Genomic DNA, 57,671 nt, shown 5'->3' with positions numbered 1-57,671 from the left:
AGGAGAACCTGGCACTGGTGCGCAAGGTCGGTTTTTCCTTCGATGATGAAGAACACGCCCTGGGGCTGCGCTGCGTCGCGGCCTGCATCTACGACGAACACCGCGAACCCTTTGCCGCCATCTCCATTTCCGGCCCGGTGTCCCGCGTTACGGATGACCGCGTAACCGAGCTGGGCGCGCTGGTTATCGGCGCGGCGAAGGAGATAACCCGTGAATATGGCGGGTTGAGGTAATCTAAGGTTTCGGGCCGGTAACCCGGTACTGCGCAGTATTATGGCGGTGGTATGCCGCATGGCCAGAGACTCTGTAATCTGACCACGGTTGATAAGAGCGTTATTGTCGCTGCGCCAGTTGGTGATTCTTAACTTCTGTATGTGCTTTCACGTCTTTAACAAATTCATCACAATTAAACGGCATTTACGATCGATTCTTTTACTGTGACCCTGCCCTAAAACCTCTGCGACAAACCGCCCGTTACGGGTTTTTTTAAGCGCGGCTACCGTCCCCCCTCCCGCTCAGCCCGCCCTTCTGTCAAAAACACTCACTTATCGCTTCTGAGACCGGCAAAGGCTTGAGAAATGCTCACCGCCGCCTTTTCCCTTCAAACTTACTGAACTCATCAGAGCCGTTTTGGAAACACCCGGTACTTTCAGAATCCCACCTCAATCGTGGCTCTCCGCAGCACTTACTTCTGCGGTGCAAAACCAGCAAATCGTGCCGCCTGATGCGGTCATGGAAATATTCAGCAAACAAAATACATGCATTATAATAATATAATTAATGTTATTGTAATAAGCTGAACTTACCTTACTAACTAACAAGATATGTCACCTTGATAAATTATGTCCTTTTTATCAGTAATTTATAATTATTTGCGCGTTTTTAAACCACCTGTCAACCTAATCAATGAGAAGTAGATGGACATAGCAATCATTGGAATTTCTTGTCAATTTCCCGATTCATTAAATTACAGCGAATTGTGGAATAATGTCATAAACCATCGTGATTCTGTTACCGAAGTTTCAGGGTTACGATGGAATAGTTCAGATTTAATGATAAATTCAGATGATTATTCTGACGCCCCCCGGCCGCAATGGGGGGCATTTCTGGACCGGATTGATTGTTTCGACAACCAATTCTTTGGCATTATTCCAAAAGTTGCTGAAACTATGGACCCTCAACAGAGGATTATGCTGGAGTTAACCTGGTCCTGCCTGGAGGATGCCGGGATCCCTCCCTCCACGCTGCGGGGGAGAAAGGTTGGCGTGGTTATCGGCGTTTTCAACAACGATTATAAAGAGCTACAGGAAAACGCTGGCCGCCCTGTTGAGGCGCACCATGCCACCGGCACGGCCACCTCGATTATTGCTAACCGCATCTCTCACTTTTTTGATTTTCGCGGGCCAAGCATGCCGATCGACTCGGCCTGCTCCAGCTCGCTGAGCGCAATTCACAGCGCTATCCAGGCCATTCAGCACGGTGACTGTGACATCGCCATCAGCGGGGGGATAAACCTTATCCTCACGCCGACCCGGCACACCTCTTTTGAAAAAATGGGCATGCTGTCGCCAACCGGCGCCTGCCACTCTTTCGATGCCGAAGCCGATGGCTACGTGCGGGGGGAAGGTGCTGGCGTACTCCTGCTTAAGCCTTTAGATAAGGCGCTGGCCGACGGCGACAATATCCACGGCGTGATCAAGGGCAGCGCGATAAACCATTGCGGCTCGACCTACACCCTCACCTACCCCAGCGCCTCTGCGCAGGCCGATGTGATAGTGGCTGCCCATCTGCGCGCGGGCATTCCTGTCAATACTGTTGGCCTGATTGAAGCGCACGGCACGGGCACCCCAAAGGGCGATCCCATTGAGTTCGAGGGCCTGGTCAGGGCATTTGGCACCCTGGCGGAACAGCAGAACATCGCGCTGGAAAATGCGTTCTGTGGCCTGACGTCGGCAAAATCCAATATCGGCCACCTCGAAGCTGCCGCAGGCGTGGCGGGGGTCATCAAAGTGTTGCAGGCCTTCAAAAACCGCAGGCTGCCCCCGCTGCGCCGCTTTTCGGCGCTGAACCCCCGCATTAACGCCACCGCTACCCCGTTCTTCTTCGTGGATCGGGTGAGTGAATGGGCGCGAATCGAGCCGAACACGCCGCTGCGCGCGGGCGTCAGTTCGTTCGGCTTTGGCGGCACTAATGCCCATCTGGTGCTGGAAGAGGCGCCTGCCGATGCCGACCGCGGGCTCGCGGCAGATGAGCCTGCAGCGTATCGCAACTACCCGATCGCGCTGTCAGCAAAAACGCCGGAGGCGCTGCTGCAAAGCCAGCGGGATCTTGCGCACTGGCTCAGTGAAAATCCCGCGGTGCCGCTGGCCGATATCAGTGCCACGCTGCTGACGCGTCGCGACAGCTTCGCCTGTCGCTTTAGCTGCGTAACTCCCGATGTGCCGGGCCTGATCGCCGCGCTGGAAAGCGCTATCGCCCCCGGCCCGCTTCAGGTATCCGGGCACGCGAGGCAGGAGGTAGAGAAAGCCAGCGTCGAAGCGGACGCGCTGCTCGATGAAATCGTCGCCGTAACGGGGGAGTCGGCCGCGTTTGCGGCGCTCCTGCAACGGCTGTGCGACTGCTATCAGTGCGGGGCGGAGGTCGCCTGGGCCAGACTCTTTAAGCAGGCGCGTTTCCGCCCAGTCGGGCTGCCCGGCTATCCCTTTGCCCGCAGCCATTTTTGGATCCCCACGGCCTGCCGCGCCCCGTTACCGCGCGCCGCCCTGCCTGCCCGGCTCAGGCGCAGGGCTGATGGCGGTCGCTCCCGTTATCAGGGGCAGCTTGAGGGAGACGAGTTCTTCTTTGCCGATCACCAGATCGCCGGACAGGCTGTGCTGCCAGGCGTAATGTACCTGGAACTGGTTCGCGCCGCCCTCACCGATGCGGCCACGCTGAAAAATGACCACCGGCTGAGTTTTTCACAGGTCACCTGGCTACGACCGCTGACGTATCAGAACGCGGCGCAGGACCTGCACGTTCAGCTGGATCCGCAGGAAGCGGCGCACTGGCGCTTTCAGATCCTCGGTAGCGACGACACTCTTTACTGCCAGGGACGGGTTGCGGCAGAGGGGGCCGCGCCTGACGCATCACCACCCAGGGAGGGATTCGCGTCTGACTTCTCTCCGCGTGAAGAAAGCGCCGCGCCCGATTCACCACCACGTGCGGAGCATGATAGCGCCGATCGCCTGCTGGATGCAGAAGCCTGCTACCAGCAGCTCGATGCCCTGCAAATGCACTACGGCGAGGGATTAACCTCTCTGCGCCAGCTTGCTGTCGGCGCGCGTACCTGCATCGCCAGCCTGGCGCTGCCTGATGCCCGGGGAACGGCGGCCCCCATCAACTGGATTATTCACCCCAGCCTGGCAGATGGTGCGCTACAGGCCGCGGTGATTTGGGTCGCCGGAATGCTCGACGCCGCCCAGCCGGACGAGAGGCTGAACGGCCCGATCGTTCCCTTCGCGCTGGAGAGGCTGGAGGTGCTGCGCGCCTGTAGCGCGACGATGACGGCTACCGTTACGCTTGCGGGAGAAAATACGCCTGGCGAAGGCGTGGCCAGGGTGGATATCAGCCTGGCCGATGCGGCGAACCCGGAGCAGATCGCGCTGCGTTTCTATGGCGTTACGCTTCGCCTGTCCGGGGAGCGTGCCGCGCAGGAAAACGCGCATCGCGCCGCCGCCCCCTCTCTGTCCCCCCATGAAGCGGCGAGCCTTTACCAGCCCTGGTGGATCCCACAGGCGGCGACAGAGGCAGAAGCGCCGCTCCGCCAGGTGGTGATTATCGGTGCATCGCAGGATACTGAGCGGCTCGCCAGCCTGCTGGCGCAGGGGGAAACCCCTCCGCAGATCCAGCAAATTCAGTTTTCATCCGCGACCAACACCGGGGCTCAACAGCGCGTTGTCTCTGTGCGGCCGGGAAACAGTGAAGATTTTATCGCGGCGGTTGATGGGCTGCTGGCGCAGGGCGCCACGCTGGATCGCATCCTGTGGGCCGCCCCCACGCTTGCCGAAGAGGACTTTACTGCGCGCCTGTGCGCCGGACCGGAAAGCCTGTTTGCGCTGACCCGGGCGCTGATGCGCAAGGTGAAGAGCGTACGCATTATTCATCTTCATCTTGCCACCCCGCGCCTGCCCGATGTCGAAGCCCTCAGCGGTTTTTATCGCACCCTGCGCATTGAAAAACCGGCCTACGCGGGCCGCGTACTGTGCTGTGAGGGCGAAAACGACGCGGCACGACTGGCGGCGCTTATCAGCAATGAATTTAACGACCCTTCAAAAGAGGCCGATGTACGCTACGTGCAGGGCGTGCGCCTGGTGCGCCGCTTTGCCGCCCAGGCGCGGGCGCCTGTTGCGCACCAGAGGCGACCACACACCGACAGCGCCGCTCAGTCCAGCGTGAATCCGTCGCCCTGTGAGCCGGTCAGGCTGCGCCAGCAGGGAACCTACCTGATCACCGGTGGGCTGGGCGGGCTGGGCCTGATCTTCGCCCGCTTCCTCTGTTCGCGCTTTGATGCCACCGTCTATTTGAGCGGCCGCTCGCAGCCCGGAGAAAAACAGCAGCAGCAGCTGATCGCGCTGACCGAACAGGGGGGAGCCGCCCACTATGTCGCCTGTGATATCAGCGAGCGCGCTGACGTACAGCGGCTGATCGACAGCATTCGCCAGTCGGGCCGCGCGCTTAACGGCATTATCCACTCGGCGGGCGTGATTGAAGACAACTTCATTCTGCGCAAGAGTCAGGAGGCCTTTAAACGGGTTATCACGCCGAAGCTGATGGGAAGCTGGCTGCTGGATGCCGAAACGCAGGACTGTCCGCTCGACTTTTTTGCCCTGTTCTCCTCCGTCACCGGCGTGCTGGGCAATATCGGCCAGTGCGATTATGCCTTTGGCAACGCGTTTGAGGATTACTTCGCCAGCCATCGTAACCGGCTCCAGCAGCGGGGTGAACGCCCCGGCAAAACGCTGTCGATCAACTGGCCTTACTGGAAAGAGGGCGGTATGCGCCTCACCGACAAGGAGGAGGCCATTCTGAACCGCCATTTCGGGATTGTGCCGCTGCTGACCGATGAGGGCACCGCCATCTTCGAATATGCCCTCAACAGCCGCGCCTCGCAGATAGTGGTGATGCCAGGGGATGCCGCACGCATCGCGGAAGCGCTGAACGTGGTCGATCCCGCCCCGGTGGGTGACGCCCAGGGCCACGACGCGCCGCTGGCGGTGCAGGATGCGGTGGTGGGCTATCTTTCCGATCTGTTCGCCCGTCGGCTGCGCATCCCACCGCATTTCGAGCGCCACGGCTTCTTCCGTGACTACGGCTTCGATTCAGTGGTGGCGATAGAGCTGGTCAGCGAGCTGCAAAAAGTATTTGGCAAATCGCTGCCAATGACGCTGTTTTTCGAGCATCCCACGATGGAAGAACTGAGCCGCTTTCTGGTCGACAACTATCAGCAGGCCTGCAGCGCGCTGCTGCCTGAGACGGCTCCCCCTGCCGCTCCGACCGCTGCCGCCTTACGCCTGGCCCCACAGGACACTGCCGCAGCCGTACGGCCTGTCCAGCAGGGATCCGCATCCCAGCGCCCTGCCCCACAGAACACCGCGGCCTCCGCCGGGGCAGCGGAGACGGCGCTAAAAACGCAGCGCGGCTATGAGGGGGACATTGCCATTACCGGCCTTGCCGGACGCTACCCCGCAGCAGAAAATCTTGAGCAGTTCTGGCAAAACCTGAGCCAGGGGCGTGATTCTGTGACTGAGGTCCCTGCTGAACGCTGGGAAGAGGCACACTGGTTCCAGCCTGGGGCGGCAACGCCCGGTAAAAGCTACAGCCGCTGGGGCGGCTTCCTCTCCGACGTCGGGCGTTTTGATCCACGCTATTTCAATATCTCTCCGAAAGAAACGGAGATTATGGATCCCAACGAGTGGCTCTTTCTGGAAACCGCCGCGCAGGCCATTGAGGATTCGGGCTATACCGCTGACCGGCTGGCCTCCCCGCTGCGCGGGCAGGAAAACCGCGTCGGCGTATACGTTGGTATCATGTGGGGCGACTATCAGCTCCACGCGGTCACCAGCCCCGAGGCGGAGTGGACCACTTCGCACTCCTCTTACTGGTCGGTTGCCAATCGGGTTTCGCACTTCTTCAATTTTTCCGGCCCGAGCCTGGCGATCGATACCGCCTGCTCCTCTTCCATTACCGCCATCCATCTGGCCTGCAATGCCCTTCGCAGCGGCGAGATATCGGTTGCCATCGCGGGTGGCGTCAACCTGTCGCTGCATCCGTACAAGTACCATTTGCTCTCTAATATGCACTTCCTCTCGACGGATGGGCGCTGCCGCAGCTTTGGCGAAGGTGGCAGCGGTTATGTTCCGGGTGAAGGCGTCGGCGCGGTGGTGCTTAAACCCCTTGCGCAGGCGCAGGCGGATGGCGACGCGATCTACGGCGTGATCCGCGGTAGCGCGGTCAATCACGGCGGGAAGGCGTCCGGCTTCACCGTGCCAAATGCGAAACGTCAGGCCGATCTGGTGACGGATGCGCTGGCGTCGGCGGGCGTTGACCCGCGCCATATCAGCTACGTTGAAGCACACGGCACGGGAACGAAACTCGGCGATCCTATTGAAATCAGCGGGCTGAACAAGGCTTTCACCGTGGCGGGCGAACCTGCCGGCCGCTGCGCCATTGGCTCGGTCAAGGCCAATATCGGGCATCTGGAGGCGGCGGCCGGAATGGCGTCGCTGACCAAAGTGCTGCTGCAGTTCAGGCATAAGACGCTGGTGCCCTCTATTCAGTCGCAGGTTATCAACCCTTTTATCGACTTTCAGAGCGGCCCCTTCCACGTACAGCAGACGCTGGCCCCGTGGCCGCGTCCGGTGGTGAACTGCCTCTCAGAGAGAGGCGCTGCCGTGCCCCGCGAGCTGCCGCGCATCGCCGGAATTAGCGCCTTCGGTGCCGGTGGCAGCAACGCGCATATGATTGTGGAAGAGTACGCTGAACCCCTGCGCGCAGCGGATGAAACGGGCCAGCCTGCGCTTATCGTGCTTTCCGCCCGTCGCGAAGCGGCGCTGCTGACGATGGCCGAACGGCTTGCCACCTTTATTGAGCAGCATCCCGACCTGTCGCTACAGGACGCGGCCTGGACGCTCCAGGTTGGGCGCGTTGCGCACGAACACCGGCTGGCGCTGGTAGCGGAGAAAGCCGGGGATGCCGTCAGAGCGCTGCGCGCCTTTACGCAGCAGCACCTGTCCGGGCTGATGACGGGACATCGGGATAATGCCCGTCAGGCGACGAACACGCCGCCGCTGGCCGAGTGGATCCGCCAGGGCCGCCTTGGCGCGCTGGGTGAGGCCTGGGCGAATGGCCACGCCGTGGACTGGTACGCCCTGCACGCCGGTCATTTACGCCGACGCGTCTCGCTGCCCGGCTACGCCTTCCAGCGTCAGGATTGCTGGGCGCCTGCCGCTCCTGCAACACCCCGCGCCGCCGCGCTGCATCCCCTGATTGATAGTAATATTTCTACCCTTGCCGAACAGGCTTTTCACAAAACGCTGCGGGCAGACGAGTTCCTGCTAAATGACCACCGGCTGGGCGAAAATCGCATCCTTCCCGGTGCTGCCTGCATCGAAATGGCGCTCACCGCCAGCGAACTCGCCCTGAAAGGGAACGCGCTGCCCGCGACGGGCGATTTGCCTGTCCTCCCGCAGGTGGAGGATGTGCAATGGCTACGGCCCGTTGTGGTCGGCGGCTCGCTTGAGATCGGCATTGCCCTGCTGCCGTCGCGCGGCGGGCTTGAGTTTGACCTCTACCGCACCGATGACGAACACCGGCACACCTGCGCGCGCGGACGGCTGAGTCCCGGCACCGCATCACCGCCTCCGGCGGTCGATCTGAGTCGCTTCTTTGACAGCGGCCAGTTGCTGCAACGCAGTGAGCTGGACGCCGCATTTACCCAGCGTGGCTTCACCTTTGGTCCGGCGTTCCAGATCCTCGAACGCCTCTGGTTCAGTGCCGACGAGGCGCTGGCGGAGCTGAAATTTCCCGGTAGCCTGAACAGGGTTCCTCTGCTACAGCCGTTTATTCTGCCGCCGTCGCTGCTGGATGGCGCATTCCGCACGGTATTAGGCATCGGTGGCCTTACCGCAGCGAAAAGCGTTATTGAGGTCCCGGTTGCACTGGCGCGCTTACAGGTGTTCGGCCCGGTTAACGCCGTCTGCTATAGCTGGGCGCGCCGTCATACCGCCCAGGCGGCAGGCGCTAGCGCCACCCACTACGATATCGATCTGCTCGATAGCGCAGGCCGCGTGGTGGTGAGGATCGCACGGCTACAGACCCAGCTCGCCCCCCACCTGGGGCTTCAGGCCAGCGCGGGTGCGGCACACAGTGCCAACCTGGCAGTTAGCGCAGGCATATCGCACAGTGCCAACCGGGCAGTCAGCGCAGGCATCGCACACAGCACAGATCGCGCGGTCAGCACGGACATATCACAGAGTACAAACCAACCGCCTGGCGCGACGGCGGCTGCGGCCCCGCTGGCGAAAGCTACCGTTCTGCCTGCGGCCGCTTCGCCGCGCGAGAGCGTCCTTAACCTGCTGATCGCCAGGGTTATTGAGGTAACCAGGCTTGATGCGGGGGAAGTGGGTGCCACAACGCTGCTCGCCGATTACGGCCTGGATTCAATCATGATTCTGGCGCTGAACGAGACGCTCACGGCGACGTTCGGAGAGGTGCCGCAAACGCTGTTCTATGAATATGAAGACCTCGCCTCGCTGGCCGACTTCCTGATTGAGACCTGCGGCGATCAGGCCGCCGCCCTGCAGCCAGCGGTCACCAGGGTAGCGGTAGCGGCACCCGTGCTGTCGCTGGTTGCAGCAGAGACAGCAGAGACAGCAGAGACAGCAGAGACAGCAGAGACAGCAAGTAAACCGCTGTCGCCGCTGATAGCAATGGATGCCGCGGATAAACTGGCGCTGAACCCATTATCAGGGACGGCAGGGTCGCCTGATGACCGGCCTGTATCCTGCGATCTTCTGTCTGTCATCACCGATGACCAGCCTGGAACGCGCGATATCCTGCTCGCTGCCATGACCGCGGCGCTGGACTCTGCGGCGGCCGGCTGTACCGCCCAAACCCCGCTGCACCTGTGGCCGGTGGATACCCTCAGCCAGATCCGACTCCAGGCCGAGCTGGAGAGACATTTCTCTGGCGTCAGCGCAAACGATCTCTATCTCCACGCGACCCTGGACAGCTGGGCGGCAGAGATTGACGCCGATGACCTGGCGACCGCCAGGGCGCAGACGGCGCACTCCGCCCGCACCACTCCGACGGCCAGTGCAACTACGCTTCGATCCGCCCGCACCTCTCCGGCGGCCAGTGCAACTACGCCTCGATCCGCCCGCACCTCTCCGGCGGCCAGTGCAACTACGCCGCGCTCCGCCACGGCCTCATCGGCAACACATATGCGTTCGGCGCATAGCGCGCCCGCGTCTGCGCCGCATATGCGGCTAAGCCTGGCGGAGCTGCTGAATTCATCCCGTGCCGACACGCTGAAACGACACGCCGGGTTAAGCCCGCAGGAGACGGACGCCCGGCAGGATATCGCCGTTATCGGGCTAAGTGGCCGCTATCCGGGTGCCCGCAACCTTGAGGAGTTCTGGGCCAACCTCTGCGCCGGAAAGGACAGCATCACGGAAATCCCGCTGTCGCGCTGGGACGTCAGCGAACACTACTCCCCCGAGCGGGGAAGCAAGGATTCGGTGTACAGCAAATGGGGCGGATTTATTGACGATATCGATCAGTTCGATACCCAGTATTTCAATATTTCTCCGCGCGAAGCGGAGCTGCTGGATCCCCAGGAGCGGCTTTTCCTGCAAACCGCGTGGGAGTGCGTTTCCGATGCCTGCTATTCGCGCCAGGCGCTGAGCAGATCGCAGGTTGGCGTCTACGTTGGCGTCATGTGGGGCCAGTATCAGTTTATTGAGACCACCGCCAGACAGCACGAGTCGGGGTGGGCGATGGCGCTGCACTCTTCGGTAGCAAACCGCGTCTCCTTCTACTTCAACCTTGACGGTCCCAGCGTCGCGCTGGATTCGATGTGTTCATCATCCCTGACCGCCCTGCATATGGCCTGCCAGGCCATTCACAGCGGTGACTGCAAAATGGCGATCGCGGGTGGGGTCAATCTCATCGTCCATCCGATGAAATATTACCAGCTGGGTCAGAACCAGTTCCTCTCCAGCGACGGCCGCTGTCGGGCCTTCGGTGAAGGTGGCGATGGCTACGTGCCAGGTGAAGGTATGGGCGCCGTGCTGCTTAAGCCGCTGCAGCAGGCGCTGGAAGACGGCGACCAGATTTATGGCGTCATCAAGGCCACGGCCATTAATCACGGCGGCAAAACCAGCGGCTTCACGGTGCCGAATCAGGCCGCGCAAAGCCAGGTCGTGAGCACGGCGTTTCAGCGCGCGGGCTGGCAGCCTGACTCCCTGAGCTATATCGAAGCGCACGGTACCGGCACCTCGCTGGGCGATCCTATTGAAATCGCCGGGCTGACGAAGGCTTTCTCGCGCATTTCGGCTGAAACGCAAGGCGCGCAGCAGCCTCAGCCTGGCCAGTGCCGCATCGGATCGGTGAAAAGTAATATCGGCCACCTGGAGTCCGCTGCGGGTATTGCCGGGCTAACCAAAATCCTGCTGCAAATGCGATATCGCAGGCTGGTACCGTCGCTGCATGCCGACAGGCTTAACGAGAAAATCAACTTTACGGCCTCGCCGTTCCGCGTGGTACGCGCGCTTGAGAAGTGGGAGTCGACGCCCGATCTGCCGCGACGAGCTGGCCTGAGCGCGTTCGGGGCCGGAGGGTCAAACGCGCACGTCCTGATAGAAGAGGGGCCGCACCCTGCCCCATCCGCCAGTGCGGTTGCTGAACCCCGACTGTTCGTCCTCTCGGCGGACAGTGACGCGCGTCTGGCGCGCTATGTGGCGCGGATGATCGGCTTTCTGCGCCGCATCGTACGCGACCCTGACACCGCGCCCGACTTCGCGTCGCTGGCTTACTCATCGCTGATTGGGCGGGATACCATGACCGAACGCCTGGCGGTGGTGGCGGGAAGCGCGGTAGAGCTCCTTACGCAGCTTGAGCAGTACCGCGATCAAGGCGCGGCCACGCAGCTCTGCCGTGGACGACTGGTCGGCAGCAACGACCGGCTGGATACTATTCTGGCGGCGGCGCAGCTTGATGAACTGGTAGATAGCCTGGTTCAGGAGCGGCAGCTGACCCGGCTTGCCCGCCTGTGGACGACCACGCTGGATCTCAGCTGGGATCGCTACGCCAGGCCACTGTTTGACAGCGCCGCCGCGCCCGGCGCGGTGCGACGCGTCTCCTTCCCGCCTCTGCCGCTGATAACGCGCAGGCACTGGCTGGAACTGCCTTCCGGTCAGCCCGGTCAGGGCCGCGCCCGCGCGCTGCATCCGCTGCTTGACGAAAATATCTCGACGCTCTCACGTCAGGGATTTAGCAAGCAGTTTACCGGTCGGGAAAGCTATCTTCGCGACCATGTGATTGATACCGGCGAGCCACGGATGATACTGCCTGGCTCCGCCTGGCTTGAAATGGTGCGGGCGGCGGGCGAGCGGGCGATTGATGACGGCTGGAAGGTCGGCGCTATCCGCAATCTGATGTGGATGACGCCCGTCGAGGTAGAAAGTGCGCCCGTAAATATTGACATCGGGCTGGCGCATCAGAGCGGTGACAGCGTTCGCGTGGAGGTGCTAAACCTCACCACCCACCAGCTGGCCATAGAGGCAGAGGTGGTGTATTACCCCGACGCGCCTGACGCCGCGGACGAATGGGTCGACCTTGCCGCGCTGCGCGCCGCCGGGAAACGCGAAGATGACCAGGCCGCGTTCTACGCTGAATTCGCGCGAATGGGCTTTGCTTACGGCCCGAGCTATCGGGTAACGCGCGAGCGCTATCGCTTCGCCGACTCGGCGCTAAGCCACCTCTGCCTGCCGGAGACCGCTGCCGCCACGGCCGATGCGTTTTACCTGCACCCTTCCCTGCTGGACGGTGCGCTGCGCACCTGCCTGGCGGTCGGGCTGGAGCCGTCTGGCTACAGCCTGCCGATGGTGCCGTTTTTCCTCGGCGAACTGGCGCTGCGCCATCCGCTGGGCCGTGAGTGTTATGCCTGGGTCACCCCGGCGCAGTCGCGCCCCCAGGACGACGACCTTAACAGCAGCGTGCGTAAGTTTGATATTACGCTGATGGATACCGAGGGCCGCGTGCTGGCCCGACTGACGGACTTTGCGGCGCGTATGCTGACCGGCAGCGACAGCAACGTCAGCAACGTCGGCAACGTCAGCAACGTCGGCAACGTCAGCAACGTCAGCAACGTCGGCAACGTCAGCAACGAACACAATATTAGCAGCGATGGCAACAGCGCGAACGCCGTCCCGGCGCAGCAGGCGGTACAGTTCTATGGCTATAGCTGGGTTGAATCGCCGCTGCCCGCCGCCCGGTCAGCAGGCGGTGACGTAGACTGTGCGCTAAACGGTGACGCCGCCGTGCCACAGGTGCTTGTCCTCAGTCAGGATCCCTCGCTGGCCGGGGCCCTGCGCGGGCTGTATGGAGACAGTGCCAGGGTCATTGCCGTGACGCCAGGCAGTGAGTTTGTTCAGCATGATGCGCACCGGTTCAGCGCCGATCCGCTGTCGATCGCCAGCATGCAGACGCTGTGCGCGCAGCTCGACGCACAGCAGCTTTGGCCCACCCATATCGTTGAGGCATCCGGCGCGGATACACACTTTGATCCGTTGCCGGACGACGGTTCTGCCACACGGCTGCATAGCGGCCTGCAGACGCTTCGCTCGCTGTTTGTTGCGCTGGAGCGGGTGAAGCCGGGTCAGACGCTACGCTGCGCCAGCCTGTATGTTACCGAGCCGCACCGGGCCGAACCGCAGAATGACGCGCTGAGCGGTTATGCGCGCTCGCTGCTGACCATCAACCACCGTTTTGAGCTGTTTACGCTGCGCAGCGAAGCCCGGGATAGCGCTGCGCTGGCCGGATGCGTCTGGCAGGAGTTCGTGCAGCGGCCCACGTCGGAAGCCGGGCTGGAGCTGGCGTACTGGAGCGGCAAGCGCTACCAGCGCCAGCTCAGCGAAATAACGCCTCCGGTCGCAAACGACGATGCGCGCCTGCCATTTGTCCGTCAGGGCTGCTATCTGATCACCGGCGGCGCAGGCAAGCTGGGCCTGCTGATGGCCCGCTATCTGGCGTCACACTATCAGGCGCGCCTGGTGTTAAGCGGGCGCGCTGCCCAGCCGGGTGGAGCCGTCCAGCAGCAGCTGGCGATAATGCGCGAGCAGGGAGCGGAAGTATGCTACATCGCCGCGGATATCGCCCAGCCGGGCGGGGCTGATGCGCTGGTTGGACAGGCGAAAGCGGCATTTGGCTCGCTGAATGGCGTGCTTCACTGCGCGGGCGTCGCCAGCGCCACGCCTGTCACCGAGCTGGACGATGCGGAGTTTGCCGCGCTGATTGGCCCTAAAGTCGATGGCCTGGTCGCGCTCGATCGCGCCACGGCGCAGGAGCCACTCGCCCTGTTCGTAAACTTCTCCTCTGTCTCGGCGGTGCTGGGCGATCTCGGCTCGGGTGCCTATGCCGCAGGCAATCGTTTTATGGACAGTCATGCCGTCTGGCGTACCGCAATGGTCAGTCAGGGCCTGCGTTCCGGCCAGAGCCTTTCCGTCAACTGGCCGCTGTGGGCCAGCGGGCAGATGGATATCACCGCCGATGATGTCTCGCTATTTGAGTTTTCCGGCATGTCGGCGCTGGAGGCAGAGGCCGGTATTGATGCCCTCAGACGCGCCCTGCTTGAACAGCGCCCTGAGCTGCTGGTGATGGTCGGCGACCGCGCCAAAATCGCCCGCGCCCTGCGTATCCAGACCGATCCACGCCAGGCCGATGCGGCGAAACCACATGGAGATCGCGCGGCAGCGCCGCATAACGCGGCGGCTCACGGCGGTTCGGCGGAAGCGCAGCATAACGCGGTGGCTCACGGCGGTTCGGCGGGAGCGCAGCATAGCGCGGTGGCTCACGGCGGTTCGGCGACAGCACAGCCTGGCGCCCTCACTCAGGCTGAAAACGCGCTCAGGGCGCATATCTCGGCAATCACCAAAATGCCCGCCAGCGATATCGCCGTGGATGCCACCTTTGAGCAGTTGGGTATGGATTCAGTCATGCTGATGGAACTGCGCGCGCTGCTGGAAAAAGAGTATGAAGGGCTGTCGAAAACGGCACCCTTTGAGTTTGATACCACCTCGAAGCTTGCCGCACACCTTCACCAGCGCTACAGCGCAGGCCTGCCACCGCAAACAGCGGCGGTGCAGCCACAGGCCGCCCTGTCTGCGGTCCGAAGCGCTACCGCAACGGAAATCGCACAAAATGCCGGTAAGTATCGCGATTCCGATCCCATCCTGCGTTCACGGTTTGTGCCGACATCCTCCCTGCCCGCCAGCGTGCAGGGCGACAGCGAGGCGGTGGCGATTGTCGGCCTTGCCGGAGAATTCCCCGGTGCCGACAGCCTGGCGGCGTTCTGGGACAACATCCAGGCGGGCAAAGAGTGCCTCAGCCCCATTCCACAGGCGCGCTGGACGGTGCGGGCGGATGATAAAGGGAACCCGCGCTACGTCAATCGCGGCGGCTTCCTCGACAATGCGGATCGTTTCGATCCCGATATGTTCCGCATGACGCTTGATGAGGCCAGCCGCCTTGATCCTCAGGTGCGCGTGCTGCTGCGCTCGGCGTGGCACGCGCTGGAGGATGCGGGCTATACGCCATCGTCGCTCAGGGCGCAGCAGGTCGGCGTTTACGTCGGCGCGATGAACGAGGACTTCACCTGGATTATGTCCGGACTGTATGCGGAAACGGGCGTCTATCCCGGTGCGGGTTCCGTGGTCAGCGAGCTGGCTAACCGCATCTCGTTTTTGATGAATCTGCGCGGGCCGAGTCTTAGCATCGCGGCAACCTGTGCCTCGTCGTTGACCAGCGTGCACCTTGCGCGGCGGGCCATTCTCGGCGGCGAGTGTGATATGGCGCTGGCGGGCGGCATCAACCTCAGCCTGCACCCCAGCAAATATATGCTGCTGCAAAATATGAAAGTGCTGTCGCCGCACGGCAGCGAACGCACCTTTGACGATCGGGCCGATGGACTGATCCCCAGCGAAGGATCCGGCATGGTGGTGCTAAAAAGGCTCAGCCGTGCGCGGGAGGATGGCGACCATATCTACGGCGTGCTGCGCGGTTCGTGCATCGGCCACGCGGGAACCGGTGCCGGGCAATATATGCCCAGCCTGGCAGTGATGGAAGAGACGGCCAGCCGGGCGCTGAACGAGGCGCAAATTGATATTCGTGAGCTGACCTACATCGAAAGCCACGGTGCCGCGACCGAGCTGGGCGACCCCATTGAGCTGAAGGCGCTGGCTAATGCGCTGCGTCGGCAGACGGATGCTTTGCAGTTCTGCTCGCTGGGAACGAAAGCGAACCTCGGGCATATGGAGGCCGCATCCGGCATCTGTTCGCTGATCAAGGTGCTGTTAAGTATGCAGCATGGGCGGATAGCGCCCTGCGCAAACCTGACTAACATCAACGCGTCTTTCGAGCATCAGGGATCGCCCTTTACCTTCCCGCGTGAGGCGTGCGACTGGAGCCGCAATGCGCGAGGTTCCCGCCTGGCGGGGATCAACTCCTTCGGCATGGGCGGCTCCACCGCATTTGTCGTTGTGGAGTCGCAAGAGGCCGACGCGACGCAGCCTTTCGCGGGCAGCGACAGGGATACCACGCCGCACAACTGCCTGTTGCCCATGGCAGGCAGCGACAAAGACAGGATGCCGCAGAGGGTTCAGCCGCGTATCGCGGACAGCAGCATAGATGTCACGCCCCAGATTGTGGTGCTCTCCGCGCGCCGGGCTGAACGCCTGAGCGCTTACGCCAGCGCCCTGCGGGACTTTGTGCAGCAGCAGGGCAGCAGGCTGAATCTGGCCGATCTCGCCTGGACCAGCCAGACCGGCCGCGTCGCCTTTGAAAACCGGCTGGCGGTGGTGGCATCCAGCAGCAGTGAGCTGCTGGCGAAGCTGGGATCCTTTATTGCCGACCCTGACGCCGACGGGGCTAACCGTGACATTTACAGCGGCAACGTGCGCGAGCGGAGCGAAGTCTCGCAGCTGATCGCCGGTGAGGCAGGAAAAAGCTTTGTCCGCGAGCTGGTGCAGACGCAGCAGCTCGCGCGGGTAGCGGCGCTCTGGTGCCGCGACTGTGACGTTGACTGGATGCTGCTACACCGCGATGCCCCGCGTCAGCGCGTGGCCTTCCCTGGCTATCCCTTTGCGAGCGAGCTGTGCGACCTCTATGCCGCCCTGCATCCTGACGCGCCGCGCCGGGCAGCAGCCGATGAAATGCCCGCGGCTTTGCTGCCGCTTCCGGTGTCCGGGGCGATCGATGACCCCGCGCTTCCTCAGGCATGGTTTGCTTCCCGGCTGAGCGACCGCAAAGCAGTGGCGCTAAGCAAAAAGCAGCTGAAAGCGTTCTGGACCCGCGAAACAGCAAGCTGCACGGAATCAGGCTCGCTGCTGGCCGCCCTGCGCCTTATCGCCGGGGATAGCCAGAGCGCAGCCGCCTCCCTGATCGCCCGCGAGGAGGAGCCCCGCGCAGCCGCAGCGCCGCGCCTCCCGGATGACGCTTCCCGCACGTTAGTCGGGCATTGCCTGGTAGAGCGTCAGCCGGGTAGCGATACCGTGGCGGCGCTGCAGGCCTGCACGCAGCGTCTGGAAATCAGCCTGGAAACGCTGATCGCCGCAGGCTGGGCGCTATTGATCAACCGCCATACCAAAGCCACCGCCCCGGCGTTCGGCTGGCTGCGATCCGTCGGATCGGATCGCGAACTGCCGCTAACCCTCCTGCCGGTGCGGATCCAGGCCGTTGGGCGACAGAAGATCGCCCCCTGGCTCGCGGCCACAGAGGAACAGCTTGCACAGCGCCTCGATCATGCTGGCACCGCGCCAGGACAGATTGCGCCGTGGACGCGTGGCATCGCCCCGCTTGAAAGCGCGCTAATCCTGACCGACACCGCCACGGCTACTGCCAGCGCCAGTGAGGCTCGCCTGATTGATGATCTTTTCGCCGCTCACCCCACGCTGCATCTGGCGCTGCGGGTCCAGGTTGAGGCGCACGGCCTGCATCTGCGTCTGGGTTACCGGGCGGACAATCAGCCTGCTGCACCGCTGGAGCAGCTGCTGGAGCAGCTTGAGATCCTGCTTGAAGGACTCGCCAGCCACCCTGACCGCAACCCGGCAGCGCTCACGATGCGCAGTAAACACGAAGGGCGAAAAGCCTTCTGGAACACGCTTGAACAACTTAATCCGCAGGAGCAGGCCCAATGAAAGTATTGCTTACGGGTGCGAACGGGTTCGTCGGACTCAACGTGGTGACCGCGCTGCTGGCGGCGGGTCATCAGGTGACGGCCTGGGTGCGTCCCACCTCCAATCTGACCTTCCTCAAGCCTTTCGGCATCGACCTGTTGCAGGGAGAGCTGCATGACCAGGTGGCGCTGCGTACGGCGATGGAGAGGCATGACGCCGTGATCCATACGGCAGGGAATACCAGCAGCAACCGTCGTGACTGGCCGCTGCTGGAAGCGGCGAATATTGCTGGCACCCGTGCGGTCACCGACGCGGCGCTGGAGAGTGGGATCGCACGCCTGGTCTATACCAGTACCACGTCAACCCTCGGCGCTCATAACGACCCGCTCGCCATGGCGACCGAAGAGACGCCGCTGCGCGGATTTCGCGCGCGCAATCCCTATGCCATCAGCAAACTCCGCGCCGAGACGCTGGTGCGCCGCGCCTGCGATCGCGGGCTGTCGGCGGTGATCCTCAATCCCGCCGAAGTGCTGGGCGCATTTGATTATTCCATGCAGTGGGGACGCATGGTGCTGGCGGTTTACCACAACCAGCTCCCCTTTATGCCGCCGGGCGGCGCCAGCTTCTGCTCCGCCGCCGATGTCGGTCAGGCGCACGTCAGCGCGCTGACTCGCGGTCGCAGCGGTGAGAACTACATCATTGCCGGGACCCCGGCGCGCTATACCGAACTGATCGCCAAAATCGAATCGGTCCTGCTGCGTAAGGTGGATACCCCCCAAACCCATTATTCGCGTTTCTGGCTGAAAACGCTGTTGCAGGAAAAACTCCCCTGGCTGGTGCGTGGCGAACCGGTAGTCGATGCCTATCGTCTGCGCGTATTCGGCGGGGTTTATTACTTCAGCAGCGCCAAAGCAGAGCGCGAACTGGGCTATCAGCCCACTTCCCTGCGCCGAATGGTAAGCGACTGTGCCTCCTGGTATGAGGCCAATGGCTTTATTGCATCCGGGCAACCTGAAACATCCTCCGTGAAAGAGTAACCCTCTAAGGTGTCGTATTAATGGATTTCCGTGAACTGATTGAACTTGAGCGCAAACCCTTCAGGGAGCGCGTCGAACTGAAATATAGCGCCTGGCAGAAAGAAGTCGAAAAGGGCCTGATGATAGGGCGTGAGGGTTCGGGGCCGGTCGATGCGAGGATGCAGTATAAGGATCTGCACGACGAGACTTTTCGCGACGTGCTGGTATTTGGATCGAACAGCTATCTTGGTATGGCTAACCATCCCTATGTCAAAGCGAAGGTGATTGACGCGGTAGAGAAATATGGCATCGGCACCGGGGGATCGCCCGCTTTTTCAGGCTATACCCGACAGCATAAGGCGCTGGAAAAACGCCTGGCCGCGCTGGCCGGACATCAGGATGCCGTACTGCTACCCAGCGGCTATATGGCCAACCTCTGCTGGGTGAACGGGCTGATGAATCGCAACGATATCATCATCTATGACCAGAACAGCCACGCCAGCGTGGTGAATGCCATCAGGATGACCGGCGTGCCTTTCTTCACCTTCGATCCGGAACGTCTTGATGAGTTTGAAGCGCTGCTGCCAAAAATTCGCGAGCGATCCAAACCGGGTGCGCAGATCTTCTCTACCGTCGAGGGCGTCCGCTCCACGGACGGTTCGATCATCGATCTTAAGCGCTACATCGGGATCTGTCGCGAAAACAACATCATTACCATCCTCGATGACGCGCACGGCCTGGGCACGCTTGGACGTTCCGGCAAGGGTACGCTTGAGCATCTCGATCTGCTGGGTCAGGTCGACCTGCGGATGTCTACCTGCAGTAAGTCGCTCGGCGCGCAGGGCGCCTTTGTGTCCGGCAGCAATGAGTACATCTTTATGCTGCGCAACTTCTCCTACCCCTATCTGTTCACCTCGGGTCTGGCACAGCCGACCGTAGCGGCCATTTCTGCCGCGCTGGACGTGATGGAAAATGAGCCTGATCGCATGGCGTGCCTGCATGAGAATGTCCGCTATATGCAGGATCGGCTGGAATCAAACGGCTTCAATATCATCCGCGGCGAAGCCGGGATTATCCCCATTTTCTTCAGTAAAAGCGGCGTGGCCGGGAATATCAATCGTCTGATTTATGAGCGTGGCCTGTTCGCCAACATTATGGAATACCCGATGGTCCCGCCCGATAAAGAGCGGCTGAGGCTGTCGCTGATGTCCTCCCACACACGGGAAGAGATAGACCAGGCGGTAGCGATCATCCTTGATGCCGCACGCGAATTCGATGCGATTTAAACACTGATAAAGAGGGATTGAAATGCGCAGTCAGCAGGAGCTTTTGGCCGTAGTGCTCGACATCATCAACGAAATTATGAAGACCGGCTTTACCCCCGAAACGGTGGATATGGAGTCATTCCTCGGCGGTGAGCTGGGGGTGAACTCAGTAGAGATGCTCGAAGCCTGGTATGGCATCGAGAAGCAGCTAAACATCAGAGTCAATGATGGCGAAAAGCGGGATATCTACACGCTGGGCGACCTGATTCGGGTGATTCAACAGCACCTCCCTGCGCAGGCGCAGGCCTCTGCATTCGGGTCCTGAGCTACAGGCTATTGACGGAATAACCAGGCGGCGCCTGGTTATTATTCTGGGAAAAGGTAATAAGCGACTCATGTCTTCTTCAATTTGGGTATTTCCCGGTCAGGGATCGCAGCACAAAGGGATGGGAAAGGCGCTGTTCGATCGTTTTCCCTCGCTGGTCGACGAAGCAGACAGCGTGCTCGGCTTTTCGCTGCGCGAACTCTGTCTTGACGACCCGCAGGGCGTGCTAAACGAGACCGCATTCACCCAGCCCGCGCTTTTTGCGGTTTCCGCGCTTGGGTTTCTGGCAAAGCGCGAAGCGGGCCTGATGCTGCCTGATGCCTACGCGGGCCACAGTCTGGGTGAGTTTGCCGCGCTGTTCGCCGCCGGGGCCTTTGACTTCGCCACCGGCGTGGCGCTGGTGAAGGCGCGCGGCGCGCTGATGTCAGCCGCGCCGCGCGGCGCAATGGCGGCGATCCTGGGCATCGATCGGCAGCAAGTGGCTGAACTGCTGGCTTCCTCCTCCTTTTCCGGCATTGATATCGCCAACGTAAACTGCGCACAGCAGACGGTGATTTCCGGCCTGTACGACGACATCGCTGGCTGTGAGCCGCTGTTCACCGGGGCCGGGGCGCGCTTTGTGAAGCTGAACGTCAGCGCCGCATTTCACTCCCGCTATATGCGCGATATCGAAGCGCAGTTCTGTGAGGCGGCCTCGGGCTTTACCTTTCATCCGCTCACGGCGCGCGTGATTTCCAACTACACATCCTTTCCCTATCCGCAGACTGATTATCTGCCGCTGCTGACGCGGCAGATAAGCCAGCCGGTGCGCTGGTACGAGAGCCTTTCGCGCCTGCTGGCGCAGGGTGACGTCGAGCAGAGCGAGATCGGGCCGGGTCAGGTGCTGACCCAGCTGTTCACAAAAATCAAAGCGCAGCCGATGGCGCTGCCCACCGCGCCAGATGCCAGCGCAGCGCCGGGCAGGCCGCAACTGGTGTTTATGTATAGCGGGCAGGGATCGCAGTATTACGGCATGGGTCTGGAACTTTATCAGCAAAACAGCGCGTTCCGCAGCGCCATGGAGAGGTGTGATGCCCTGTTTCGCCAGCATACCGGCAGCAGCCTGCTGGCACCGCTCTATGACCAGGCCCGGCGGCGAAATCCCCTCTCTGATGTGATGCTCTCCCATGCGGCGCTGTTCAGCATCGGTTTCAGCCTGACCCGCCTGCTTCAGGAAGAAGGGATCGAACCTGACGCCGTGCTGGGCTACAGCCTGGGCGAATACGTCGCGGCGACCGTGGCCGGAGTACTCAGCCTTGAGGATGCGATGAATATGGTGGTGTGCCAGGCGAGCCTGCTGAAAGAGCACGCGCAGGATGGCGGCATGCTAAGCGTCCTCAGCCCCGTTACGCACTTCCACCAGCACCCCGGGATTTATCAGGGAAGCGAGCTGGCCAGCATTAACTTCCAGAACAACTTTGTGGTCAGCGGCGAACGGGCAAGCCTGCTGGCGGTAAAGCAGAGCCTGAGCCAGCAGGAGATCGTCTCGCTGCTGCTGCCGGTTGAACACGCCTTTCACTCGTCGGGCGTTGACGCCATTGAGCAGGCGTTCTGCGCCTATATGCAAACGCTAACCTGCCACCCTGCCCGACTGCCGGTTTATTCGGCCATGCAGGGGACGTCCGTCGAGCACTGGGACTGCAACCGGTTCTGGCGGGTAGTACGGGAACCGGCTGATTTCTATGCTTTAGTCAACGGGATGCCCGGACGGGAGAAGGCCTTTTTCATCGATCTTGGCCCGGCGGGCACCCTGTCGACCTTTCTTAAATATGGCTTTGCCGACCGTCTTCAGCACGGCGCGGCGATCAACCAGTTCGGCAGAAACGTTGAAACGGTTTCGGCCCTGGTGAACAGCGTTAAAAGCCTGTCGGGCTGGTCAGAGAGGGAACAAGGCGCATGACTTTCGAGCAGAATCCATCCTTCGGACAGAAGACATCCTGTGCCTCTGCTGCAATGCCGCTGCTGACGATGCCGGTGTCGCCTGCGCTGCGGGCGTCCCTGGGCGCACTGGCGCATCCTGAATCTATGGCGCTGGACGCCCTGCTGATCGCCGCCTGGGGCCTGCTGTTGAGCAAGTACAGCGGCGAGGATGAGGTGATCCTGGGCTATCCCGCTGCCGGTACGACGGGGACCAGCACGCTGCGCCTGCGTCCGGAGGCAAACCGTCCGCTGGCCGAATGGCTACAGGAGATTGACGCGCAGCTGCGTCCTTATCCGCCGCGACGTGCCAGCAGCGCCGATGAGCAACCGGACCGTACCGACGGGGTCCAGGAGCCGATGCGTTACGCCTCGCGGGTCAGTATCGGGAACGGAAGCCGCGCCGAAGCACTGCACGGCCAGCCTCCGGCACCGCACAGCATCGCCGGCACTGCGCCGCTGCTTAACGACCCGCGGCCTGCACCGTACGACATCGCCCGTACTGCGCCACTACACCTTACCCTGCATACCGGGGCGCCAATGTCGCTGACGCTGCGCTATGACCGGGAGGCGTTCAGCGAAGACGGGGCGCGCATGCTTCTCGAGCGTGTGCAGCAGCTCCTCGCCAACATGATACAGAACGCCGGGCAACGGGTCGGCGAACTGTCGCTGCTGAACGCGGCAGAAACGGCGCGGGCGATCCACGACTGGAACGCAACCGGGCTGGATATCGCACAGGATCGCTCGCTGTACGCGCTGTTTGCGGCACAGGTCGCAGCCCGTAACGGGGCGACGGCGCTGGTGGCGGGCGATCTCCGTTTCAGCTATCGCCAGCTTGCCGACCGTGCCGGGCAAATTGCAGCAGGGCTTAGCCGCGCCGGCGTAGTCAGGGGCAATCGCGTGGCCCTGAGCATGGAGAAAACGCCGGAGCTGATCGCCGCAATGCTGGGGATAATCAAACTTGGCGCGGCCTATGTGCCGATAGGGCTGGACGCGCCTGCCGAACGGCGGGCGTTTATTCTGCGTGATGCGCAGATCAACTGCACGCTGACGCGCCGCGCCGACCGGGCACATTTTGCCGCTGATGACCCCCACACCCTGCTGTTTGTCGATGACTACGCTGAAGAGACGCAGGAAGAAGACGCGGTGAACATGCAGGACGCCGTTAATGCGCATACCCCGGCCTATATCATCTATACCTCAGGCACCACGGGCACCCCAAAGGGCGTGGAGGTCACCCACCGCAACCTGATTAACTTCTGCGCCTGGTGCGACAGCACCGGCATTTTCACCGCCGGCGAGGCGATCACCCAGTTCGCGCCCTATACCTTTGATGCATCAGCGGGCGAAATTTTCGGTACCCTGACGCGCGGCTGTGAGCTGCATCTGCTGTCGAATGCGCTGATCCATAATCCACCGGATCTGATGGCGTACATGGTCGCCAACGCTATTCGTTTTTCTGCCTTTCCTCCCTCCTATCTGCGTCAGCTGGATCCGGCCCGCGTGCCGCAGGGCATGACCATCCTGACCGCCGGTTCGGCCCCCACCGCCGAGCTGATCGCACAGTGGAGCGGGCGCTGCCGCTATATCAACGGCTATGGCCCGACCGAAACCACCATTATGTCCTCGGCCTGGATGCAGGGCTTTGAGCAGGGCGGGGATAACCGCCTGAGCATAGGCCGCCCGATTGCCAATACGCGCCTCTATATTGTCGACAGCATGGGCCAGCTCTGCCCGCCGGGCTTCACCGGCGAGATATGGGTCGGCGGCGAAGGCGTCTCACCGGGCTATATCAATCGCCCGGGGCTAACGGCAGAGCTGTTTATTGCCGATCCCTGGATAAGCGGCGGGAAGGTCTACCGCACCGGCGATACCGGCCGCTGGCTGGACGATGGCCGTATTGAATTCATCGGGCGTCGTGACCACCAGATCAAGCTGCGCGGGTTCCGCGTGGAACCGGGTGAAATCGAGTCGCAGATTGCCGCGCTTGCAACGGTCAGTGAGGCCGCGGTGTTGGCCCTTCCGGCCGCAGACGGGGAGATGCGCCTGGTGGCCTGGGTTGTGCCCGCAACAGCCGACGGAGAGCCTCCAATCGCCCGCTGGCGCGAAGAACTGGCGACCCGACTACCGGACTATATGATCCCGGCGGCGTTTGTCCTGATGCCCGCGCTGCCGCTGACCGCCAACGGCAAGATTGATCGTAAAGCCCTGCCCGCCCCGGGAGAGAATGACTGGGAACGCCAGGGCTATCAGGCACCCGGCGCCGGTATCGAATCGACCCTGGCGGATCTGTGGCAGGCGCTGCTTGGCATCCGTCAGGTGGGACGGCAGGATCACTTTTTCAGGCTGGGTGGCCATTCGCTGCTGGCGATGCAGCTCTCCGCCAGGCTGCGTGAGCAGAACCTGCATACCGACGTGCAAACGGTGTTTGCTTACCCGGTGCTGGCGGACCTGGCCGGACGTATCCGTCAGCAGGAGGCGTTGCCGTTGGGTGATGCCCTGCTGCCTGACCTGATTACTCCCTCAACGACGATGATAACCCCCGATCTGCTGCCGCTTATCGATCTCACCCAGCGGCAGATCGATCTGATTGTGGCCAGGACCCCGGGCGGCGTGGCCAGTATTCAGGACATCTATGCGCTGACGCCGCTACAGGAGGGCATTCTGTTCCATCACCTGCTGAATGAGCAGGGCGATCCTTATCTCCAGGTGGGCCACCTCTCATTTACCCGACGGGATACCCTGGAGCGCTATCTGGCGGCGATCCAGCGGGTGATTGACCGGCATGACATCCTGCGCAGCGCCTTTATCTGGGAGGGGCTGGAAACGCCCGCGCAGGTCGTGCTGCGCAGCGCACGGCTGCACGTCACCGAGCTGAGCGCGGTAGCCGACACCGACACCGTGGCGCAGCTCAGGTCGTTCGTCGATCCGCTGAAAAACCGCATCGACCTGTCACGGCCCCCGCTGCTGCACGTCGCGGTGGCTTACGACCCGACAGAGACCCGCTGGGAGATGCTCCTCTCCATCCACCATCTGGTGGATGACATCTTCTCACTGCAAATCCTGCTCGCCGATATTCAGGTATTTCTTCACGGCCAGGGCGACGCATTGCCGCCCGCCCGGCAGTTCCGTCAGCAGGTCGCCCAGCTGCGGCTGCACGATGATACCCGGCGTCAGCAGCTGTTTTTTGCGCAGATGCTGGCGGATTTTGATGAGCCGACGATGCCGTTTGATCTGCAAAGCGGCCACGCGAATGGACAGCGGCTGGTTGAGTTCTGCCGCGCGCTTGAGGCACCCCTGGCTGCGCGTTTGCGCGAGCGGGCGCGGCATCTGGGCGTGAGCGTCAGCAGCCTGTGCCATCTGGGCTGGGCCAGGGTGCTTGCGGCCGCCAGCAACCGCGACAGCGTGGTATTTGGAACCCTTCTTTCCGGTCGTATGCAGCTGGCGGGCGGCGAACTGATTATGGGCCCGTGCATTAATACGCTGCCGCTGCGGCTCGACCTGGGCGGCGTGGACGCCGTTAGCGCCGTCCATCAAACCCATGCGCGCCTGACCGGGCTGATGGATCATGAGCAGACGCCCCTGTCGCTTGCCCAGCAGGCCAGCGGTATCGCGGCGCCCACGCCGCTGTTTAGCACCCTGTTCAACTATCGCCATAACCGCCCCACAGAGACCAGCGTGACCGGCGCGCTCGAGCAGGAAGAGGCGATCTGGCACGGTTTTACCGAAGGCACGCACTACCCGCTGACCCTCTCCGTCGATGACGCGGGCAATGGGTTTACCGTTAACGTGCAGGCGGCAGGCGCCCTCTGTCCAGAGCGCATTTTCGGCTACTATCGACAGAGCCTGCTCAGCCTGGCAGCGGCGCTGGAAGCCGGGGCCATCGCCCCGCCTGCGGCAGCATGCGGACTGAACATTCTGCCGCCGGAGGAGCGTCAGCGGCTGCTGGAAACCTGGAATGATACGGCCGCGCCCTTCCCAACGGATGCCACCGTCCACCAGCTGTTTGAGCGGCAGGCTGCGCGCCAGCCCCAGGCCCTCGCCCTGCAAATGGGGACCTGTCGGGTCAGCTACGACGAACTAAACCAGCGGGCGAACCAGCTGGCGCACTACCTGATATCGCTGGGGGTCACGCCTGATACGCGCATTGCGGTCTGCACCGGGCGCAGTGAAGCCATGCTGGTCACGCTGCTGGCGGTGCTCAAATCGGGTGGTGCCTACGTGCCGCTCGACCCGGAATATCCTCCCGCGCGGCTAACCTTTATCCTTGAGGATGCCGCGCCCACCGTGCTGATAGTCGATGCGCGCGGCCGCGAACTTTTCGCGACGGCGCAGGCGGCGGGCGTCAGGGTGGTCGACCTGGCACAGGATGGCGATTGCTGGGCTACGCTGCCCGTCGCCTGCCCGCAGGTGAAGAGGCTGAACGCCCGCCATCTGGCCTATGTGATCTACACCTCCGGCTCGACCGGCAGGCCAAAAGGGGTGATGGTTGAGCATCGCCAGGTGGTGAATTTCCTCACCGCCATGCAGACGCTGTTTACCCTGACGCCCGCGGATCGGCTGCTTGCCGTCACCAGTATCTCCTTTGATATTGCCGCGCTGGAACTTTATCTGCCGCTGATGACCGGCGCAGCCGTTGTGCTGGCCAGCCGCGAACAGGGGATGGACCCCTGGGCGCTGCATCATCTGCTGACCACCGCCGACATCACCCTTATGCAGGCCACGCCGACCACCTGGCGTGCGCTGCTGGATACCCGCGCCGCTCCCTGCCCGCAGCTGAAAATCCTCTGCGGCGGCGAGGCGCTGCCGAGCGATCTCGCCACGCGCCTTTATGCCTGGGGGGCATCGTTGTGGAACCTCTACGGGCCGACGGAAACCGCCATCTGGTCAACCTGTAATCGGGTCCGGGCAGAGGATGTGACGCTGTTCAGCCAGCCGATTGGCCATCCGATCGCCAACACCCAGGTTTATCTTCTGGACGCGCACGGCGAGCCGGTGCCAGCCGGGGCGGTGGGCGAGCTATATATCGGCGGCGAGGGCGTGACGCGCGGCTATCATCAGCGCCCCGATCTGACGGCGGAGCGGTTTATCACCCATCCCTTTGCCCCCGGCGCGTCACTCTATCGTACCGGCGACTTCGCAAAATTTATGCCGGATGGCCGACTGGTCTACCTGGGCCGCGCCGACCACCAGCTGAAGCTGCGCGGGCATCGCATTGAGCTGGGCGAGATCGAAGCCCGCCTGCTCAGCTACCCTGGCGTGCGTGACGCCGTGGTGGTGACCCAACCCGATACCGGCGGCCAGCCGCAGCTGGTGGCCTATACGGTGCCGGCCCAGGCCGCCGGGGATCGGGCGCCGTTCAGTCGCCTGGCGCTACGCCACTGGCTACAGGCGGCGCTGCCTGACTATATGGTGCCGGCCGCCTTCGTGACGCTCGACGCCCTGCCGCTGACCCCCAACGGCAAGACGGATCGCAGCGCATTGCCGCTGCCGGATGATACCGCCTTTGCCCGACGCGCATACGAGCCACCGCAGGGCGCGATGGAAACCACCCTGGCCGCCATCTGGGAAGCGCTGCTCGGCGTGGAGCAGGTGGGAAGGCAGGATCACTTTTTTGAACTCGGCGGCTATTCGCTGCTGGCCGTGCGCCTGCTGGAACAGCTGCGCCAGCGCGGGCTGAGCATTGAGATACGCACACTTTTCGATACCCCGGTTCTGGCCGACCTCGCGGCCCGAACCGTTGAGCTGACGGAGACGCGCTTATGAAGACCCTGATCCCGGCATTTTTGACCCGCGAGCGTACTCGCTTCCTAACGTTGCATGATGAGAGCAGAAATAAACACATGAATATTAAAAGGAATAAAAAGGCATGAGCGATTTCGACCAGTTACTGCTTGCGCTTGAGGAAGCTAAGATCTCGATTTCGCTGGACGGCGACGATCTGGTTATCACGGCGGCGAAAGGCGCCCTGACCAGCGAGATAAAAAGTGCCCTGCGCGAGCATAAGCCGACGTTTATTGATGCGCTGCGCAACGGCAAACGGCTATCTAATGCCTTTGAGGTGGTAGTACCGGCCAACAAGATAACCCCGGATACCCAGGCGATCGTTCCCGGGATGCTGCCGCTGATCGACTTTACCCAGTCTGATATCGACTACGTCGTTGACCAGGTGCGCGGCGGCGTGAGCAATATTCAGGATATCTATTCGCTGGCACCGCTTCAGGAGGGGATCCTCTTCCACCATATGCTGGCCAGCAAGGGCGACCCCTACCTGCAAACCGGCAGGATGACCTTTGACAGCCGTGAAAAGGTCGACAGCTATCTGGCCGCCGTGCAGAAAGTTATCGATCGTCACGACATCCTGCGCACCGGCTTTTACTGGGAAGGCGTTTCCACCCCCTGTCAGGTGGTACAGCGGCAGGCGACGCTGCACGTCCACGAGGTCGAACTGGACCCCGCCGACGGCCCGGCTGCCGAACAGCTTGCCCGCCGCTTTGACCCGCAGCACTACCGTCTGGATCTCGCAAAGCCGCCGCTGCTGCATGCGTTTGTCGCCTGGGACGAGCGCCAGGGCTGCTGGGAGATGTACCGTCTGCTGCATCACCTCATTGACGACATTTCCTCGGTGCTGATCCTCTCCGCTGAAATTCATACCTTCCTGGCGGGACGAGGGGCGATGCTGCCCGAACCGCAGCCCTTCCGCCGCCTGATTGCTCAGGTACGCCTGGGCAAGACGCCGGAAGAGCATGAGCGCTATTTCCGCAGCACGCTGTCCGATATTGAGGAGCCAACCGCGCCCTACGGCCTGGTCAATATGCTCGACGATTCCGCCATTATCGAGGTCACGCGTAAGGTGCCGCAGCGCCTGAACGACCGCCTGCGCGCCCACGCCCGCCAGCTTGGCGTCAGCCTTGGCAGCATTTGCCATCTCGCCTGGGGCCAGGTACTGGCCTGTATCAGCGGGCAGGACGCGGTGGTCTTCGGCACCATCCTGTTTGGCCGTATGCACGCAGGGAAAGGGGCCGACCAGATAATGGGGCCGTTTATCAATACCCTGCCGCTGCGCCTGGATATGTCGGGTGCCAGCGTCGAGGAGAGCGTGCGCACCACCCACAAGCGCCTGGCGGAGCTGCTCAGCCATGAACATGCCTCGCTGGCGCTGGCGCTGCGCTGTAGCGGCATTTCTGGTGCCACCCCGCTGTTCAATACGCTGCTTAACTATCGCCATAACCGTGAGTCTGAGAGCGCCGCCCTGGACTTCGCCTCGCCGGGCGCGGATCAGTGGGATGGCTTTGAAGAGCGCACCACCTATCCCATCACCCTGTCGGTGGACGACTACGGCGATGGGCTGGGGCTGAACGTGCAGGTGGTGGAGTCGCTCGATCCCGAACGCCTGTTCGCCTATATGCAGCAGACCCTTGAGAGTATCGCCAGGGCGCTGGACGATGCGCCGCATACGCCGATTCAGCAGATCGCCATTCTGCCTGACGCCGAGCGTAAGCAGCTGCTAAACGAATGGAACAATACCGCCCGCACTTATCCACAGGTGGCATACACCCATCAGATGTTCGAGGCGCAGGTCAGGCTGACGCCGACGGCCACGGCGGTATGCTGTGAACACCAGCAGCTTAGCTATGCCGAACTGGACGCGCGGGCGAATCAGCTGGCGCACTACCTTCACCAGCAGGGCGTAAAGCCGGACGATCGCGTGGCGCTCTGTCTCGATCGCAGCATTGAAATGGTGATTGGCCTGCTGGGCATTCTTAAAGCGGGGGGCGCTTACGTTCCGCTCGATCCGGACTATCCGGTCGATCGCCTCGCCTGGATCCTGGAAGATGCGCAGCCGAAGCTGCTGCTGCTCGACCATCGCGGCCGCGACGCCACGGCGGCCCTCAACACCCGCAGTATTGCCACCTTTAGTCTGGATGCCGCCCAGCTGGCCGGGTCATCCCTGCCCGCTTCACCGCTGTCACCGGAGGCGGTGGGACTGACCGCGCGAAACCTGGCCTATGTGATCTACACCTCCGGCTCAACCGGTAAGCCAAAAGGGGTGGAGAACGAACATCGCGGGCTGATCAACCGACTGCAATGGATGCAGGAGGCCTATCAGCTCGACAGTCGCGATGCGGTATTGCAAAAAACCACCTTCAGCTTTGACGTCTCGGTATGGGAGTTTTTCTGGCCGCTCTCGACAGGTGCAACGCTGGTGATGGCACCGCCGGGCGCGCATCGGGACACTCAGGCGCTGGCGCAGGTGATTCAGGCGAACCGTATCACCACCATCCACTTTGTCCCCTCAATGCTGAACCTGTTTCTGCACAGCGGGGATGCCGCCGCCTGCGGCTCCCTGCGTCAGATTATGTGCAGCGGTGAAGCGCTGAGCACCGCCAGCGTGCAGCTCTGCCACAGCGTACTGCCGGACACGCAGCTGCATAATCTCTATGGACCTACCGAGGCGGCCATCGACGTCACCGCCTGGACCTGCCCGCGGGATATGCCTTCGTCTGCCAGCGTGCCGATCGGTCGTCCCATCGCCAACCTGCGCATCTACCTGCTCGACGGGCACCAGCGTCCGGTGCCGCAGGGGGCGACGGGTGAGTTGTATATTGGCGGCGTCGGGGTGGCGCGGGGTTATCTCAACCGCCCTGATCTGACCGCGGAACGCTTCCTGCGGGACCCTTTCTCGCCGCAGGCTGACGCGCGGATGTACCGCACTGGCGACCTGGCGCGCTATATCGCCGATGGCGATATTGAGTACCTGGGACGCAACGACAACCAGGTCAAAATTCGTGGGTTCCGCATCGAGCTGGGGGAGATTGACGCCGCGCTGTTGAATCAGCCTGGTATTCGTGAAGCGGTGGTCATGGCTCGCGATGATGTGCAGGGCCAGCTGCGCCTGGTGGCCTATGTGGTGCCGGGCACGGATGGCGAAGCCGGGGACCTCAGCACGCCGGTGCGCATCGCCCGGTGGCGTACCGCGCTTGCCGCGCAGCTGCCGGACTATATGGTGCCTGCGGCGTTCGTCCTGCTGGACGCGCTGCCGCTGACCGCCAACGGCAAGCTGGATCGCAAGGCGCTACCGCTGCCGGATGATGCCGCATTCAGCCGCCACACTTTCGAAGCCCCGGAAGGCGACGTCGAAATCGCCATGGCTGAGCTGTGGCAAACGCTGTTGGGCGTTACGCGCGTGGGCCGTCATGACAATTTCTTCGAGCTGGGCGGCCACTCACTGCTGGCGGTACAGCTGATGGAGCTTCTGCGTCAGCGCGATTTGAGTACCGAGATCCGCGCCCTGTTCGAGAGCCCAACGCTGGCCGAGCTTTCTGCCCGCACCATTGAACTCGATGAGATGAGACTATGAGTCATCTGGATCCCCTGTTAACCGCCCTGGACGAGGCCAGCATCGCGCTGAGCCTCGAGGGTGAGTCACTGGTTATCAAAGCCCCGAAGGGGGCGTTAACCCCGGCGATCAAAGATGCACTGCGGGAGCACAAGGCGCTTCTGGTCGCCCTGCTGCGCGAGGGAAAACCGCTCTCCACGCGGGAGGGAAGCCAGGGTCCCGGCGTCCCGGCTAACCGCATCACGGCGGAGATGACCCGGCTTTCCCCAGAGAAGCTGCCGCTGATTGATCTTACCCAGCAGGATATTGACCATCTGCTTGCCCAGGTGCCGGGCGGTCTGGCCAACGTGCAGGATATTTACGCGCTGACGTCGCTCCAGGAAGGCATTCTCTTTTTGCACCAGATGAACGAGACGGGCGACCCCTATTTGCAGTTTGCCAAAGTGTCGCTGACCGACCGTGCCGTGCTGACGCAGTACGTTGAGGCCGTTCAACGGACCGTAGATCGGCATGATATCCTGCGCACGGCGTTTTTCTGGACGGGGCTGTCGACGCCCGCGCAGGTCGTTCTGCGGCAGGCCAGGGTGCGGATCACCGAAGTGGTGCTCGATCCTGCCGACGGGCCGATTATGGATCAGCTGGTCAGCCGGTACGATCCGTCGCACTTCCGGGTCGATCTCACCCAGGCCCCGCTGCTGAATCTCTTTACCGCGCAGGATCCGCAGACTGGCCGCTTTGAAATGCTGATGATGCAGCACCATCTGATCGATGACATCACCTCGATGCAGATCATGATCCAGGAGATCGCCGCCTTTATGCTGGGCCGGGACGCCCTGCTTCCGCCGCCGCAGCCGTTTCGCCGTTTAATTGCTAAGGTGCGCAGCAGCGTCTCTGTCGCAGAGCAGACGCGTTTTTTCAGTGAGATGCTGGGGGATATCGACGCTCCAACCCTGCCTTTTGGCCTGACCAGCGCCGGAGTGGATCACGCCAGCGTGGTCGCGCAGCGTGAGGACGTTGACCCGGCGGTGGCTGCGCGCCTGCGCACGCACGCCCGCCGTCTTGGCGTCAGTATGGGCAGCATCTGCCACCTCGCATGGGGACAGGTGATGGCGCGGTCAGCCGACAGCGACAGCGTGGTGTTTGGCACCGTGCTGCTGGGGCGGTTGCAGGCGGGTGAAGGCGCCGATCAAATTATGGGGCCGTTTATTAATACGCTGCCCATTCGCCTTGATCTGGGGGATATCCCGGTTGAGGAGAGCGTACGCGCAACGCACCGCCGTCTGGCCGCCCTGCTTAACCATGAGCATGCGTCCCTCGGCCTGGCGCAGCGATGCAGCGGAATTGCACCGCCCACGCCGCTGTTCACTACCCTGTTTAACTATCGTCACAACCGCCAGCGGGAGAGTGAAAACGCGACGCCTGCTGGTGAGCGCGATGCGGTGGAGTGGAAAGGTTTTGAGGAGCGCACCGATTATCCGCTGACGGTTTCCGTCGATGACTTTGGCGAGCTGGTGCGTCTGGAGGTCCTTGCCGCGGCACCGCTTCCGGCAGCGCGCCTGGCGAGCTATCTTCAGCAGGCGCTGAGCAGCCTGGCCGATGCGCTGGATAGCGCCCCCGCCCAACCGATGCACGCGCTGAACATCGTGCCTGCCCGCGAGCGTCGCAGGCTGCTGGTCGGATGGAATCAGACGGCCAGGCCCTGGCCTGCCAATGAGACGGTCCACCAGCTGTTCGCGCAGCAGGTGGCGCGCACGCCAGACGCCCCTGCGGTTTTTGAAGGCGAGATCGCGCTAAGCTATCGCCAGCTGGATCGGCAGGCTAACCTCCTGGCACAGGCGATCATCGCGCAGGGCGTAGTGCCGGGCGACTTCGTGGCGATCCTGCTACCGCGCAGCCGGGCGCTGCTGGCAGCATTGCTGGCGGTCCTGAAAGCGGGGGCCACCTGTGCGCCGCTGGACCCCCAGGCGCCGGGCGAGCGCCTGCGCTGGATGGCGGCAGACTGCGCCGCCCGATTACTGATCGCTGACGCGCAGCAGGCAAAGGTGGAGGCGATTGCCCTGCCGGTTCTCTACGCCGACGGCCCGGAAGTGGCCCGCGCCAGCGATGCGCCGCCGGTTGTGGCGTGTTCCGCGACGGCCCCGGCCTGTATTATGTATACCTCCGGCTCTACCGGCCTGCCGAAAGGCGTGCTGGTGCCACATCGCGCCATCACACGGCTGGTGATCAATAACGGCTTTGCCGATTTTGGGCCAGGCGATCGCATGGCGCTGGCCGCTAATCCGGCCTTCGATGCGAGTACGCTGGAAATCTGGGCACCGCTGCTCAACGGCGGCAGCTGCGTGGTGATCGACAGCGATACGCTGCTCTCGCCGCCCGCGCTGGTTCGCACGCTGAAGCAGTACCGCGTGAATCAGATGTGGCTGACCGTGGGCCTGTTTAACCAGATTTGGCGCGATCTGGCTCCGGTGATGCCACAGCTGGAGAATCTTTTTGTCGGCGGTGACGCGCTGGATCCGGGCATCATCGCCCAGGTGCTGCGCGGGGCGAGACCCGCCCGGCTGATTAATGGTTATGGTCCGACCGAAACCACCACTTTTGCCACCACCTTTCCCATTCAGCAGCCGGCTGCCGGTGCCGCCAGCATTCCCATCGGACGTCCGATCGGCAATACCCGCGTCTACGTGCTGGACAGCCACCGCCATCCCGTGCCGCTGGGCGCGGTCGGTGAGCTGTACATTGGCGGCGACGGCGTCGCGCTGGGGTATCTGCATCAGGAGGCGCTGACCGCCGGGCGCTTCATCGTCGATCCCTTTGTCGCCGATCCCCAGGCACGACTCTACCGCACCGGCGATCTGGTGCGCTACCGGGAGGACGGCAACCTGCTGTTTGTCGGGCGTAACGACCAGCAGGTTAAACTGCGGGGCTTTCGCATTGAGCTGGGTGAGATAGAGGCGCAGCTGGCTGACCACCCCGACGTAGAGAAAGCGCTGGTGCTGGCGGTGGATCATCACGGCAGCAAGCGTCTGATCGCCTGGGTGGTTGCGCCGGAGCGGCCGGATGCAGAAACCGAATTACAGGCCTGGCTCGCCGAACGTCTACCTGATTATATGGTGCCGGCACGTATCCTGACGCTGGATCGATTCCCGCTGACCGCCAACGGTAAAGTCGACCGCAAAGCGCTGCCCGCCGCTGACATTCGCGACAGAATACAGCGTGCGCCGCGCAACGAGCGCGAAGAGGTGCTCTGCGCGCTGTTTGCCGAACTGCTTGAGCAGCCGCAGATTGGGATTGATGATGATTTCTTTGCGCTGGGCGGCCACTCTATTCTCGCCACCGGCCTGATTGGTCGTATTCGCGCCAGGCTCGGCGTGGAGCTGTCGGTACGAGTGCTGTTTGAGCACCCGACGGTGGCGCGCCTTGCCGGACAGCTCAACGCCCAGGCTCAGGTTCGTCCGCCGGTGCGTCGGCTGGATCCGCGTCCCGATCCGCTCCCGGCCTCCTATGGCCAGCAGCTGATGTGGGTCGGGCAAAATACCCGTGGCGATAACGCGTCGCTGAATACGCCGATTGTTGTCGCGCTGGAGGGCGAGCTGGATCTGCCTGCGCTCAGGGCCGCGCTCGGTGACCTGGTGGAGCGTCATGAAACGCTGCGCACCCGCTTTGCGGCGGTGCAGGGCCAGCCGGTGCAGCTCGTCGTCCCCTTTGCCGACATCAGTCTCGCCATTCCCTGTACCGACGTTGCGCCAGAGCAGGCAAAACAGGCGGTATTTGACGCCATCACTTCGGTGTTTGATCTGGCGGTGGATTTGCCGTTCCGCCCTTCCGTGCTGCGCCTTGGGCCGCAGTCCCATATTCTGGTACTGCTGCATCACCATATTGCCTGCGACGCCTTTTCACTGGCACCGCTGACGCGGGATCTCACCCTCGCCTATCAGGCGCGGCTGGCCGGTAAGGCGCCGGCATTCCCGCCGCTTCCCGTACAGTATGCCGACTACGCGGTCTGGCAGCGCAGGCTGCTTGGCGATCCCGATGATGCCGCCAGCCTCTTTTCGCAGCAGCTGAGCTGGTGGAAGCATACCCTTAGCGGCCTGCCCGCCACGCTGAATTTACCGCTGGATCACCCCCGCCCGGACAAACCGAGCTATCGCGGCAACATGCTGCCGCTGTCGGTTACGCCGGCGCTGCATCAGCGTCTGGCCGGGCTGGCGCGCGAGCGTAATATGACGCTGTCGATGGTATTGCAGGCCGCGCTGGGCATCTGGTACAGCCTGCTGGGCGCGGGCGACGATATCCCGCTGGGCGCGATTTCAGCCGGGCGCAGCGATGAAGCGCTTAACGATCTGGTGGGCTGCTTCCTGACCCAGTGGGTGATGCGCGTCGATACCTCGGGTGACCCGGAGGTCAACGAGGTGCTTGATCGGGTGCGCACCCAGGCACTGACCGCGTATGACTACCAGGATATTCCCTATCTGAAACTGGTCAGCGAGCTGCTGCCCGTGCGCTCACCGTCGCATTATCCACTCTTCCAGACCATGCTGATCCTCCAGAATACGCCGCCAGCCCTGTTCAATGTGCCCGGACTGAAGGCCAGCGTGCTGCCTGCGCACAGCGGTAACGCCAAGTGGGATATCTACTACACGCTGTTTGAAAACCTCTCCCCGACGGGTGAGGCGCTCGGCATGGAGGGGATTATGGAGTACGCAACCGACCTCTTCACCCGTGAGACGGCGGAGCGCATGGCGGCCGGTTTTCTTGCCACGCTTGCCGCCGTCGCCGACGCCCCATCCAGCCCCATTTCACGGCTGGCGGTCGCGGGCCGCGCAACGCCCCTTCCTTCGACGGCAGCGGGTCTGACACCGGTTTTATCCCCCTTCAATCAACAGGTAAGTGAACATGACTGAGCAATCACCGGCTGTGGCGGAGGATATCAGCGCCATCCCGCTGGCGCAGCTTAACCCGGCGCGCAGGGATCGTTTCGCCAGTGATACCGTACTACCGGTTTTCGCGCGTTTACGCCGCGAAGATCCGGTGCATTTCACCGCCGAAAGTGAATTCGGGCCTTACTGGTCGCTGACGCTGTGGGACGACATTCGGGCGGTGGGCACCAACCACCGCGACTTTACGTCCACGCATAATATCGATCTCAAATCGCTTGAAGAGAAGCACAAGCTTGATGCCGCGCTAAAAGCGCTGGGCCATGAGCGGCGAAAAAGCATCGGCTTTATCACCATGGATCCGCCGGAGCATACCCGGCATCGCAAGGCGGTGGCACCCGGCATGGGGCCTTCAATGCTGGCGACCATGGAGCCGCTGCTGCGCGAGCGGGCGGGCGGCATCCTGGATGCGCTGCCGGTGGGCGAGCCTTTTGACTGGGTGGATCGGGTGTCCAAGGAGCTGACGGCAACGGCGCTGGCGACGCTGTTCGATTTCCCGTTTGAGGATCGCCGCAAATTAACGTTCTGGTCAGATATGCTGATGGCCGAGCCGGGGCACGGCCCGGTTAAGAGCTGGGAGCACAAGGCCGAAGAGACCATTAAGTGCTATCACGCCTTTGAGGCGCTGTGGGAGCAGCGCCGTCATGCGCCGCCCGGGAATGACCTGATCTCGATGCTCGCCCATCATCCGGAGACGCGCGACATGTCGCTGGAGCAGTTTCGCGGCACCCTTGTTCTGCTGATTATCGGCGGCAACGACACCACCCGAAACACCCTCTCCGCCAGTCTGTACTGGCTGAATAAGTATCCCCAGGAGCTGGCGAAGCTGAGGGCCAACCCCAGGCTTATGCTGCCGATGATTTCGGAAACCCTGCGTTTTCAGACGCCGATTTCATTTATGAGCCGCGTGGCAACGCGGGATGTAGAGATACGCGGCAAAACGATCCGCGAGGGTGACCGCGTGGTGATGTGGTATCTGTCCGGCAACCGCGACGCCTCGGCCATCGACGATCCCGATACGTTTTGCATTGACCGGGAGCGGATTCGCCGACATCTCTCCTTTGGCGTGGGGGTACACGCCTGCGTCGGCAGCCGGGTTGCCGAGATGCAGCTAACGGTTATCTGGCAGGAGATCCTCAGGCGCTTCAGGCGTATTGAGGTCCTGAGCGAGCCTGCGCGTAACTACTCCAACTTTCTGCACGGCTTTGAGAGTCTGCCGGTGATTATCCATGAATAAGCCTGAAAGTGACCCTGTAAATCTGGCCGCAGAGGTTACGGTCACCACCATCAAGGTAAGTCGTGATCCCTTTATTAATAACAGCTATATGGTACGGGATCCGCGCACGGGAAAGGCGTTACTGATTGATCCGGCCTGGGATATGGCGGCCTATGAACGGGCGCTGGAGGCGGCCAGCGCAGAGCTTGCGGGGATCCTGATCACCCATGCCCATCCCGATCATACCGATCTGGCCGCGCCGCTGGCGGAACGGTATCGCTGCCCGGTGTGGATCTCACATCAGGAAGCGGAGTCGTCGGGGTTCCGCGTTCCCACTATGCGCACTTTCGGAGAGTGCGCCTGGGAAGCAGGGGGTATTCCGATCCGCCCCATTATCACGCCGGGCCATACGCCCGGCAGCACCTGCTACTGGATCGGTCAGGCGCTTTTTACCGGCGATACGCTGTTTATTGAGGGGTGTGGACTATGCCCCGATCGCGCCGCCGCAGAGAGCATGTATTCGAGCCTGGAACGGCTTAAGAGGCTCCTGCCCGGCGGGGTGCGCATTTATCCGGGGCACAGCTACGTGCAGCCACCGGGTTTGACCTTTGAAAAGGTGTTTGATTTTAACCTCTACTTATCGTTTAGCAGCGCGGAGGTGTTCGCCAATTTTCGCCTCCGCCCGGGACAGTCAAAGGCGGCCTGGATGGCCTTTTCATAGCAGAGGACGGGCAACAAACAATGCGTAGCGGTATTACGCGTGGTTATTCAGGGGATACTTTTAAGGGGTTTTGATCGTGAACATACGTGGGCAAAATGCGGTAAAAATGGCTTCAGGCCGAGGTAATAGCGGCGCGCCGGGGAGTACGCCGACCACGGGAAACGCGCTGGCGGCAGGGAGTGCGGCGACAGCAAGAAACCCGGTGACGGCAGGGAGTGCGGCGACAGCAAGAAACCCGGTGACGGCAGCAGGTCGGGCGGCGGCGACTGAGTCTGCCCCGCTCCGGCTGCATTTTTGCGATCTTAACGTAGGCCAGGTGTTTCACAGCGCCGAGTATTACGTCGGCGCAGATGAAATCATCGAATTTTCAAAAAAATACGATCCTCAACCCTTTCATATGGACGACGAGCTGGCGAGGGATTCTATTTTTAATGGCCTGGCCGCCAGCGGATGGCATACCGTGGGAATTACCATGAATCTGCTGGTAAAAAGTCTTCCGCTGGCGAACGGCATTATCGGGACCGGGGTCGAAAAAATTAGCTGGCCCAGGCCGACGCGGCCCGGCGATATTTTGCGTATTAAAGCTAAAATCACCGAGATTGCGCCCTGCCCGTTGCGGCTGGACAGGGCACGGGTGAAAATTCACATCTGCACCTTCGGGCAGGACAACCGCCTGCGTCAGGATCTGATGGGGAACCTGCTGATCCTGAAATAGCCCTTCGGTCGCAGAGATGCGGCGGGTTAATCTCAGCAAATCAGCCCGCGCGATCATCGTGCCGCCGCCGCAAGGCGGTGGAGGCATCTTAGCGCTATCAGCTCACAGAATAACCGGCGAAGCTACTCGTCTGCGGTCGCGTATTTGATGACCCGTGTGTTCTGCCAGTCCGTTCGGTTAAACCACAGGATGGTCATCACCGCCATAAACAGGTTGGTGAGCGGAAAGGCCCACCACAGCCCGGCGATACCCAGCGCGGTATTGTGCGACAGTACCCACGCCAGCGGGATTTGAACCAGCCACTGCGAGATCATTGCCAGCGTCATAGTGGTCATGGTACGCCCTGCCGCCCGGAAGGTACCGCAGAGCGCCATTTGCAGGCCAATCAACCCGTAGCTGGGGGCAATGGTATGCAGGAACTGCGAGCCATAATGGATGATGCTCTGCTGACCGGGCGTAAAGAACGCGATGAGAGAAGGCGCAAAGACAAATGCCAGCAGGCCGACGGCGCTCAGTCCGCAAAACGAAATGATCGCGCTCAGGCGTCCGATGGCGCGGGCGCGCTCAAACTGCCCGGCCCCAATGTTCTGCCCAACCAGCGCAGAGGTGGCTATCGACATGCCAATCGCCGGGACGATAACCAGCGCATTAATATTGTTAACCACCCCGTAGGATGCGGTCACCACCGTGCCCAGCAGCGTCACCATAAACATCATCACGTTGGCGCTCAGCGCATAGGTCACCAGCTCAATGGATGATGGCAGCCCGAGGCGAAACGCGCGGCTGATGGTTTCCAGCCGGGGCTTCATCGCCCGCAGGTGAATGGTGATCCCCACCCGGCCATAGCGTGCAAAGAGCAGCCCCACCCCCATCGCAAGGCACTGGTTGATCAGCGTCGCGATACCCGCCCCGGTCACGCCAAAAGCGGGGATAATGCCCCAGCCGAAGATAAACAGCGGCGCGATAACCGCATTAAGGATCAGCGTGCCGAGGGTGATTAACAGCGGGATACGCACTTCCCCTGCTCCGCGCATCAGCGATTGCAGCATTGAAAAACCAAAGGTAAAGACCAGGCCGCCCAGGGTGATGCGCAAAAAGCTGAGCGCTGCAGCCATCACATCCGCCTCGGTTCCCAGCCGGTGCAGGATCCACGGGGCCAGCAGCTCGCCTGCCAGCGAGACGGGAAGTGCAAACAGCCACGCCAGCAGCAGCACCTGAGCGGCAATCTCATCGGCGAGGCGTTGCAGCCCGGCGCCGATGCACTGGGCCACCAGCGTAGACCCGGCCACGCTCAGGCCAATTCCCATCGCAAAAGCCAGAAAGAAGATCGGCTGACTGACCGAGATCGCCGCCACGGCCTTATCGCCCAGGCGCCCAACCCAGAACGCGTCCACCGTGATATACCCGGACTGTAAAAGATTAGATAAAATAACCGGTATGGCGATTTTCAGCAGGGAGCGCAGTATCGATCCTTCCAGCAGAGTATTCGGTGCATTGTCAGTGACGGCGGAAGCCAAGAGTCAATTCCTCAACCTGTAATTAGTAGCGAATCGCCCCGCACGCTGGCGAGCGGAGCAGCAGTAAACCTCAAGAATATTGAAGTATTTTTGATAAATTGCCACTACTGAATGCGTTATTGATCCTAAATGCATTTATGAGGCCGCTGTCACATTAGCCCAGATAGCGTCGGCATGTGCCCCTTTGATATCTGCTGCACGAAAACTTGCACAAGATCATAAAGAGGTCGATTGGTTATCGCTTCCGATTGCACGTGGCGAACTTTCCTACAACAATAGTCATCACCAAATGTTACCGGTAACAAACAGGCCGGGCATTATGCTTTTTCCTCAGGGGAGCCGGGCAATGAACCTTCTCAACAGCACGCTAAACCGCGTTACCCAGCGTATTATTAAACGCTCTGCCGCCACCCGCAGCCGCTACCTCGCCCGTATCGACGCTGCGCGCGACCATACCGTTCACCGATCCATGCTCACCTGCGGCAACCTGGCCCACGGGTTTGCGGCCTGCCAGCCGGATGATAAGGCGGCGCTGAAGAATATGGTTCACAGCGATATCGCCATCATTACCGCCTATAACGATATGCTCTCCGCCCACCAGCCCTACGAGCACTACCCGGAGAAAATCCGGCGTGCGCTGCGCGAGGTGGGGGCGGTTGGCCAGGTCGCTGGCGGCGTACCGGCGATGTGCGACGGCGTGACCCAGGGCCAGGACGGGATGGAGCTGTCGCTGATGAGCCGCGATATCATCGCGATGTCTGCCGCGGTAGGCCTCTCTCATAATATGTTCGACGGGGCGCTGTTCCTCGGTATCTGCGACAAAATTGTCCCCGGCCTGGTGATGGCCGCACTCTCCTTTGGCCATCTTCCGGCGGTGTTCATTCCCTCTGGCCCGATGAACAGCGGCCTGCCCAATAAGGAGAAAGTCCGCATTCGCCAGCTCTATGTGGAAGGTAAGGTCGATCGCCGCGCCCTGCTTGACGCCGAAGCGGCTTCCTATCATGGTATCGGCACCTGTACCTTTTATGGCACCGCCAACGCCAACCAGATGGTGATGGAGATGATGGGGCTGCATCTGCCCGGCGCCTCTTTTGTGCATCCTGATACGCCACTGCGCGAGGCGCTGACCGATGCCGCTGCCCGCCAGGTTACCCGTCTGACCAGCAGCGCGGGCAGCTATATGCCCGTTGGCAGGCTGGTGGATGAGAAAGTCATCGTTAACGGCATTGTTGGACTGCTGGCAACCGGCGGCTCGACAAATCTGACCATGCATCTGGTTGCCATGGCGCAGGCCGCAGGCATACTGATTAACTGGGACGACTTCTCCGGGCTGTCAGAAGCGGTGCCATTGCTGTGTCGGATTTACCCTAACGGCCCGGCGGATATTAACCAGTTCCACGCGGCGGGTGGCGTCGCGCTGGTTGTTCGCGAGCTGCTTGACCATGGGCTGCTGCATAACGAGGTCAATACCGTGGCCGGTTACGGTCTTGAACGCTATACCCAGGAGCCATGGCTCGAAAAGGGTCAGCTGGCATGGCGCGACGGTCCGACGGCATCGCTGGACGATAAGGTGATTGCCCGCGTGGCAGGACCGTTTGAACAGCACGGCGGGACAAAGGTGATGTCGGGGAATCTGGGCCGCGCGGTGATGAAAACCTCCGCCGTCCCGGCAGACCATCAGCTGATTGAAGCTCCCGCCGTGGTGTTTAACAGTCAGCACGATATCCAGCCCGCGTTCGAGGCGGGCGAGCTGAATAAGGACTGCGTGGTGGTGGTGCGCTTTCAGGGTCCGCAGGCCAACGGTATGCCGGAGCTGCACAAGCTGATGCCACCGCTGGGCGTGCTGCTGGATCGCGGATTTAGCGTGGCGCTGGTGACCGATGGACGTCTTTCCGGCGCATCGGGTAAGGTACCTTCCGCCATTCACGTTACGCCGGAAGCCTTTACTGGCGGTATGCTGGCGAAAGTGCGCAATGGCGATCGCATCCGGGTGGATGGCCGCACGGGCGAGCTAACGCTGCTGGTGAGTGACGCGGCGCTGGCCGCACGTGACGCCGATCAGCCCGATCTCAGCACAGAACATACTGGCTGTGGCCGCGAGCTGTTTGGCGCGCTGCGCAGCCAGCTTTCCGGGGCCGAACAGGGCGCCTGCTGCATCAAATTTTAAGGGAACCATCAGATGAAAAACTGGAAAACGAGTGCTGAAACTATCCTGACCGCCGGTCCGGTCGTACCGGTGATTGTCCTGAACAGGCTGGAGCATGCGGTGCCGATGGCCCGGGCGCTGGTCGCGGGTGGCGTGCGCGTGCTGGAGGTAACCCTGCGCACCGCCTGCGCCCTGGAGGCGATTCGCGCCATCGCCCGGGAAGTGCCTGAGGCGATCGTTGGGGCCGGAACCGTCATCAATCCGCAACAGCTGCGCCAGGTGACGGAGGCGGGCGCGCAGTTCGCCATCAGTCCCGGCCTGACCCCGGCGCTGCTCGACACCGCCTGCGCCGGAACGATCCCTCTGATCCCGGGGATCAGCACCGTTTCAGAGCTGATGCTGGGCATGGATCATGGCCTGCGTGAGTTTAAATTTTTCCCGGCCGAGGCTAACGGCGGCGTTAAGGCGCTCCAGGCCATCGCCGGTCCCTTCCCACAGGTGCGTTTCTGCCCCACCGGGGGGATCTCTCCTGCCAACTTCCGCGACTATCTGGCGCTGAAAAGCGTGCTCTGTATCGGCGGATCCTGGCTGGTGCCCGCCAGCGCACTGGAGGCGGGCGATTACGCGCGGATTACCACGCTGGCGCGTGAGGCGGTTGGCGCAGCGTAGCGCTGACAGAAGCGCTGCCGACGGCGATAGGCGTAGACATCCTCTATATGGCCTTCGCGGATGCGCTGCTGTAGGCCGCGCTAAACAGCTCGCTGTGCATCTCATCAAACAGCGCGGCGATGGCCGGATCGGCGCAGAGATAGTGACGAAACTCCTCCGGGAAAATATCCTCCGGCGACACGCTATACCAGGGCTCGTGACTCAGCTCATCTTCCGGGTAGCGGGCCGCCGGGATATCGCGGAAGTTCACCTCCGTCATCGCGCTGATCTCGTCATAATCGTAAAACACCACCCGGCCATGGCGGGTGACGCCAAAGTTCTTATACAGCAGGTCGCCAGGAAAAATATTGGCCGCCGCCAGCTGCCTGACCGCATTCCCATACTCCTCAATGGCCTCGCGCCGCTGCTGCCCGCTGGCCTGCTCCAGCCAGAGGTTAAGCGGCGTCATCCGTCGTTCCAGATAAAGGTGGCTGATAATCAGCCTGTCGCCGTCAATGCGTAGCTTCCCGGCGATCGCCTGCATTTCAGTCAGCAGCTCATCGCTTATTCGCGCGCGCTCAATGGCGAAGTGTTCAAACTCCTGCGTGTCGGCCATCCTGCCTACCCGATCGTGCTCCTTCACCAGCTGGTAGCACTGCCGCACCCGCTCCGGGGTCACCTCCTTCTGCGGGGCAAACCGATCCTTAATCACTTTGAACACCCGATCGTAGCCCGGCAGGGTAAATACCAGCATCACCAGCCCTCTGACGCCGGGCGCAATCATAAACCTGTCCTGGGTGGTGGCGATCGCAGTGAGATATTCGCGATAGCACTCCGTTTTGCCATGCTTCTGACAGCCGATAGCCATATACAGCTCGGCGGTAGTTTTCTCCGGCAGGATCTCCCGCAGCCACGCCACCAGCGCCGCAGGCAGCGGGGCATAGACCATAAAGTAAGCGCGGGCGAAGCCAAAGACGATGCTGGCTTCACGCTTGCGGGTCAGGCAGGTGTCAATCAGCAGCTCCCCCGCCTCGCTGCGATGCAGCGGCAGGAGGAAGGCATACACGCCGGAGGGCAGATGCAGTTTGCCTATCAGCCAGGCGGCTTTGTTGCGGTAGAAAAGCTCCTGAAAAACCTGCAACCGCCCTGACGCCAGCTCCTGCGCCGGGAAATTTTCATGCAGATGCGCGACGACATAAGCAATGTCCCGCGTCCTGTCCTGCCAGGGCAGACGCAGGGGTAGCTCGCTCAGCACGCCTTCCAGCAGCGACGTCCAGCCGTTTTCAGCGCAAAATTCTTTTGCCAGCGGACGCGGGATCGCGCGGAAGCGCCCCTCGGGCTGGGAGCTGAAAATAAACAGCCGCTCGGGCGTCAGAAGCTGATGGCCATACAGACGGCAGTAAACCGAATTGAAGAAGCTTTCGGCGATCTCAAAACGCGGGTAGTCGGCCAGCATATCGGTGTACAGCGCCTTTACCCGCAGCAGAAAACCACCGTCAAAGGCCTGCTGGCCGGTGATGCAGCGCAGTTGCTCAACCACCAGCCCGACGTGGCGATCGTACAGATGAATACGCGCTTTCATCGCCGCCTGCACGGCCATCCAGTCAGCCTGCTCGAAACGGTGCTGAGCGCCCGCCGTGATATCCAGAAAGCGTCCATACTGCGCATCGAACCCCTGAAGAATGGTTTGAGCGACCAGCGTTTCCAGGTGTGCCATAGCTCCCCCTCTACCCCGTCTGACCGGCTGCTTTGGGTCAGCCGCTCAGGCGCGATGACGTTTGCAATGCGTCACGTCTGCGGCGCTGAGATATCAGGTGCGGGTATGCCTGAAATCCATCACCACTGCGGCCGCTAAGACACGTCTGGCGCAGATACGCCTGAAGCGCCCGCTGTCTCAGTCAGAACTGCTGCTCTTCGGTTGAGCCAGTCAGCGCGGTCACGGAGGAGACGCCCCCCTGAATAATGGTGGTGACGCTGTCGAAGTAGCCGGTGCCCACCTCCTGCTGGTGCGAGGAGAAGCTGTAGCCCTGCTCGCGCGCGGAAAATTCCGGCTGCTGCACTTTTTCAACGTAGTGGCGCATCCCCTCGCCCTGCGCGTAAGCCTGCGCCAGGTCGAACATGTTGAACCACATGCTGTGGATGCCTGCCAGGGTAATAAACTGGAAGCGATAGCCCATCTCCGCCAGCGACTGCTGGAAATGCGCGATGGTGCAGTCATCAAGATTTTTCTTCCAGTTAAACGAGGGCGAACAGTTATAGGCCAGCAGTTTTCCGGGGAAGCGCGCATGGATGGCCTCCGCAAAGCGCTTCGCCGCCGCCAGGTCGGGCGTGGAGGTTTCGCACCACAGCACGTCAGCATAGGGCGCGTAGGCCAGCCCACGGCTGATCGCCTGATCCACTCCGGCCCGCGTACGGAAGAATCCTTCCGGCGTGCGCTCGCCGGTAATAAATTCGCCGTCGTACGGGTCACAGTCAGAGGTGATCAGGTCGGCGGCGTCGGCATCGGTACGCGCTATCAGCACCGTCGGCACGCCCATCACGTCGGCTGCCAGCCTGGCCGCCACCAGCTTCTGGATCGCTTCCTGGGTTGGCACTAATACTTTACCGCCCATATGGCCGCACTTCTTTGCGGAGGCGAGCTGATCTTCAAAATGGACGCCGCCGGCACCGGCCTGGATCATCGCTTTCATCAGCTCAAATGCGTTGAGCACGCCGCCAAATCCCGCCTCGGCGTCGGCCACGATGGGCAGGTAGTAATCGACGTAGCGCGGATCCTCCGGCGCTATTTCGCTGGCCCACTGGATCTGGTCAGCGCGCTGAAAGGTATTATTGATTCGTTCGACCACGTTCGGCACCGAGTTGGCCGGGTAGAGGGACTGGTCGGGATACATGCTGCCAGCGAGGTTAGCATCCGCTGCCACCTGCCACCCGGAGAGATAGACAGCCTCAATGCCCGCTTTCGCCTGCTGGAGCGCCTGCCCGCCGGTGAGCGCGCCCAGGCTGTTGATGTAGCCCTTCTTCGCGCCGCCGTTCAGCAGCGACCAGAGTTTTTCCGCGCCGAGCTGTGCCAGCGTACAGGCCGGGACGATCGATCCCCGCAGTTTTACCACCTCCTCTGCGCTATACGGGCGGGTAATGCCCTCCCAGCGTGCGGTTTGCCAGCTCTGTTCTATCTGCTCAGTCTGTTGGGTACGAGAAGTCATAGCGGGTGCCTCTTTTTGATTAAAGGGGGAGATCAGTGAAGTAAGCGATAACCCGGCAGCGTCAGGAATTCGATCAATCCGGATTCAGTGGTTATGTGTTCCATCAGGTCGGCCGCTTCGCTAAAGCGCCCCTGACAGTAGCGCTGGTCCCCCAGCTCCTCCTGAATGACGCGCATCTCTTCTGCCAGCATCTGGCGGAACAGCGCAGCGGTGACCACCTCGCCGCTTTGCAGCGTTTTGCCATGGCGGATCCACTGCCAGATTGAGGTACGGGAGATTTCAGCCGTCGCGGCATCTTCCATCAGGCCGTAAACCGGCACGCAGCCGTTACCCGAGATCCAGGCCTCGATGTATTGCACTGCCACGCGGATGTTGGCGCGCATCCCCGCTTCCGTGCGCTCACCGGCACAGGGTTCCAGCAGCTGTTCCGCGGTAATCGGGGGATCGTCCTCGCGCAGCACGTCGAGCTGGTTTTGCCTGTCGCCCAGCGCGTCGCTGAAGAGCGTCATAACGGCGTCCGCCAGTCCCGGATGGGCGATCCAGGTACCATCGTGTCCGTTAGCCGCCTCACGTGCTTTGTCAGCCCGCACGCGGTTAAGTACCCACTGATTGCGTTCGGCATCTTTGCTGGGGATAAACGCCGCCATGCCGCCCATCGCAAAAGCGCCGCGTCGGTGGCAGATTTTAATCAGCAGGCGGGAGTAGGCATCAAGAAACCCTTTATCCATCGTCACCAGCTGGCGGTCGGGCAGGACGCGATCCGGGTGGTTTTTCAGGGTTTTGATGTAGCTGAAGATGTAATCCCAGCGGCCGCAGTTGAGACCGACGATATGGTCGCGAAGATGAAACAGGATTTCGTCCATCTGAAATACGGCGGGCAGCGTTTCAATCAGCAGCGTGACCCTGATGGTGCCGCGCGGCAGGCTGAAACGATCTTCAGCGTAGCTAAAGACGCGATGCCACCATGCGGCCTCCTGCCAGCTCTGGGTTTTTGGCAGGTAGAAGTAGGGCCCGCTGCCTTTCGCCAGCAGGGCCTCAACGTTATGGAAGAAGTAGAGCGCAAAGTCGAACAGGCTGGCGGGGATCGGCTCGCCCTGCCAGGTGACGTGCTTTTCCGGCAGATGCAGGCCACGGACGCGGCATACCAGCACCGCCGGATCGGGCTTGAGCTGATAGATTTTGCCCGCCTCATTGCTGTAGCTGATGGTGCCGTTGACTGCATCACGCAGATTGATTTGTCCCTCTATCACTTTTTCCCAGCTGGGCGCCAGCGAGTCCTCAAAATCTGCCATAAAGACGTCAACGTTGGCGTTTAACGCATTGATGATCATTTTGCGTTCAACGGGCCCGGTAATTTCCACCCGGCGACGCTGAAGATCGGTTGGAATCGGGCGGATTTTCCAGTCGCCATTTTTAATGGAATCGGTTTCCAAAAGAAAGCCTGGAAGTTCACCGTCGTCATAACGCGCCTGCGTTCGTTCTCTTTCTTCCAGTAACGCCTTCCGCTGGGGGCTGAATTGCGCCACCAGCGCGCTAAGAAAGTCGATGGCCTCATCGGTAAGAATCTCTTTTTCGGCCCTGCCAAAAGTGCGCTGGAACGCCAGTTCCCGGCTGATAACCTGTTGTGTCATTGCTCCACTCCCGTCATCTAAGCTGTTTGCCTGCGTCCCGACGCGGGCCTGTTTTGCCGCTGTGTATTTATTGACCGGCTGTTCCAAATATAATCATTCGATTTCTTAAATCAAAAACTATTTCCATTTTTAATGAGCGAGTGTTGTAACTTTATGATTTTCGGATTAATAAAGTTTATTTATGAAAGGAAGGGGTTTTCATATAAGGGGATTGCGTCCTGGGGGCGTCAGGGTCAATGCGTTCGGGCCGGGGATGAGTAGAAAAAAGCAGGGGAAAGGGCTCTGAAGTTGGCCGGGGTGTCCGGTGCTGCGAAGGTCCGGGGGGTCGCCTGCGGTTAGGGCCCGGTGCTGCAAAGGCCGGGGGGCTGCAAAGTTCGGGGGTATCGCCTACGGGAGGGGCCTTTTACAATATGCTCGCTGTAGGTTGAAGCGGTTCAGGATATTCCTTTTGCAATGTACTGGCTGTAATTTAAGCCATTGATAGTTTCTTTGTTGTTTGATGTGGCTAAGCGGATTAGCCAAAAACAGTGGGTATGATCGAGGCAGCCCCTGACATGGGGGTAAACGGCGTTTGAAGCCCAGTTAAACGGAAACGTATGATAAAAACCTGGCCATAGGATTTTTAGTCCGTAAAGTCGTGGCATGGTCAGTCAGATTTACGTTGATCTGATTAACGGGTTTATTAACATAAAATATGCCGAAAACCGCATGACTACTGGCATCAGCGGAAAGAGTAAACAAAACTCTCGTTATCTTTACTCGCTCAATCTGCTCAAAAAATGCACTTAGCGTACGATCTCGCACGGTTGGGCTTTAAACCCCGATTACGTTATCCCCCTTAAACTACCCATTAAGAAAAAAAGTGGTTTTATGTGGCGGGAAGAACGGGTTGATATTGGCCTCGGGCATCACGGAGACAAAACAACAACGGGCGCGATTTGCTATGCCAGTATGCAGGACACCTACTGGTTCGCGGTGCCCGCGTTATTGCGCCAGGGCGACCGGTCAGGAGACGGTGAGCCGCCACACCCTTAGGAACCGATACATATCATAGAAGCCCAGATGAATAGCGGACAAGTGCCGAACCGCAGCAGCACGGGCAGTCAGCGAAGAAGGTATCCCGGTCTGAGCCTCTCCCGCTTCCTGCCCTGATGTACCCGACGAAGAACCCGATGGATGACTATCAGGCCAGGAACATACACCGCAGTGGTCTGGGTATCCTGCCGTTATGTAATCAGTTTCATCTCGACGTTGATACAGTCTCGACAAAGGTCAATGCGTACACGCTCAGGCTGGTCAATCCGCGGAACCCTTACGGCATACCATCCCCCTGTGCGGGGCCGGGAACGCAGAAGCAGATGTCCTTTGTCAGCCGGAGATTCCTGTCCCCCTGCGAATGATCAGGGACGGGATTTGTGCAGCGGTGCCGCATGATGAGTCCATTCAGTAAGGAGCGGGGCGATGTCTGCTTCACACTCACCGGTTCCACCTGTTTCAGACGTACGTTTATCTATCATTTCCTGCATCACCGGATAGTGGCCGCAAAGCTCAAATGACCCCGCACCACCCGTTTCGCCAAAGATATCGCGCCAGATAAAGTAAAAGACCAGCGTCGGCTTATTGGCAATACGTGCAGCCGGATAGCGATAGCGCGTTTCTTCAAATGCAGCGTCAGTGACCCTGTCTGCCAGGGTATCAAGCAGCGCCAGGATGCCGCTGCCGTGATCGAAGGCCAGTTTTACCCGCTGCAGAATGTTTTCGGGCAGTAAATCCCGGCAGGCTTCGCGCAGTAACCATTTTTCGGTCGGCCGCTGGCTGCTTTTCTGGATCAGACCTGACGCGGGCAGGTTAACAGCATATTCCACCAGCAGCGGATCGAGGAAAGGTACACGGGCTTCAACGCTACAGGCCATAGTGGCGCGATCCAAACGTCGGCACTCTGTCTTGTGGAGATGACCCAGTAATTGTTTGAGCTGGCCGGAAAGACGGGCGGGTGGAACGCGCCGCAGCAGCCCGTAGCCCGCGAATATTTCATCTGCGCCTTCGCCCGATAATATTACCTTTATCCCCTCCTCTGCCGCAGCCTGGGCCAGTTGCATTGTCATCAGCCCCTCAAGCACCATCACTGAATTGTATGACTCTGTGACCTGAACTGCACACCGGAGCTGCGCCAAAGCCTGTGTCACGGTAAAACTACACTCGACAAGCCTTATACCGAGGTGACTGGCAACCTGACGCGCGGCGATGGTGTCCGGTGAACCCGGCATACCGATGGTAAAGGCCACCAGATCCTGCCGGTGACGTGCCGCCAGGGCAGCAATAATACTTGAATCCAGTCCGCCGGACAGAAATACGCCGAATTTCACCTGGGGATCGGCCTGCATGTGTTTTTCCACCGACGCTTCGAGCAGCGCGCGCACGAGGCGTGTATCGGGCACAGAGCGGCGCATGCTTATGTTAATATCAAACCAGGGACGGATCCCCTCAGACGTTGCCATCCAGCCCGGCGGGAGTTCTTTAATCAGTGCAGCATCTTCGCTGAGCGCCTGCAGTGCCTTAATTTCAGAAGCAAAGAACCAGGCCCCATCCCGTTGAAGATAGTAAAGCGGTTTTATGCCAAATCTGTCCCTGGCGGCAAGAAAGTCCTGTCTGTGCTGGTCATAAATAAAAAAAGCGAACATGCCATCCAGCCGGGGAAGTAGCTCAGCACCATACTGATGATAAAGATGAGCAATGACTTCTACATCAGACCCTGAGCTGAAAATGACGTCATTTTCCAGGTCTGCGCGTAACGCGGCATGATTGTATATCTGGCCGTTACACACCAGGTGTACCGTGCCGTTTGCGATGTGGAATGGCTGTGAACCACCATCTATATCCATGATACTCAGGCGATTTATGCCAAAAGAGCAGCGTTCAGTCACCGTTGCATGTGTTTCATCCGGTCCCCTGTGCTGGATTTTACTTAACATAAGTTCAACCTTGCCCGCGTCACTGGTTCCGTACAGTGCTGCAATTCCACACATGTCATGCTCCTGATGGTAATGATTTCAGTCTGGCCAGGCGGCAACGCCTCCCGTCGTGGGTCAACGGAGCCGCTGCTTCAACTGAGTGAAACAGGGGGGAATTCCGTTCCATGAGTAATATTGATGGCCATTCTAAGTATCTGAAAGGCTGGCGAGGAACGGGTTGGTAAGATAACTGCTCAGCCTCAGAAAGCGGTGCGGCCTCACGGAGGAAATAGTGTCAGTGTAGTGGCACGCTGAATTCAACACCACCCGCCAGGCGATACTCAGGGTTTAAGTGGCAATGGAGGATGCTAATGTTCAGCCATAATCTGCTCTTACAGGGCTTGTGTGACTGAAAACCGAACAGGTACCCGGAGGTCTATATTGCCTGTGGCCGTAAGCGTTCTGACCGCTTTGGCGCAGTGGACGGCAGTAAACAACCATGGCGCTTGTGCAAAGCAGATCCGAATAGTGCGGAGTGCAAATAGCGTATTTGAGACCATTCCATACAAAATTGGGACGAAACTGGAGTGCCCGCCAGAAGACTGTAGGTTTTATTGAAAGTGACGCAGAAACCTGCGGAAAACTGTCGGGTTTTGCTCAAAGCACTGTTGTAGGGTTTTCCTCACAGCACTACAGGAGCCTGAGAGGTGGATAATCCCTGCGGTTGACGGGCATTCCGCAGCGCTGCGGCGGAGACGGAGGGCCGGGCGAGGGCAGCAGGGATGCTGCTCTCAGGGAGCGGCGGGCAGGGATTATCCACCGGCACAGCAGATATCGCAGCCCCTACAGCCCATTACTCAAGCGTTGGATTCATATGACGTAAATCGTACGGGGTTATCTGGTAAACGTAATAATTCAGCCAGTTCAAAAACAACAGATTCCCATGGCTGCGCCAGCTGAACCGCGGTGGCAGCGTCGGATCATCCTGCGGGAAATAATTATAAGGGACTTCCGGGTTCAGGCCCGCCTCGTAATCGCGGTGGAACTCACCTGCCAGCGTTAGCGCATCGTATTCGGGATGACCGGTGACAAAAGCCAGACGCTTATCCTTACTGGCAAACAGATAGGCCCCGGTCTGCTCAGACTCGGCGAAAATATCCAGATCGGTGTAATCACGCAGCAGCTGGGTGGGGAAATCTGCATAGCGCGAATGCGGGGCCAGAAAAGTATCATCAAACCCCCGCGTCAGCAGCGCGTGCGGATGCAAAATTTGGTGCTCATAAACGCCTGACAGCTTGGTTTCCCGCGTTTGCTTAGGAATGCCATAGAGAATATTCAGCGCCGCCTGAACCGCCCAGCAGACAAATAGCGTTGAGGTCACATGCTCTTTAGCCCAGTGCAGAACCCGCTGGATCTGCGGCCAGTACGCCACATCATTAAAATCGACCAGCCCCAGCGGAGCGCCCGTCACGATCAAACCATCAAAGTTATCGTGCTGTATATCTTCAAAATTACAGTAGAAGTTATTCAGATGCTCCATTGGCGTATTGCGCGACTCGCGGCTGTCGATGCGCAACAGTTGAATATCGATCTGCAAAGGAGAATTGGAAAGCAGACGCAAAAATTGATTTTCCGTCTCAATCTTCTTCGGCATCAGGTTCAGCACCAGTACCTTCAGCGGACGGATTTCCTGAATACTGGCACGCGATGAGGTCATGACAAAAACATTCTCATTGCGCAGAAAATTCACCGCGGGTAATTCATCGGGTACCCTGATTGGCATAACCTACTTCCTCAACTCACCATTTATACGTTTAGACATCCAGACAGCCAAAGATAACGTGATGGCCAGCGAAAGTCGAGTGCTCATCCGGAAGTTGAGAATCTTTCATCTCCCTCAGTTAAAAAGCTCAACAAAGGGCAATATCACCGGCGCCTCCGTGCTGGCGTGTCGGTAAAGCAGCCAGGTCCGGCTCTTAAGAGGTTCTCCCGCCACCTCAATCGGCATCCTGCACAGGGTATCGGGCAGCGGACGGTAGCTGGAAACAATCGCATAGCCCAGCCCCTGTTCCACCATTGCCAGGCAGACTTCCAGCTTATCCACCCGCATGGTTACGCGGGGTGCCTGCGAATAGCTCGCATTCCACCATCGCTCTATCAGCCCGGTGGTATGACCGCCATGGTTAATTTTTATTTGCGGCAGCCGCGGAAGCTGCGTGAGATCGACCGGCCCCCGACTAATCAGATAGAAATCATCTTCATCGACCAGCCGCCTGCCCTCTTTCCAGCCGTAGTCGTCTTTAACCAGCGCCAGATGGATCTCTCCACGCTGTAGCTTCAGAAAGATCTCTTCACTCAGGCCGCTCTCCAGCCTGACGCTGATATCGGGGTGACGTTCGCTAAACATGGATAGCAACGCTGGCAGGCGCCAGGCGGCAAAATTACTCGATGAGCCAATACGCAGCTCTCCCTGCTGAGGGCCGTCCAGCCTTTGCAGCGTGTTCCTGAGCTGCTGAAACTGGCTGATGACGGTTTCGGCATGTTGGGCCAGATAGCGCCCCTGAGCCGTAAAGGTCAAACCCCGCCCGCTCTGTTCAAAAAGTCGGATATTGAGTTTTCGCTCGATCTGTTTGAGACGATAGCTCAGTGCGGGCTGCGAGGTAAAAAGTTCCCCGGCTGCCCGGGTGATATTTTTATACTGCCAGACGGTACGAATAATTAACCAGTCTTTCTCATTCATGATGCTTCCCCCCCGCTGACTTCTGCCCCCCATAAAATAATTTTTGGCCTGGAGACGCAAGTGATAAAAAAGCTCAATTGGGAATTGACTGTAAAAAAGCCTATATCTGTATAACTGTCTGGTTTTACAGAATTTACATGCACCTGATTGGGGAAAAAACATGTCTGAACGCACCATTAGCGCGCAGAAGGATAAAATTATTAATGCCGTCGACGCGGCTGGCGATACGCTGCACAGCCTGGCCCTGAGTCTGCATAAGAATCCGGAACTGAGCTTTCAGGAGCACCGCTCCGCTGGCGAACTTATCGCTCCCCTGCGTGAAGCGGGATTCACCATTGAAACCGGGACGGCCGGGCTGGAAACGGCCTTTCGGGCCAGCTGGCAAAAGGGCGTTGGCGGCCCTACTATCGCTTTACTCGCCGAATATGATGCGCTGCCGGAGCTGGGCCATGCCTGTGGTCATAACCTGATCGGTACCGCCTCGGTAGCGGCCGCGCTGGCGCTCAAAGCTGCTGACGTCGACTTTACGGGCCGCATTGAGGTAATTGGCACGCCTGCGGAGGAAGACGGAGGCGGCAAAATTATCATGGTGGAAAAAGGCGTTTTTGAAGGTATTGATGCGGTGATGATGTTTCACCCGCGTGAAAAAAACATGGTGGTGCGCGGTGCGCTGGCCTGTTACGACGCGACCTTTAAGTTCTTTGGTAAGGCGGCTCACGCTGCCTCGGCACCGCAGCTGGGCATTAGCGCGCTGGATGCGGTGATCCACAGCTTTAACGGTATTAACGCACTGCGTCAGTTCTTTACCGATGATGTTCGCGTGCACGGTGTTATCACCCACGGCGGCAGCGCAGCAAATATTGTTCCCGCCTATGCTGAAGCAAAATTTATCCTGCGCGCCGCAACGGTCGGCGGGCTGGCAGAGGTGCGTCGTAAAGTCTATGCCGCGGTGACCGGCGCCGCTGAAATGACCGGTGCGCGGGTAGAAATTGAGGAAGGGCTGGTATATGCCGAGCGCAATAATAATCTGGCGCTGGCAGCCAGCTTCACCCGTAATCTTGCGCTGCTGGGCGTGGAGAGTAACGATCCGCCCGCGGGCGGCGGCGTGGGCTCGTCGGATATTGGCAACGTGAGTCAGGTCACTGCGGCAATCCACCCCTATTTGCGCATCGGCGATGTTACGCCGCATACGCCGGAATTTGCCGTCGCTGCGGGATCCCCGGCTGGCCTGGCGACGATGATAACCGCAGCCAAAGCGCTGGCCATGACGACATTCGATCTTTGTCATGATGCAGATACGCTACGAGCGGTAAGAGATGAATTTACGCAATGGCAGTCACAAACGAATGCGGCAGGAGAAAAGTCATGATCAAATCCCGAATAGTCATGCTGGCCGCACTGGCCCTGAGTTGTTCGTCCGCTATGGCAGCAGGTGAAACACTTCGCGTCGGCGCAGATCTCACCTACCCGCCTTTTCAGTTCCGCGATGTCAACGGCAAGCCAACCGGCTTTGAAATCGATATTACCAATGCCGTATGCAAAGCCGTAGAGGTGAAGTGCGAATACGTGGTTAGCAGCTTTGATGCTGAGATCCCCTCGCTGCTGGCGAAGAAGGTTGATTTTATCTCACCGCTGGGTGCTACCGTGAAGCGGAAAAAATCGATCGACTTCAGTGATTTCATCTTCCACATCCCCTCTCAGCTGGTTGCCCGTAAAGGGGTGAATCTGCTGCCTACCCCAGAATCGCTTAAAGGCAAAAACATTGCCGTACAGCAGGGTTCGATTCAGGAGATGTATGCGAATAAATACTGGGCACCAGCCGGTGTCGTGGTCAAGACCTATCCTGACCAGGATGTGATTTATCAGGATTTAGCGGCGGGCAGGCTCGACGGGTCGCTTGCGCCAGCCGTAGCGGTGACCTTTGGGTTTTTGCAAAAGCCGGAAGGGAAGGATTTTACCCTGACCGGGCCGGAAGTGCGTGATGACGTGCTCTTTAGCAGAGGTTCCGCTTACGGCGTTCGCAAGGGCGATGAGAAAACCCTGACCCTGCTCAATCAGGGGCTGGCGAAGATTGTGGCTGATGGAACGTGGGAGAAGATCAAGCAGCACTATTTTGGCGATATCGAGATGAAGGTGACGCCAGTTAAGGCATCCGATGCCGCTCAATAAGCCGGAGAACGCCGCATTTCCTCTCCATTCTGATGCCGATACGGACGTACTGCTACCGCTGATGGAGGGGCTGCTGGATGCTTTTGAGCCTCTGCATCGGCTGTCCGGCAGCGTTGATGCGGAGCGTGCAGCGGATAGTCTTATAGAACAGCTTTCCGCACTCGGTCTTACGCCCCGTCGTGAAATCTGTCCGTTATTGCTGAGCGATCCCGTTCTGGGCACGCTGGAACTGCCCGACTTTCCGCACTGGCAGGCGAGCGCTAAAACGCGCTCCTTTTCTGCTCATTGCCCTGAAGGGATCGCTGGCCCTCTTTATTATGACAGCCGATCGCAGGAGACCCTTCCCGACAGCGAGCTTGCTGCCTGGCAGAATACCGTTCGGGGCAGGATCGTAGTCGCCGATCGCGGCCTGGAGGACTATGTGCAACAGCTATGTCGCGCCGGGGCACTTGGGCTGGTGCATATCTGGGGTTCGGCAGAAGAAGCACTGCATGAAGAGACCGTTGGCCCCATCTGGGGAACGCCTGTTCCCGACGATGGTATACGCTACCCTTCCCTGCCGGTAGTCTGTATCAATCAAAGACAGGGCCGATCGTTACTGGAAAATCTTGATCGGCAGGCCCACCCTGTTACCGCACGGTTAGTGACCCGGCTTAATGTACATGTTGTCGACTGTAGCCTGCCTGTTGTCGATATACCCGGTGAGATCGACGAATTTGTGCTGCTTTCCTCTCACTATGACTCATGGCATCAGGGTCTGACGGATAATGCGACGGGTAACGCACTCTGCCTGGCAATGGCCGCCTGGTTTCATCGTTCACCCCAGATGAAAAGAGGCCTGCGTATTGCCTGGTGGCCGGGCCATTCTAATGCCCGCTATGGCGGATCGACCTGGTATGCCGATCGCTATCGCGAGGAGTTACAGCAGAAGTGCATCGCACATATCAATGTCGACTCTCCCGGCTGTAAAGATGCGACGGAGGTGGTGGTGAATGCCAGCGGAGCTGAATCATTCGACTTTCTCAATCAGGCGATTATTCACGAAACCGGCACAGCGGCACGGCGTATCACTCCATTGGGTAAAGGGGGCGATCAGTCGTTCTGGGGATGTGGTATTCCTTTGCATTTCGCCTTTCGCGTGGAGCCGGGCATTCGTACCAGCCACTCTCCGGGAAGCGGTGGAGGATGGTGGTGGCATACCGAAGCCGACACGCGTGATAAAGTGGACACTTGCCTGCTGTTGAGGGACTGCCGGATCCATACGCGCTGGCTTGCACAGCTGTTATATAAAGTGTGCCTGCCGCTGGATCCCGGTGGCTATCTGGAGCGGCTTACAGAGGAACTGGATCGGCTTCAGTCTGCTTTGGATCCGCAGTTTGATCTTTCACCGGTGAGAGACGCGTTGCTGGCTTTGCAGCAGCAGGTAAAGGATTTGGGCCGCTGGCAGGATTGCGGGGCACGGCAAGAGGAGATAAAGCAGGCGATTGCGCTGTGGCACCGCGTCCGCTACAGCTCAACCGATGATTTCCATTACGATTATAGCTACCACGGCGGTGCCTTTCCCGGCCTGCAGCTTCTTCGCGATCGTTTTCACCACAACACTTCAGCCGCCACATTTTTGATGCTGGCCACCCAGTTTACCCGACAGCGCAGCAGGGCGCTGAGCCTGCTCATGCAGAGTGCCCATGTGCTCCGTGTTTGCAGTGGCCCTGATTACTCACAGTAAGAATTTCCCGGTCCCAAAACGCA

General features: G+C 60.5%; 24 protein-coding genes and 1 pseudogene (1 of these 25 running past the window's edge). 18 read left to right on the top strand and 7 right to left on the bottom strand.

The features are described from left to right. From iclR to ACLRGG_RS08535, 12 genes are all read left to right on the top strand, one after another. On the top strand, nt 1-233 hold the end of the coding sequence (gene iclR, locus ACLRGG_RS08590; protein ID WP_416249326.1) for a glyoxylate bypass operon transcriptional repressor IclR. Its footprint begins 601 nt before the window's first position; the window shows 233 of its 834 coding nt (coding positions 602-834); its start codon lies beyond the left edge, outside the window; the stop codon is at nt 231-233. Between the two features lie 684 nt (nt 234-917). Next, nucleotides 918-17,450, top strand: a complete 16,533-nt coding sequence (locus tag ACLRGG_RS08585) for an SDR family NAD(P)-dependent oxidoreductase (protein ID WP_416249325.1) — start codon at nt 918-920, stop codon at nt 17,448-17,450. After that, the gene (locus ACLRGG_RS08580) at nt 17,447-18,466 is read left to right on the top strand and encodes an NAD-dependent epimerase/dehydratase family protein (RefSeq protein WP_416249324.1); all 1,020 of its coding nucleotides are present in this window, start codon (nt 17,447-17,449) and stop codon (nt 18,464-18,466) included. Before ACLRGG_RS08585 ends, ACLRGG_RS08580 begins: the two co-directional genes overlap by 4 nt. Before the next feature lie 20 nt (nt 18,467-18,486). Further along, complete coding sequence (locus ACLRGG_RS08575) at nt 18,487-19,731, top strand: aminotransferase class I/II-fold pyridoxal phosphate-dependent enzyme (RefSeq protein ID WP_416249323.1); 1,245 nt, start codon at nt 18,487-18,489, stop codon at nt 19,729-19,731. Nucleotides 19,732-19,753: 22 nt separating this feature from the next. After that, a complete protein-coding gene (locus ACLRGG_RS08570) occupies nt 19,754-20,035 on the top strand; it encodes an acyl carrier protein (RefSeq protein WP_416249322.1) in 282 nt (93 codons plus the stop codon). Between the two features lie 70 nt (nt 20,036-20,105). Next, complete coding sequence (fabD, locus tag ACLRGG_RS08565) at nt 20,106-21,974, top strand: ACP S-malonyltransferase (RefSeq protein ID WP_416249321.1); 1,869 nt, start codon at nt 20,106-20,108, stop codon at nt 21,972-21,974. Then, on the top strand, nt 21,971-27,757 hold the full coding sequence (locus ACLRGG_RS08560) for a non-ribosomal peptide synthetase (protein ID WP_416249320.1): 5,787 nt from the start codon (nt 21,971-21,973) through the stop codon (nt 27,755-27,757). The genes fabD and ACLRGG_RS08560 overlap by 4 nt, the downstream gene beginning before the upstream one ends. Before the next feature lie 103 nt (nt 27,758-27,860). Continuing rightward, nucleotides 27,861-31,352, top strand: a complete 3,492-nt coding sequence (gene solG / locus ACLRGG_RS08555) for a solanimycin non-ribosomal peptide synthetase SolG (protein WP_416249319.1) — start codon at nt 27,861-27,863, stop codon at nt 31,350-31,352. Then, a complete protein-coding gene (locus ACLRGG_RS08550) occupies nt 31,349-36,232 on the top strand; it encodes a non-ribosomal peptide synthetase (RefSeq protein WP_416249318.1) in 4,884 nt (1,627 codons plus the stop codon). Before solG ends, ACLRGG_RS08550 begins: the two co-directional genes overlap by 4 nt. Next, the gene (solI, locus tag ACLRGG_RS08545) at nt 36,225-37,502 is read left to right on the top strand and encodes a solanimycin biosynthesis cytochrome P450 SolI (RefSeq protein WP_416249317.1); all 1,278 of its coding nucleotides are present in this window, start codon (nt 36,225-36,227) and stop codon (nt 37,500-37,502) included. The genes ACLRGG_RS08550 and solI overlap by 8 nt, the downstream gene beginning before the upstream one ends. Then, a complete protein-coding gene (gene solJ, locus ACLRGG_RS08540) occupies nt 37,495-38,202 on the top strand; it encodes a solanimycin biosynthesis MBL-fold hydrolase SolJ (RefSeq protein WP_416249316.1) in 708 nt (235 codons plus the stop codon). Before solI ends, solJ begins: the two co-directional genes overlap by 8 nt. Nucleotides 38,203-38,308: 106 nt before the next feature. Further along, nucleotides 38,309-38,917 carry a MaoC/PaaZ C-terminal domain-containing protein gene (locus ACLRGG_RS08535; protein ID WP_416249315.1) on the top strand — a complete coding sequence of 203 codons (609 nt, stop codon included), beginning with the start codon at nt 38,309-38,311 and terminating at the stop codon, nt 38,915-38,917. A gap of 122 nt (nt 38,918-39,039) precedes the next feature. Here ACLRGG_RS08535 and ACLRGG_RS08530 read toward each other — a convergent pair whose 3' ends face one another. Beyond that, nucleotides 39,040-40,434, bottom strand: a complete 1,395-nt coding sequence (locus ACLRGG_RS08530) for an MATE family efflux transporter (RefSeq protein ID WP_416249314.1) — start codon at nt 40,432-40,434, stop codon at nt 39,040-39,042. Nucleotides 40,435-40,780: 346 nt separating this feature from the next. On the opposite strand from ACLRGG_RS08530, the gene edd reads away from it, so the two are divergent. Together edd and ACLRGG_RS08520 are read left to right on the top strand one after the other, a co-directional pair. Next, complete coding sequence (edd, locus tag ACLRGG_RS08525) at nt 40,781-42,601, top strand: phosphogluconate dehydratase (RefSeq protein ID WP_416249313.1); 1,821 nt, start codon at nt 40,781-40,783, stop codon at nt 42,599-42,601. 12 nt (nt 42,602-42,613) lie between these two features. Further along, entirely contained in the window at nt 42,614-43,249 is a 636-nt protein-coding gene (locus ACLRGG_RS08520; protein WP_416249312.1) for a bifunctional 4-hydroxy-2-oxoglutarate aldolase/2-dehydro-3-deoxy-phosphogluconate aldolase, read from the top strand. Here ACLRGG_RS08520 and aceK read toward each other — a convergent pair. The 3 genes and pseudogenes from aceK to aceB form a co-directional block, all read right to left on the bottom strand. Beyond that, nucleotides 43,201-44,945: pseudogene (aceK, locus tag ACLRGG_RS08515) on the bottom strand (bifunctional isocitrate dehydrogenase kinase/phosphatase). The gene ACLRGG_RS08520 and the pseudogene aceK overlap by 49 nt on opposite strands. A 181-nt stretch (nt 44,946-45,126) precedes the next feature. Next, the gene (gene aceA, locus ACLRGG_RS08510) at nt 45,127-46,431 is read right to left on the bottom strand and encodes an isocitrate lyase (protein WP_416249311.1); all 1,305 of its coding nucleotides are present in this window, start codon (nt 46,429-46,431) and stop codon (nt 45,127-45,129) included. A 32-nt stretch (nt 46,432-46,463) separates the two neighbouring features. Further along, nucleotides 46,464-48,062, bottom strand: a complete 1,599-nt coding sequence (aceB, locus tag ACLRGG_RS08505; RefSeq protein ID WP_416249310.1) for a malate synthase A — start codon at nt 48,060-48,062, stop codon at nt 46,464-46,466. Between the two features lie 870 nt (nt 48,063-48,932). On the opposite strand from aceB, the gene ACLRGG_RS08500 reads away from it, so the two are divergent. Further along, complete coding sequence (locus tag ACLRGG_RS08500) at nt 48,933-49,097, top strand: hypothetical protein (protein WP_416249309.1); 165 nt, start codon at nt 48,933-48,935, stop codon at nt 49,095-49,097. Between the two features lie 365 nt (nt 49,098-49,462). On the opposite strand, the gene asnB is transcribed toward ACLRGG_RS08500, so the two are convergent. The 3 genes from asnB to ACLRGG_RS08485 all read right to left on the bottom strand — a co-directional run bounded on the left by asnB (nt 49,463) and on the right by ACLRGG_RS08485 (nt 53,753). After that, nucleotides 49,463-51,088, bottom strand: a complete 1,626-nt coding sequence (gene asnB, locus ACLRGG_RS08495; RefSeq protein WP_416249308.1) for an asparagine synthase (glutamine-hydrolyzing) — start codon at nt 51,086-51,088, stop codon at nt 49,463-49,465. Between the two features lie 778 nt (nt 51,089-51,866). Next, nucleotides 51,867-52,796, bottom strand: coding sequence for a homoserine O-succinyltransferase MetA (gene metA / locus ACLRGG_RS08490; RefSeq protein WP_416249307.1), 930 nt, complete (start codon nt 52,794-52,796; stop codon nt 51,867-51,869). A 114-nt stretch (nt 52,797-52,910) separates the two neighbouring features. After that, nucleotides 52,911-53,753: a LysR family transcriptional regulator gene (locus ACLRGG_RS08485; protein WP_416249306.1), complete on the bottom strand. Its 843-nt coding sequence runs from the start codon at nt 53,751-53,753 to the stop codon at nt 52,911-52,913. Nucleotides 53,754-53,913: 160 nt separating this feature from the next. On the opposite strand from ACLRGG_RS08485, the gene ACLRGG_RS08480 reads away from it, so the two are divergent. Genes ACLRGG_RS08480 through ACLRGG_RS08470 form a run of 3 tightly spaced genes read left to right on the top strand, consistent with a single transcriptional unit; the run spans nt 53,914 to nt 57,648 of the window. Beyond that, nucleotides 53,914-55,122, top strand: a complete 1,209-nt coding sequence (locus tag ACLRGG_RS08480) for a M20 family metallopeptidase (RefSeq protein ID WP_067710132.1) — start codon at nt 53,914-53,916, stop codon at nt 55,120-55,122. Continuing rightward, nucleotides 55,119-55,922 carry a transporter substrate-binding domain-containing protein gene (locus ACLRGG_RS08475; protein ID WP_416249305.1) on the top strand — a complete coding sequence of 268 codons (804 nt, stop codon included), beginning with the start codon at nt 55,119-55,121 and terminating at the stop codon, nt 55,920-55,922. Before ACLRGG_RS08480 ends, ACLRGG_RS08475 begins: the two co-directional genes overlap by 4 nt. After that, nucleotides 55,909-57,648 (top strand): M28 family peptidase, encoded by a 1,740-nt coding sequence (locus ACLRGG_RS08470; RefSeq protein ID WP_416249304.1) that lies wholly within the window; start codon nt 55,909-55,911, stop codon nt 57,646-57,648. The genes ACLRGG_RS08475 and ACLRGG_RS08470 overlap by 14 nt, the downstream gene beginning before the upstream one ends. Nucleotides 57,649-57,671 lie beyond the last annotated feature (23 nt).

The sequence above is a fragment of the Erwinia sp. PPS120 genome (genome assembly GCF_047918655.1).
GTDB classification, from domain to species: domain Bacteria; phylum Pseudomonadota; class Gammaproteobacteria; order Enterobacterales; family Enterobacteriaceae; genus Erwinia; species Erwinia tasmaniensis_A.
Note: the sequence above shows the minus strand (reverse complement) of the source record. Positions and strands in the feature narration are given on the sequence as shown.

Excerpts from the sequence above, each read along its gene's own strand:
- ACLRGG_RS08480 (WP_067710132.1), top strand. The coding sequence starts at position 53,914 with ATGTCTGAACGCACCATTAGCGCGCAGAAGGATAAAATTATTAATGCC.
- ACLRGG_RS08475 (WP_416249305.1), top strand. The coding sequence starts at position 55,119 with ATGATCAAATCCCGAATAGTCATGCTGGCCGCACTGGCCCTGAGTTGT.
- ACLRGG_RS08570 (WP_416249322.1), top strand. The coding sequence starts at position 19,754 with ATGCGCAGTCAGCAGGAGCTTTTGGCCGTAGTGCTCGACATCATCAAC.
- ACLRGG_RS08550 (WP_416249318.1), top strand. The coding sequence starts at position 31,349 with ATGAGTCATCTGGATCCCCTGTTAACCGCCCTGGACGAGGCCAGCATC.
- aceA (WP_416249311.1), bottom strand. The coding sequence starts at position 46,431 with ATGACTTCTCGTACCCAACAGACTGAGCAGATAGAACAGAGCTGGCAA.
- ACLRGG_RS08500 (WP_416249309.1), top strand. The coding sequence starts at position 48,933 with ATGTGGCGGGAAGAACGGGTTGATATTGGCCTCGGGCATCACGGAGAC.
- ACLRGG_RS08580 (WP_416249324.1), top strand. The coding sequence starts at position 17,447 with ATGAAAGTATTGCTTACGGGTGCGAACGGGTTCGTCGGACTCAACGTG.
- edd (WP_416249313.1), top strand. The coding sequence starts at position 40,781 with ATGAACCTTCTCAACAGCACGCTAAACCGCGTTACCCAGCGTATTATT.
- ACLRGG_RS08560 (WP_416249320.1), top strand. The coding sequence starts at position 21,971 with ATGACTTTCGAGCAGAATCCATCCTTCGGACAGAAGACATCCTGTGCC.
- ACLRGG_RS08535 (WP_416249315.1), top strand. The coding sequence starts at position 38,309 with ATGGCTTCAGGCCGAGGTAATAGCGGCGCGCCGGGGAGTACGCCGACC.
- ACLRGG_RS08585 (WP_416249325.1), top strand. The coding sequence starts at position 918 with ATGGACATAGCAATCATTGGAATTTCTTGTCAATTTCCCGATTCATTA.
- solJ (WP_416249316.1), top strand. The coding sequence starts at position 37,495 with ATGAATAAGCCTGAAAGTGACCCTGTAAATCTGGCCGCAGAGGTTACG.
- ACLRGG_RS08575 (WP_416249323.1), top strand. The coding sequence starts at position 18,487 with ATGGATTTCCGTGAACTGATTGAACTTGAGCGCAAACCCTTCAGGGAG.
- aceB (WP_416249310.1), bottom strand. The coding sequence starts at position 48,062 with ATGACACAACAGGTTATCAGCCGGGAACTGGCGTTCCAGCGCACTTTT.
- solG (WP_416249319.1), top strand. The coding sequence starts at position 27,861 with ATGAGCGATTTCGACCAGTTACTGCTTGCGCTTGAGGAAGCTAAGATC.
- solI (WP_416249317.1), top strand. The coding sequence starts at position 36,225 with ATGACTGAGCAATCACCGGCTGTGGCGGAGGATATCAGCGCCATCCCG.
- ACLRGG_RS08520 (WP_416249312.1), top strand. The coding sequence starts at position 42,614 with ATGAAAAACTGGAAAACGAGTGCTGAAACTATCCTGACCGCCGGTCCG.
- fabD (WP_416249321.1), top strand. The coding sequence starts at position 20,106 with ATGTCTTCTTCAATTTGGGTATTTCCCGGTCAGGGATCGCAGCACAAA.
- ACLRGG_RS08470 (WP_416249304.1), top strand. The coding sequence starts at position 55,909 with ATGCCGCTCAATAAGCCGGAGAACGCCGCATTTCCTCTCCATTCTGAT.
- metA (WP_416249307.1), bottom strand. The coding sequence starts at position 52,796 with ATGCCAATCAGGGTACCCGATGAATTACCCGCGGTGAATTTTCTGCGC.
- asnB (WP_416249308.1), bottom strand. The coding sequence starts at position 51,088 with ATGTGTGGAATTGCAGCACTGTACGGAACCAGTGACGCGGGCAAGGTT.
- ACLRGG_RS08485 (WP_416249306.1), bottom strand. The coding sequence starts at position 53,753 with ATGAATGAGAAAGACTGGTTAATTATTCGTACCGTCTGGCAGTATAAA.